The sequence below is a fragment of the Streptomyces thermoalcalitolerans genome, from assembly GCF_039525155.1.
GTDB classification, from domain to species: Bacteria; Actinomycetota; Actinomycetes; order Streptomycetales; family Streptomycetaceae; genus Streptomyces; species Streptomyces thermovulgaris.
This window is the reverse complement of record NZ_BAAAHG010000027.1, coordinates 1-57671: the sequence shown is the minus strand read 5'-3', so window position 1 is coordinate 57671 and position 57671 is coordinate 1. Positions and strand designations below refer to the sequence as shown.

Here is a 57671-nt window from a genome sequence, read left to right as displayed (position 1 = left end):
GCCGATCCCGCCCCAGATCCGTCTTCCACGGGGCCGTCCGTCCAGGAGCCGGCGGCTGGGACTCTCGCTCATCTCATCGCCGGGCGGCTCGCCGACTCGGACCTCGACGAGGACACCCGAGCCCTTCTGCTCACCGTCTTCCAGGACGACGGCGGGGCGGGCGGCCGGATGCCGGGTGCCTACCTGCAGTCCGTCACGGTCAGCGGATTCCGCGGTATCGGCCGCACCGCACGTCTTCCGCTCACCCCCGGCCCGGGACTCACCCTGGTCACCGGCCGTAACGGTTCCGGCAAGTCGAGCTTCGCGGAGGCCGTCGAGATCGCGCTGACCGGCGACAACGCCCGCTGGCGCGGACGCAGCGACATCTGGCGCAAGAGCTGGCGCAACCTTCACCATGGCCAGGAACCGCAGATCGCCGTGGAGTTGCGCATCGACGGCCAGCCGGAGCCGGCCACCGTCCTGCGCACCTGGCACGGGGACGACGTCGCCGACTCCACCGCCGAACTCGACCGGCCCGGCCATGACCCCGTCCAGCTCACGGACCTCGGCTGGCAGGAGGACCTGGCGACCTACCGCCCTTTCCTGTCGTATTCCGAACTCGGCCAGGTGATCGGCGGCAAGCCCAGCGAGATGTACGACGCCGTCGCCTCCATCCTCGGACTGGAGCAGCTCGCCATTGCTGACAAACGGTTGCGTGAGCTGGCCCGTGAGTACGAGGCACCCGCCAAGGCGGCCAAGGCCGAACTGCCCGCTCTGCTCGCTCTGCTGAGCGGCACCGACGATCCCCGGGCCAGGGCCGCCCACACTGCGCTGAGCGGGCGGCGTCCAGACCTTGCCCGGGCGGCCGAACTGGCTGCCGGAACCGGCGCGGCGGACGAGTCACTCCTGTTGGATCTGCGCCGCCGCTCCACCCTGGTCGGCCCCGACACCGAGGCTGTCGCCACAGCCGTGGCCCGGCTGCGCGAAGCCATCGCGGCCGCCGAGGACCTGCGGGGCACCTCCGCCGAGGACGCGCTGCACCGTGCGGAGCTCCTCGCCCGCGCGCTCGCCCACCACCGCGCCCACCCCACCGTCGACATCTGTCCGGTGTGCGGCGGCACGGCCCGCCTCGACGAGGAATGGGCGCGGGACGCCGCCGAGCAGGAACGCCAACTGCGCGCCGAGGCCGAGCAGGTCCTCACCGCCCGCCGAGAACTCGAGGCAGCCACGCAAGCCGTTCGCGACCTGGCCGTCCCGCCGCCCGACTGGCTGCCGTCCGAGATCGCCGCCGCCTGGGACGACTGGCTGCGCTGCCGCACCATCTCCGACCCGGCGGTGCTGGCGTCCGTCGCCGAGAACGCCGCACGGATCGCCGCCGACGCCGCACGAGTCACCCGCCAGGAGGCCGCCGACCGCCTCGCCGAGCAGGACGACACCTGGCGCGACGCCGCGCGGACACTCGCCGCCTGGCTCGACAAGGCACGGGCCGCCGAGCAGGCGGCCCCGCATCTGGCCCGCGTGAAGGCCGCTCAGAAATGGCTCAAGGCCGCCCATGACGAGATCCGCGCCGACCGGATGCGGCCCATTGCGGAGGACGCTCAGCGCATCTGGTCCCACCTGCGCCAGCAAAGCAACGTCGCCCTTGGCCCGATTCGCCTGACCGGCTCCGCGACCCACCGCAGGGTCACCCTTGACGTGACCGTCGACGACATCGGTGCTCCCGCACTCGGCGTGATGAGCCAGGGAGAGCTGCACTCCCTCGCTCTCTCCCTCTTCCTTCCGCGGACCTTCCTGCCCGAGAACCCCTTCCGGTTCCTCGTCATCGACGACCCGGTGCAGTCGATGGACCCCGCCAAGGTGGACGGCCTCGCCCGCGTCCTGGCTCTCATCGCCGAGCACCGCCAGGTCATCGTCTTCACCCACGACACCCGCCTGCCGCAGGCCCTGAAGTACCTGCGGCTGCCCGCCACCGTCCTCACCGTCGACCGCCGTGAGCGCTCCACCGTACGGGTCCGCTCCGGTGACGACCCGGTCAAGCAGGCCCTGCACGATGCGAAGGCGCTCGCCAGGACCCGCGACCTGCCCAGCGACGTCATCGCCCGTGTCCTGCCCGGTTTGTGCCGCACCGCACTGGAAGCCGCATTCCTGGAACCGGCTCGACGCCGGCTCCTCGGCAAGGGGGTGCCGCACGCCGAGATCGAGCGGCGCATCGCCAAGGCCCACCGGCTCACCGAACTGGCCTCCCTCGCCCTTTATGGGGAGACCGACCGGGTGGGCGAGACCATGACCGACCTCACCCGGGCCTATGGTCAGCAGGCCACCGACCACATCCGATGGTGCAACAAGGGCGCGCATGAAGCCGTGCCCGTCGGCGACGTGGAGGAGATCATCCGCCGCACCGCGGACCTCGCGAAGGCGGTGCGATCCCTGTGACCACGATCCGTCCGGCCACACCTCTTCCGTCCGCGCGTACGCCCCGGCTTCCCGCGGTTGCCTCGCCTCTGCCGCCGTCCACCTCGACGCCGGAGGAGCTGCTCGCGGGCGCGGACCGGTTGCTCGGCACGGCCACCGCCTCCACCACGGGCGTCTGGCCGCGCGCCGTGGCACTGCTGCTGCGCCACGCCCTTGAAGAGGCCCTGCGCCGCTACTGGCACACCCGCAAACCGCCACTGGCCCACTGCCCTCCGCACGCCCAGGCCCTGTGTCTGGAGGTCTATGCGAACCCCGGGACGGCCCGCCGCTGGTCGACGGCCTGGGCCGGCCTCAGCCGGGCCTGCCACTACCACGGTTATGAGCTGGCTCCCACATACGGGGAGCTGCGTGCATGGCGGGACGACGTCGAACAGGTGATCGGCGCTTTGGCGTCCCGGACACAGTGACAGATCGCCGCCGGACTGCGGGTTCGCCGCGCCGGGCGGCTGACCGGATCGGCGGGGCAGGGGACTGAGCACCGGGAAGGGAGACTACCCGGCCGACTTCCTCCACGAGCGGGTGCTGAGGCGATCAGCCGGAAACGGTAATGGACATCCAGTGTCACGGCTCCTCGCGCGCCGACCGCTGAACCCGCCGAGGGCCTTCCACCCGCTTCTCCACTTACCATGGCCGTGGTACTTGGCGCGGAGTGAGGGCCCGGGGTTCGGCACAAGTGTGGCGAGCTGAACAGAGGCGTGGCAGGGGAGATGACTCAGCGGCCTGTCATGGGCGACCACACGGCCGTCCTGGCCGGTCTTGATGAAGCTGCGGCACATCAAACACGTGCGGCTGAACCTTCCGTTGCCCACAAACACCCTCTTGGTCGCGCTGGCGCTGATGTCTTCCGTATTCGCTGCTGCGTCCTGCTGGGCACGGGCCAGCACCTTGCCGGCTCCCGGACGGGAGGTTCCGTGTTGACTCGCCCAGACGGCCCGGAGGTGACTGCGCAGTGCCGTAGTCGACCCCGGCGGTGGAGGCGGCGTGCTCAACGCCTCAGTGCACCGAGGTCGGCCAGATGAGTTCTCGCACGTCGGTGGTGCGTTGCGCGTCAGCCATCCCACGACTCCGGAGCTGGACCGAACGCACGACGACTGGCCTTCACAGCCAGAGCGGCCATGGCAGCGTTGGCGCCACCGCCGATGACAGCACCGATACCGAACGGTGCCACTCGGCCGAGGACGACGATTCCCTGCTTGGTCCCGTACTTTGTGATGAAGTTCTTCCCCAGGACCTTGTTGATCTGACGCAACGTCTCGACCGGAACCTTGGCGACAATCTGACGTCCCCAGTGTTGCCCCGTCCGCCCGGCAATCTTGGTAATGGTGGTGGAGCCGGTTCCACCGAGCATGATTCCCATCACGATCGTTCGGCGACGCTCGAGTTCGTCGATGGGGACTCCGTGGACTTCGGCGAGCGCGAGCGCGAAGAGGGCGGTCAGCTCAAGAGATGACAGAGCCTTGCCTGCCGACAGGGCCAGCGCTACTCCCGTACCGACTCCCGGCGCGGCCGCCGTTCCTCCCACTGCGGCACCTGTCCCGGTCAGGGCGCTGACGTACATCCGCTCCAGGCTGCGTATCACCTGTGCCGGTGACGCCTCCGGGTTCCGCTGACGGGCCCGGGCAATGTTCTTGCGTACCAGGAGGCTCTGGCTGTCGATTGCCTTGTCCAGAAGGTCGAGCACTCGCCGCCCACGTACGTCAGATGCCGGAACCGATCCGTTGTGGGTATCTGTTGTCATGCTTTGAACTCCTTGGGCTGTTGCGTCCCGGAGGAGTCTCCCACTCAAGCTGCCGGTTTCGGAGCGTTTTCGTGACAGCTCCTACCTGTCCTGGATCAGAACTTGCGGATTCGCCGCGGTCAGATCCACCCGCTGTGCGGGTTCGTGCCGGGGCCGCGCAGCCGTAATTCAACCCAGACCGTCTTGCCGCTGGGAGGGTGCAGCTCGACGCTCCAGCGGTCGGTGAGGGCGGTCACCAGGAGGAGACAGCGACCGGGCTCGGCGTCCAGGGACGGTCCGCGGCCCGCGCGCAGCGACGGAAGGCTCCCCCTCGGGCGTCGGTGACGGCGATGCGGAGCAGTCCGGCTTCATCGTCGAAGAGCACGTCTTTCGGCGCCGGCTCGGTGATCGGGGCCAGATGCGGGAGATGCTGGACCATGTGCTGGAGCTGAGCGCACCGCGTAATGTGACGCTTCAAGTCGTGCCGCTGGAGGCAGGATTGCATGCCTGCCTGGATGGTCCGATGCCGTTGCTGGGGACCCCAAAGGGGCAATGGTTCGCGTACTCCGAGGGGCAGCGGAACGGCTGTCTGATCTCCGATGTGAAACTCCGATGTGCAAGAGGGAGCCTCCTCTGCTGACGCTATGACACACCGCGCTTGCGGACTCCGAACCCAAGGGCTCGCGGGGTCTGCTGGAGCGACTCCGAGGAGAGCCATGAGCACGAGGCCGGAACCGGCGTGGTTCAAGTCCAGCTACAGCGGCAGTCAGGGTGGCAAGGGTGACAGCTGTGCGAAGGTCGCCATCACCGGACAGACCGTATGAGTGCGGCACTCCAAGGACGTGTCGTGCCCTCACTTCACCGTCGGGCGCGAGCAGTGGGCGCGAGTCGTGGGATTCGCGGCAGAGGCGTGATGTCTCTGTCAAGGTGAGCGGTGGCCGGGGGCGGCCTTGTACGCCTCGGCAGAGACCCAAACGAGATCATGTACCGCTCGCATCTGGGATCCGCCTGGCCCATGCCATTGCACGAGCCAGGAAGGACCGGGCGTCCATCAGCCTTCGCGGCTGCGGCAAATGCCCACGAAGTCGCAGCCGGCACAGGATGCGCACCAATTGTCCAGGCGGGACAACCGGTTGGTGCGCAGCGAATCCGCCGCCTCCGCGACTCGCCTGCCGAGGTCGGTCATGACCTCGGGATCCACCAGCTCGCGGGTGTCGCGTCCTTCCTTGTCAAGGTTGAGTACCTCGACGATGTCCGCGTCCTGCCCGGTCAGCTCCCGGTAGCCGAGCACGTATAGGTGCAACTGGTCACGGGTCAGGTCCTCGGCCTGGGCCCGTTCGCTGGACTTGAAGTCGACGACCGACGTCTCGTTCGTGTCCAGTCGCTTGATCAGGTCGACTCGGCCGGTCACGGTGACGCCGGGGACCGGGTGGATCTCGACGGGCTGCTCGGAGTAGCGCGTCTGGTGCAGGGTCGCGCCATGACGCTCCAGGTACCGCCGGACGGCCGTCTCGGCGGCGGGGCGGAGCTGGGCGGCCGCCGCCGGGTTCGCGAACGGGAGATTCAGATGGCGGTCAACGAGCTCTTCCGCCTCCTCGGGGGTGGCGATGTCGCCCTCGATGGCACGCTTGTGGATCTCGGCCATGACGTCGTGCAGAGACTTGCCGAAGCCGAGTTCTTTCTGCAGGGGCGAGTCGAAGCCGTAGAGCAGGCGGAGCTTGAAGGAATACGGGCACTCGAAGAGGTACTTCAGGTCTGAGAAGGACATGACCACTTCGGGGGTGCCGCGCCTGGGGGTCGGCGTCAGTCGGCCATGGGGGGAGGGAACGACCTCCTTGGTGAGGACGGTGTGAACCCCCGTGGCTTCGCTGAAGAAGTCCGAGTGTTTCTTGCCAGTGCGCTTCTCGCTGGGGGCGAAGGAGAGCGCCAGGTACTTCTGGGCGCGAGTGACGGCGACGTAGAAGAGGCGCCGCTCATCCGCTTCGGTGCCCCGGTAGCGGGCTGCGTTCGGAACGAGGTCTTCCTCGATCACGTGGAAGACGCCGAGCCCGCCCCGGCCGGAGGCGGGGAAGGTGTTCTTGCGCAGGGCGGGCAGAAAGACCGCAGGCCACTGCATGCCCTTGGCCTGGTGGACGGTGGCGATGACGACGGCGTTGGGCTGGGCGTAGCCGTTGTCCCCGTCGGACTCCTCGTAGTAGTCGGGTGCCTGGTGCTCGACCCATTTGGCGAACTTGTTGAACCGCTCCTGGGGTTCGCTGGTGAGGTAGATGCGTTCGAAGTCCCCGATCGCGGTGGAGAAGCGGCCGAGGTTGTAGTAAACGAGTTCGCCCCGCTCGTTCGGAACACGTTCCTCACGCAGCTCCACGTCTTCGAGGAACTTGAGGAAGACGCCCTGGAGCGTGGTGGAGTCCCAGGGCTTGGAGGTATCCCACTGCATGGCGGTGGTGAGAACCGAAAGCCCGGCACGGACATTGTCCTCCGTGAGCCCGACGTCGGCGTCCAACCATGCATCGACGACGTCCTGCTCGTCGGCCAGCCCCGCGATGAACCGAAAACAGCTGACGGCCGCCTGCACCTCCGGGGTCTCGAAGAGCTTGGTCGGGCCCTTGATGACGTACGGGATGCCGCGACGGCGCAGCTCTTCGACGAGGGGCCCGGCGTCGGCCTTGACGGAACGGAACAGGACGGCGAAGTCGGACCAGTCGAGCCCGCGCGGCTCACTGCCTTCCCGATCCTGGAAGGGGACGCCACGCAGCCGTTCCATGCGGTCGACGAGCCAAGTGGCCTCGGCCTCGGTGTCCGGGAACTCCAGCGCCAGCAGGTCACCGCGCTCGAAGGTCTGGTGACCTGCGGCCGTCATCGCCTTGCCGAGACGCTCGCCGGGAGGAATTTGCTCAACGATGCGGCGTGCGAGATCGACGATGGCGGAACTGGAGCGGAAGTTCTCGTTCAGGGTGACGCGGCGGACATGGGCGTAACGGTCCTCGATCGTGAGGATGTTCTCGACGGAACTACCGCGCCACTGGTAGATCGTCTGGTCGTCGTCACCGACCACGCAGAGGTTCGCGCCGTGGCGGGTGAGCCCGCGGATCAGCCGCTCCTGAACAGGGTTGGTGTCCTGGTACTCGTCGACAACGACGTACTTGACGGTCTCCTTGACGTACCGCTGAAGGTCCAGAACGGACTCGTCACCCTTGTCATTGTCGCCGTTCAGCAGGCCGGCGGCCTTGTGGAGGATCGCTGTGTAGTCGAAGTACGCTCTCTCGCTGAGAAGTTGCATGTACTTGCGGAGCCCGTCCGCGACGTCCGGGCGGAGCCCTTCCAGGTCCACGTCGTCCTCACGGAGGATCGACATGACCTGCTGGTACAGCTTGGAGTTGACCCAGCGCCGCAGAGGTTTCGCAGTGCCTTTGACGATCGCGTTTGTCGTGGTCAGTCCTGAGAGGGCGCTGTACTTGTCGATCACCAGGCGGGTCTGCACATCGTTGAGGACGTTGTACTTGAACGTCTCGGGGACGTGGCTGTGCAGCAGCTCCAAGGCGTAGCCGTGCATAGTGCCGATGTACATCTCGGCAAGGCCGTGCACCTCGCCGTGGAGTTCACGGATACGGGTGTGCACACGCTCCTTCAGCTCACCTGCGGCCTTCTCGGTGAAGGTGAAGGCGACGATGTTCTTCGGCTGCACATCGGGCCGCCCGATCAGGCCGGCGATCCGCTGTGAGATGACCTCCGTCTTGCCGGAACCGGCACAGGCGACGATGAGGAGGTTGTCGTCGTGGGTGTTGATGGCGGTGCGCTGGGCATCCGTGAACAGCATTGTTCCCCCCGGATCTGTCTGGTGCCTCTGTGTGCGAGGCCGGTGGCAGGCGGGGTGGGGTGCTGTGGCGGCACCCCACCCCGCCAGTAGTGACGTCAGGTTTCGACGGCCTTGAGGATCTCGTCGCCGTAGTGGTTGACAACCGTGACCGCGATGCGGCCCGGCTTGGGCAAGGGGCATGACTTCGTGGGGAAGAGGGTGACCAGGGCCTCCTCGTCCCGTGCGCGCACTGCACCGCGCAGCTCGGTGCGCAGGTGTGACGGGCGGTGCCCGAGCTCCTCCGGCGATGCCCCCATGCGGGGCAGCTTAGCGCGGCAACCAATCTGTACCAAGAATTTCCAGTGAATCCCAGTATTTGTGCTACGGTCGAGTGCGGCGGCGCACCCAGCCGGTTCGATCCGAGGGGCGCCGTCTGTTCCGAAGCAAGGAGGGGGAGGCAATGAGCCACGGCGCAACGGCATGGCGCAGGCCGCCTTGGCTGACCGGGGACGGCCGCCTCGTTCGGGTGGGGCCTGGTACCAGCGGAAGTGAGGAGCACATCTGCCCCGCGCACGCCGCGGCCAAGGCCCGGCCCGGTCTCTGGCCGGCCGACCGCCTCCGGTTGCCGAAGCCGAAGCTCGAGACGTTCACCCTCGGACCGGTCATGGACGCCGTCGACCGGGTCGAGTTCCATGGCGAGACACCGGATCAGGCCCTGGCGAGCCTGCGCTCCCGCACCCCTGCCCTTCATCCCGGCCATCTGACGTATGCCGAGCACGCCTTGCGTACGTACCTGAGAGCGTGCGACGGCGACAGTGAGCAGCGGCTGCTGCCGGTCCGTCCGTACTGGGTGGCACAGCGGGAGAACGGCAAGCTCTGGGAGCTGTACGCCTGGTGGCGCAGGTACGAGTCGCCCGGCGGACGACTCCGTGAGTACCGGCGGCTGAGACACGGAGAGGCGAAGGACTCCGAGCCCGGGGAGATCGCCATCGCCGTGTACGCAGCGGTCCACGGACGTCAGGCGGAGTGGCCGCGGCCATGGTCACGCGCGTTCCGGCCGTACGGTCCCGCAGCCCGGCCCCAGCGCATACGCGTGGTCGAGGTGGGACTGGCCGACGGACGGACCCGTGTGCAGTTCGACGGGACGGCCGAGGAGGCCGAGGCGTACTACGCCGAACACGGGCACGGGCACGTGGCCCGGGTCGTGGCAGGTGGCAGGCCGACGCCGGGCTCGTCCTGCGTCGACTGCAAGCAGTTCACGGGATGTGAGGCCGTGCCGCGCAGACCCGGCGTCCTCGGGCTCTCCTCGCGGGTGGCACCGCTGAGGAAGGTGTCGGTCAGCGATCTGCGCTATCACGCAGTCTGCCCCGCACAGGGATTTCTCCGTGCCCTGCACCTGCCCAAGTCCGACGAGTACGGCAGTGCGGCCAGGCTCGGTCAGGCGGTGCACGGCTGGATCGAGAAGCTGCACCGGCGCCCTGGACAGCCGCCGTGCGTGCCCGGCGACATGCCCGCGGAGGGCGAGAACTGGACAGAGGGGCGCTGGCGGGTCTCCGACGAGGACGCCGTGACCGGCCGGGACATGCTGCTCCACCATGTCGACGCCTGTCCCTTCCAGGACACCGCCCTCATCCAGCGGGTCGAGCCCGAGGCCCTCCGTGTCGTCCACGACACCGCGGCCCAGGCCGTCGTCATCGCCAAGCCCGACCTGCTGTACCTGGAGGACGGCTCGTGGGTGTGGCGGGAGCTCAAGACGACACGGAAACGGCGCCGCCACGACGAGGATCTTCTCGAGACCTACCCCCAACTCGCCTTGGCCGTCACGCTCCTGGCCCAGGGAGCACTGGGCGGTGAGCCGGGCGGCTCGCGCGTCGAGGTGGAGATCCTGCGGCCGGACGGTTCCGATCCGCACGTGATCGACCCGATGGACCCAGGCCGTCAGCAAAAGGCCCTGTCGGTACTGCGCTGGTATGCCGGCCCGTGGCGGAAGGACGAGGCATGGGATGCCCGTCCTGGACCGCATTGTCAGACCTGCCCGGTATCACGGTGGTGCCCCAGCGTCGCGTCCGATGACGCCGTCGCGGGAGAGGAGAAGGCGTGACCGCGACCGAAACCAAGGACGTACGGTCCGAGAGGGCCGCAGGCGCGGACGAAATGCTGCTCCGCGAGATCGCGAGCGCCCTGGTGTGCCTGTCCCGGCTGAGGACCGTACCCAATCCGGTCTACCCGGCGAAGGTGCAGAACGCGTACAACCGACTCGTCCTGCACTGCCTGCGCCGAGGGGAGGAACCCCCGGGCAGCGTGCCTGAGATGGTGCGGTGGGCTGGTGAACGGCCCCTGGGTGAATGGCCGTTGCAGCTGCCGCACGAAAACTTTTCGGGCACCTCCCTGCTCGTCGATCCTGCCACCCGGCTGCCGCACCAGCTGTGTCTGGAGTGGGAGGTGAGCGCAGCCGACCCGGCCGCCGAGCTCTTCGAGAACGAGCGCATCCGGGAAGCTGTCGCCCGGTGCCGCGCGGCCAAGTCACCGCAGGCGTACACCGCGTTCCGGAAGCTGCTCACCTCAAGGCCCGTGCTGACCGGCGCCGAACTGGCCCTGCTCGGCGGTGATCCCGACTCTGGGATGCTGCTGCACGATGTGATCAAGCGCTGCTACGAGTCCGTACCCGCCTTCTACCGGCGGCATGGCACATACCAGCAGTGCGCTCGCTGTCGCTGCCTGATGGTGCCGCTGCTGCACGGCGGTCATCGATGCGAACTGGACCGGTGCCGTCGCGACGGCACCTCGGACGAAGGCATCGCGCTCCGCGCCGATCAGGGCGGGCTCTTTCAGCTCAGTCGTCCTTTACGGATGTTCATCACCAGTCCTGGGCTCGCGGAGATTGATCTCCAAGCCGCCCTGCTGAGGAAATTCGGGATCACCGCGGAGATGTGGCCCCACTACGACGCGTACGACCTGCGCATCCCCCTGCCGGACGGACGGCACTGGGCGGTGGACGTCAAGGACCGGGTCAACCCCGTCCTTCTGGCCCGCTCTCTCACACCGTTCGGAGACGAGCCGCCGTACGACCGGGCTTTCCTGGTCGTGCCCCGCTACCGCTTCCGCGACAACGAGGCGTACGGGCGGCAGTTCCGCCGCCATCTGCGTGAGGACCTGGCCGACCGGATCACCCTCCTGGACGACCAGACCTTCCTGCGACTGGTCGCCGACGAGATCCCCCTCCCGCGCGACAAGGCGGGGGACCCGCGTATCGAAGGAGGCCCGCGTGCGTGACCGCAGAGGATGGCACCGGCGCTGCTCACCGCACCAGCTCACCGAGGTGTGGCCGGCGCACCTCGGCAGTTTCCGCCCCGGCGACCTTCTCGACGTCGAACTGGGCCTGTACCTCCTGCAGGACGTGACACCCACCCGCACAGCCGCCGATGTCTGGCCGCTGCTGGGCGGTTATCCCTACAGCGAGGTCTTCGGAGACGTCCGCACCGACGAACAGCGGCTGCGCATCCTGCGCGCACGCCACTACCTGTGGGACATGCGGCGACGGCACGCCTGGTCAAAGGCGCTGGCCGACTACCTGAAGGTCCCCCAGCACCTGCGCGGATACGACCTCGACGGACCCGGCTCCGTGCCGCGCCGCCGCGAGACGTCGCGTGCTGCACACCGCTTCGAGGTCTTCGAGGAACTGCTCAGCACGCCTCCCAGGTTCGCGACACGGTCCATTCCGTTCGCCGGGAAGGGCGAGTACACCTTCCGGGTGCAGGATCGTACGCAATCCGTCGTCTTCGACGAGGACCTGCTGACCGACACCCTGCCCCGTGCCCACGCGCTCGACGCACCGCCGGCCGGACGCGGAGACCCATCGACATCACCTGGGAAGAGCTCGAGAAAGCCGCCGACGAGATGGACGCCGTCGAGTCGACGGTGCCGGAGAGCTCACACAACGACTGGGCCGGGCGGCTCCGACGGGTGAAACTGCTGGTGCGCGACACGAAACTCGGCCGCTTCACCGAACAGGGACGGTTGAGGATCGACCGGTTGCTGCACCTCGTCGGCATGGTGGGAGCCGGCAAGTCCACTCTCCGGGACATCCTGACCTACCACCTTGTGACCCGGACGTCCCGTCGGGTCACCCTCGTCGTCGGTGACGTGGCCGAGACGCTCGCCGTGGTGGAGCAGTTCAACCGGCTCGGGGTGCGGGCCGCACCGGTGCTCGGGCACTCGACCCGGGAGCGCAACATCAACCGGCTGCACCGCCGTACGGCCACGGCCGGTGCCGCCACCATGCTCGGACACGACCACCCCGGGTTCGCCTACCTCAGCAGCGCCTGCCCTGTCGATGTGCTGCGCGGCCTGGAGGCTCGCCGCCCGCTCGGCATCCGTGAAGCCCCGTGCACCACTTTGTACACCGTCCCCGAACAGGAGGAGGTCACGGAAAGTGACCCTTTCCTCGACGACGAGGACGTCGTGCGGAACAGCTCACCGGGGCCGAAACCGCAGCGGAGACTCTGCCCGCTGTGGAATCGCTGTCCACGCCACCGCGGTGCCCGTGACCTGGTCGACGCGCAGGTGTGGGTGGCCACCCCGGCCGGCCTGGTGCACAGCCCGGTCCCGATGCACCAGCATCAGGAGCAGCTCAGATACCTCGAACTCGCCTGCCGGCTCAGCGACCTGATCATTGTCGACGAGGCGGACCGGGTCCAGATGCAACTGGACACCGCATTCGCACCGGCCAGCACTCTGGTGGGCAAGGCCCCGAACTCCTGGTTCGACGAGGTGGCCGTCCACAAGTTCCAGCAGATGGCCCGTGACGGGCGGCTCCAGCTGTCCGCCCGCGACGTCGACGACTGGACCAATGCCGTCAACACCGTCAGTGCCGCCACCGACCGGCTTTTCGCCCTACTGGTCCAGGACGACAAGCTCAGGCGGTGGATCAGCGTCGACTACTTCAGTGCCTTCACCCTCCACAACCTGTTGCTGGACAGCTGGTTCCCAGGACGGAAGGAAGGCGAACGCCCGCCCGCAGCGGCCCGGACGCTGGACACCGCGCTCGGCCGGTTCCGCGATGATCCGCTGCACGAGCAGCAGAGCACGAGCGACGACGACGAAGTGACCCCTCTGGTGAACACGTTCGTCCACCTGACCCTGGAACTCCTCCACGCACCCCAGGGAGCACGGACACGCGAGAGGCTGCGCGACACCCTCACCGACATCCTCGTCGACATCGTCGGGGACGACAGTGCGGTCCTCGCGGACATCGATCTCCAGGCCCGGCGCTTCGAGTTCACCCTGCTTCTTGCCGCGCTTCACAGCCGTCTGGACTTCATGACCACACTGTGGCCACGGGTCGAGGCGGCCCTCAACCTCGAAAGCGCCTCGAACGTACTCTCCCGCAGACCTCCCAAGGACTACGAGGCGGTCATCCCCGAGTCGCCCATGGGCAACGTGCTGGGCTTCCAGTTCCGTCACGACGACCGGGAGCGTGACGGCGACCGCAGCGGTGAGCTCCGTTTCTTCCACTGCAACGGAGTGGGCCGCGAACTGCTCATGCGGCTCGGCGACCTGAGCGCCGTGGACGGACGCCCGGGCCCGCACGTCCTGCTCATGTCCGCGACGAGCTGGGCAGGCACCTCGAGCAGGTACCACGTACATGCGGAGGTCGGTGCCGTACTGCGTCCTCACGACGAGGAAGTCGAAGCCGTCCTGAAAAGCGCATTCCGCAAGGAATTCCTGTACTGGCCCGGCAGCGACCGGCCCAAGCCGCTGCGCCTGTCCGGCTGCGACCCCGAGGAACGGCCACAGGCTCTCCTCCACATGCTGCACCAACTTGCGGTCCCCGACCGGAGCCTGCCCGACGCCGTGAGCATGCTGGACGCGGAGCTGCGAGAGATCGATGACCCCGACCGCCGTCGCATCCTGTTGCTCGTCGGCAGTTACGACGAGGCGCGCCGGGCTGCCGAGTACCTCAACCAGATCCCCGAGTGGAACGGCCGCGTCACCCGGCTCGTGCCCGACGACGCGGACTTTGACCCTGCCTGGATTCGTCTGCCGGAGGACGCCACCGTACGAACCCTGTCGCGCGGTGACGTGAAGTCCTTTCCCTCGGCCGGCGGCGACATCCTCGTCGCACCGCTGCTTGCCGTGGAGCGAGGACACAACATCGTCCTGCGCGGTGGCAAGGCGGCCATCGGTTCCGTCTACTTCCTGGCACGCCCTCACCCTCGGCCGGACGACATCTCACTCGCCATCCAGTCCATCAACGACTGGGCCATCCGCCAGCTCCGTGATACCGACGGCTCCTTCCGGCAGAGCGCGCTCGCCGCTGCCGCACCCGACCAGGCGGCCGTGGCGTTCCGCAGCCGCGCACGTCATCAGTGGAACCGCTTCCTCACCCGGCGACTGGCCTGGTCGAGCCTGCGGGAGGAGGAGAAGGAGGCGTTCACCTGGGACCAGCTCGTCGTCATGTGGCAGGTCGTCGGACGCCTGGTGCGCGGCGGCGTGCCGGCGCGGGCGGTGTTCGTCGACGCGGCTTTCTCTCCCCGCGAAGCGGGATTCCACGACGCCGACACCCCTGACACCAGTCTGCTGGTGAGCATGCGCGACGTGCTGGCCCCTTACTTCGAGGACGGGAACGCTGCCGAGCGAGACCCCGCCCCGATCGACAAGTCCCTCGTCCGTGAACTGTACGCACCGCTCTACCACGCACTGGTGGGCATGGGGTGACGGCATCCGTCACTCCGCCGGCACCGAACCGCACAGCACCTGCGACGTGGTCACGTCGCGCACGAACACATCACGCTTTGTCCCAAGGAGAACGGCACCATGGCCCAATACCAATACATCCGCCCCGCGGCGTATCTGCCCGACCCGGCGCAGGGGCCCTTCATCGTTCCGATGCACACACTCTCCCTGCCCGCCCACTGGGAGGAACCACTTCTGCGCCTTTACCACGGAGGGATGACCGAGAAGCAGGCTGAACGACGGCGCCGCGTACCCACGGCGGCGTTCAATCAGCTGCTGCGCGCCACCGCACCGGACATCGTCACGGTCGACTCCACGGCACGCTTCGGTTCGGAGAACCCCTGGCTTTACTGCCAGGACGCGTACCCGACAGCAGTGACGAACCTCTACATCGCCACCTGGCTGAAGAGTCTTCCACGCCATGCCGACGATCCGGAGACCACGGCCCTGCTGGTCGACTGTCTCCGGGACCTCGACACCGCGGCACTCGGCTGGCGTGCGGACAAGATCGACCTCCTGGCACGGCAGCTGTCACCCGGAGGAACCGCCCTGCCCGCGCCCCATGTGTACCGGTTGCTTCCCGACGTCCTCGCCGAACGCATCGTGCGCCAGGAACCGTACGAACACCACGGGCGGCAGCTGTCGTTCCGGCAGGTTGCCGGCCTTGCAGGCGCTCGGGGCCAGGGAAGCGGGGGTGCCGAGCTGATGTCGGACCCGATCGAGTACGTGCCCGGGCGGCGCGGTACCGGCAGGCCGGTCTACTACGCGGCGACCCTCCGCATCACCGTGCGCACCGTTCCCTTCTCACCCGTCCCGCGCATCCACCTGGCCGCCGGTGTGCGCCGGTTCGTCTCCGGCAAGGTCTACATGCCGTACGGGAAGGGTGTGTCCGCTTATCTCCTCCCGGAGGACTCACTCGTCAGCGGCGGACCACAGCCGCGGCGTTTCGCGGTCGCCATGCTGGAGTGGAAGAACGGCACCACGGACTGGCGCCAGGGCGGAGCAGCAGGGATGCTCGCCCAGATCAGCGCACTCAACGCACTGCCGTCTCCGGCCCGGTTGATGGAGGAGGCCGACCGCTGGATCCATGGCCGGGACGGTATCCGGATCGCGATCGGGCACCAAGCGGCCATGGGAAGGCATCCGATCGGTACCGGACTGATGCCCAGTGAGCGCCGACGGCTGATCGAGTGGGCGGAGCAGGCGCTTGCTCCGGAGTTCGTTCCTGTTCCGAAGCTCGAACGCAGTCCCTACGCGCGGCGTCCCAAGAAACAGCTCAAAGAGTTGCCGTCCCTTCCCAAGCACGCGGACAAGAAGGATCCCGAAGAGCTCGCCGCTCTTCTGGACAAGCGTGAAGTGGCCGCTGCCCACAACGCTCGGACCATGCGGGTGCGCCTGGCGGAAGCCCTCGGTGGGGAAGACCTCACCGTGGCCGTGCTTCATCAAAGCGACATCATCCGTGACCAGATGATCGCCGCGGCGGAGACGGGGCTGGGATTGGCCGAGCACCGGTGTGCGCAAGGCCCGGACACCTGGGTGTGGAGCACGGAGGAGCTGACTGTACGGCTCCACGCGCGGCCCTTGGGGGCACTCGGCGCACCGCTGGGAGGCGACAGCGTGCCGCGGCGGGGACACGAACACGACAAAGCCATCGAGGAACGCCGTACCGACGTCAGGCGAGCCATGACCGCCCTTCGCGAGGACGTGCCCGGCGTACGGCTGGCCTTCGTCGAGCTCGACGGGGAGGAGGCCTTCCGCCATGCCAGGCGACGGAGCGATCCCAAGCACGCGATCCGTCTGGGATGCGCGGACGCGGGCCTGGTGACCCAGTTCATCCGTCCGCCGGACCCGGAAGCGGAGAGGGAGGAGGCTGTCGCGGACGCGGGACTGCGTGCCGCCGCGGCGTGGTCGGACGGCCTGCGACAGACCGGAGTACGGCTGGTGCCGCAACACACGCTCGGCGACGCGCTCATCCCGCCGAACCTGAACCAGGTGGCCTTCCATCTCGTGGAGCGACGCCTGGACGGGCCGACCGGGAAGCGGCAGTTCACCCCGATCGCTGTGCTCATCCGGCCAGGCGCGACGTGCGTCCTGGGCAAGTCGGCGGACATGCACGAGTGGGTTCCTTACCCCGAACTTCTGAAGTCGTTGACCGGACGGGTCGAAGGCCGCAAGGACAGCGCGGAGCAGTCGGCCATCATGGCTGCCTTCGTCAAGAAGACCCTCGCGCAGCTGCGCAGCACTCCGACACTCGTTCTGGTGCACGCCCAGGATGTGCGGAAGCGCTGGTCATGGCTGCGCAATGAAGGTCTTGAACAGGACAGGCTCGGCGTGGACGGAAGCCCGGTGCAGAGGATCGGGTTGTACGGCAAGCATGTGCGTGTCGTCCGGGTCGCCGACGGCAGCCGGGACGAGACAGCGGAGTTCTGGGCTGAGCGGGAGGAGCTGTCTCCGGAGCTGGCAGGCAAGCAGCGCGGGGGTATCGCGATGGGGCTGTGGCGGCTCGGTGACGGTGAAGACTCGAACCGTGTTTTCTACAGCACGAGTGGCAAGCTGGGTACCCAGTCGAAGCTGACCAACGACGACGCCAAGCTGACGCCGCATGTCAACGCTTCGGGAGCCAACGCCTACCGCCCGACGGCGAACGCCTGGAACCCGAATCTTCTCGAACTGACGGTCGCGTGTCTTCAGCCCGGTGACGACGCGGAGGCATGGGCCGCATTCGTCCACCAGCAGCGTTTCAGTGAGGACTACCAAGCCGGCCGTGAGGGGCTGACACTGCCCTTGATCCTCCATCTCGCGCGGCTCGCGGACGACTACGCCCTGCCTCACGAGACCGAGGACCTGGCGGACCCGGCGGAACCTCCCGCCGGGATTCCGGCAGACGACGGTCCGACGGGTCAGCTGGCCTTCGACTTCGACGACGTGTACGACGAATGACCAACATCCTGACGCCGATGCTTCTCAGCCCATCGGGAGAGGGATGACTGGTGCCGTGGAGCAGTGAACCCCGGCATGTCAGCCGGACCACTGACCTGCCCGCCACCAGCGCAGAATGGCGGCGGTCCGCCGACGTCATCGGCGGACCGCCGCACAAGACCGAGGCCGGTCCCTGATGGATGGTCAGGTATGCGTTTCACGAACCGTGCAGGGGGCCTTCCGCAAGGAAGCGCGTGACGGCCTCGCGCTCGCTCGCCGTCCGGGCGGAACACGTGGCTCGAAGTGACCGAGGGCGGTGAGCCTCTTTGGTTTAAAGGGGTGGTGCGGCACGGCGTGAATACCACTTCGCACCCGCCCGCGACCAATTCCCCGGCATCCCTGACGCCCCTGTGCGCGCTTCGCTACTCTTCCCGGCACACCGGCAGATCAGGGGGGACAACAAGGTGCCGGGACGGCAACGCGCGGAGAGGGCCACCATCGTGGGCGGACGCGATCGACGGGGAAGACCTCTCCTGTACGAGCGCGAGAACGAGGTGACCGCCGCACGGATCGCGGTGGACCGGCTCTGCGCGGGCGGCGAGGACGGCGAGGACCGGCAGGGCGGGCTGCTGTTCTACAGCGCGGCCGCCGGACTGGGCAAGACGACCGTGCTGGCCGAGGTCCGGCGCATGGCCACCGCCCGCGGCTGCACCGTGCTGTTCGCCCGCGGCAGCGAACAGGAGCACACGGTCCCCTTTCACGTCGTACGCCAGTTGCTGCAGCCCGTCCTCGCGTCCTGCACCGAGGCCGAGCGCCGTGAGATCTTCGGCGGGTGGTACGAGATCGCCGGTCCCGCCGTCGGCCTGTTCGCGCAGCAGACCGGCGCCCCCGCCCCGGACCCCCAGGGCGTCAGGGACGGCCTGGACTGGGTCGTCACCCAGATCGCCGTGCGCCGGGCACCGGTCGTGATCGTCCTCGACGACGCCCACTGGGGAGATCTGGAGTCGCTCGCCTGGCTCGCCGCCTTCGCGGTGCGGGCGCGGGAGCTCCCCGTGCTGGTGGTCCTCGGCTACCGCCCGGACGAACTGCCCGCCGAGGCCGAGGAGTTCCGCGAACTGGTCGAGGGCCGCAGCACCCGCCCGATCCCGCTGCACGCCCTCAGCCCGGAGGCGGTGGCCGAGCTGGTGCGCGGCTCGCTCGGAGCGGAGGCCGACGACGTCTTCTGCCGCGAGTGCTGGGTGGTCACCGGCGGCAACCCCTACGAGACCGTCGAACTCATCGCCAAGGTCCAGGACCGGGGTCTCGCCCCGGACGCGGAGTCGGCCTCCCTGCTGAGCGAACTCGGTGCGAGCGCGCGGGGCACCGGACTGGTCAAACGGCTGGAGCGGCTCGGCCACGCCAGTGTCCGGCTCGCCTGGGCCGCCGCGGTGCTCGGCACCGAGATCTCCGCGGAACTCGCCGCGACCGTGGCCGGATTACCACCGGCCGAGGCCATGAGCGCCGTGGACCGGCTGCGTGTCGCCCGTATCCTCACCGGCACCCGGACCCTCGAGTTCGTCCACCCCCTGATCGCCACCGCCGTGTACCAGGCCATCCCGCCGGCCACACGCACCGCGCTGCACGGACAGGCCGCCTGGGCGGTGGCCGACGCCGGCCTGGGCATCACCGCCGCCGCCCGGCACCTGCTCGAGACCCACCCCGAGGGCGATCCGCACACCGTCCGGCAACTGCGCGCCGCCGCCCGCGAGAACCTCCGTCTGGGCGCGCCCGACGCCGCCCGGCGCTGCCTGGAACGCGCGCTGCGCGAACCGCCGGCGCCCGAGGACCGTGCGGACGTGCTCTACGAACTCGGCTGCTCCGCCCTGCTCACCGCCCCCGCCACCACGGTCAACCACCTCACCGCGGCCCTGGAGCAGCCCTTCCTGAGCCCCGAACTCAGGGAGAACGCCACCTTCCGGCTGGCCCAGGCCTTCGCCCACAACGACGAACTCGGCAAGGCGGCCGCCGTCGCCGGTGCCGAGGCCGCCAGGGCGGAGTGCCCCCGGGCGCGGCTGCGCCTGCAGGCGGCGCACTATCTGTGGCTGACCTTCGACGCGTACGAGACACAGGCGTGCGACCGCTCCCGCCGGCTCGCACGGCTCGTCGAGCAGCTGCCCGGGGACACCATCGGGGACCGAGCGCTGCGGTGCCTGCGCGCCTGGGACGCGACCCTGCGCGGGGAGCCGGCCGCGGACATGCTGGCCGTCGCCGCCCGCGCCGTGGGCCTGAGCTACACCGACCCGGACTGGGGTTTCGAACTGCCGAGTCTGACCGCGCTCGCCTACATGTACGCCGACGAGTGCGACCGTGCTGAGGAGCTGTTCAGCTCGGCCATCGAGGAGTGCGAGAAGGTCGGCTGGGGCGGCGCCCATCTCTCGTTCGGTTTCACCCTCCTCGGCCTGGTCCGGCTGAGGACGGGGCAGCTCGCCGAGGCGGAGAGGTACGCACGTGAGGGAGTGCGCCTGGCCGAGCGGGTGGGCGACCGGGTGCCCGCCCGCTGGTACGCCGTGGGGCTGCTGGTGGACGTCCTGCTGTCCCGGGGGTGCCCAAAGGAGGCGCTGCGCGTCGCCAGGACGTACGACTTCGCACCCCCCTACCCGAACGCGGTGGTCTTCCCGGACGCCCAGACCGTCCACGGACGGCTGCTTCTCGCCCACGGCCTGCGCAAGGAGGCCGAGGACCAGCTCACCGCCGCCGGGGAACGGCTGGAGGCCAAGGGCGTGCACAACCCGACCTGGTGCCCCTGGGCCGGACACCTCGCCCTCGCCGTCGCCGAGGAGGATCCCCGGCGCGCCCGTGCCCTCACGGCGAGGATGCTGCGCCGGGCGGAGCGCTTCGGCACGCCCACCGCCATCGGCGAGGCACTGGGCTTCAGCGCGGCGGTGGCCGAGGCCGGGCAGGCGCTGCCGCTGCGGGAGCGTGCGGTGGAGACACTGCGCCGCTCTCCCAGCCGGCATCTGTACGCCGAGGCCCTGATCGAACTCGGCGCGGAACTTAGCCGTGCCGGCCACGCCGACAGGGCGGCCGGGCTTCTGACCGAGGGCATCGAGCTGGCGGACCGGTGCGGCGCCGGTCACCTCGCCGAACGAGGCCGCGCGGAGAGGCGAGAGCGGCGGCACGGTCCCACGGAAGCCGCCCCTCGGCGCAGCGCGGGGCGAACACCGCGGAGCCGAGCCGGCCGTGATCACACCGCGGGCAGTGCGGCCGGGATCCGCTCCAGGACACCGCCCGCGAACACGTCGTACAGCGGCAGTGTCTCCAGGTGGACATAGCCGATGTGACAGTCGCAGACGGCCAGCGGGCACGGGCGGGGACGCAGGGCCCGCCGGTAGGAGCCGTCGTACAGGTTGCCCAGCTTCGTGCGGACGAAGTGACAGCGGCGCACCGTGCCCTCCCCGTCCACCGAGACGACCGACTCTCCCGTGCGGCAGGGCAGGCCGGCGCTGCGGTGCGGGTGGCGGCTGTACGGGAAGAGCGGGTCCAGGGCGGTCCACCGGTCGGCCTCGGCGTCGGTGTAGGTGTGTCCCTCGGCGGCGTTGACCCACAGATACACGTGGGCGGGCAGATCGGCGCGCAGGCGGCGCGCGTGCCGAAGGTGCTCGGGCAGTCCGACGACACCGACGCTGTAGCGGACACCACGGGCGGCCAGGTCGTGGCACTTGGCCAGGAAGCGGTCGTACGGCGTCTGTCCGGGGTGGAAGGTGCACCACAGGGCGAGGGTGTCCAGGTCGGCCCCGTCCAGCCAGTTCGTACGGCAGCTGAGATTGGTCTGGATCGCCACCCGGCGGATGTGCGGCAGCCGGCTCAGTTCCACGAGCACACGCCGGTACCAGGAGCGCACCAGGCCCTCGCCCCACGGGGTGAACAGCACCGAGAGCCGGTCGCCCCGCTGCGCGGCCGCCCAGGCGGCGAAACGCTCCAGCGCGGCCCGGTCCGCGGCCAGCTCGGCGGGGCTGTCCCGGCGCTTGGCGAAGGGGCAGTACGGGCAGTCGTAGTCGCACGACGCCAGCGGACCGCGGTAGAGGATCGTCAGGTCCATGAGGCTCTCCGTCGCTTCGGGTCACTTCGGTTCGTACGCGGCCATGCGCGCGCGCACGGCGGCGGAGAACAACTCGGGGCCCAGCGCGTCGGAGTGGGCGAGCCCCTCGGGGGACAGCCGCAGCACCTCCGGGCCGGCCGAGTCGTCCAGCCAGCCCCGCGCGCGGAACCGTTCCAGCTCGGCGGCGAAGTCGTCGTCGGGCGCGGTGCCGAAACGGGCCCGGTAGTCCGCGACCGGCATGCCCTCGGCCTGCAGCAGCGACTGCAGCAGATGACGGCGCCGGGCCTCGTCCCCGTTCATCTCCCAGCCGAAGTCGGCATGGCGGAAGTCGTCGACGGAGCGTGCGACGTACGCGTCGATGATCCCGCGTATGCGGTGCATGTCCACCGCGTAGTCGAAGGAGTAGTGCAGCGCGGAGGTGTACGAGCGGGCGCCGCAGCCGAGGCCGACCATGCCGTCGGTCTGGCACGTGTAGTCCTCCCCGCCGGTGGCGGGGGCGTCCGCACGGCGGAACATGCGCATCGACACCTGCTCGTAGCCCCGCGCGAGCAGATGGTCGCGTCCGTGGCGGTACAGCCGCAGCCGGTGTTCGTCCCAGGCGGCCTCGTCCCGTGCGGTCTCGGCGGCCGTCCGGTCGCGGTGCCGGCCGAGACCGGTGAGCGGGCGCACATAGAGGGGGTAGAGGTACAGCTCCTCCGGCTGCCAGGCGAGGGCGGCGTCGAGGGAGGTGCGCCAGGACTCCTCGGTCTGGCCCTCGATGCCGTAGATCAGGTCGATGTTGAGAACGGGGAAGCCGGCATCGCGGATCCGGGCGAGAGCCGCCTCGACGTCCGCCCGGCGCTGCGGGCGCACGGCCGCCCGTGCCTCGGAGTCGACGAAGCTCTGCACGCCCAGGCTCAGCCGTGTGGTGCCGCGGGCGGCCAGCACGGCCAGCCGGTCGGCGGTCGCCGTGGCGGGCGAGGCCTCCACCGACAGCGGGATCGCGGTCAGGTCGGCGCCCAGGACGTGCTCGGCGAGATCGCACAGCCGCTCCAGCTCCGCGGCCTCAAGGAAGGTCGGGGTGCCGCCGCCGAACGCCGCGTTCGTGAACCGTGCCCCGTCGCCCAGTGCCTCGCGCACCGCGATCGCCTGGCGTTCCAGGGCGTCCAGGTAGGCGGTGGTCAGGCCGTCGGGCGCCCCGATCCGGGTGAAGAGATTGCAGAAGCCGCAGCGGACCTCGCAGAAGGGGATGTGGAAGTAGAGCGAGAGGGAGTCCTTCGGCTCGTTCGCCCACAGGTCGCGCAGCGACGCCCGCTCCCGGCGCAGCGGGCGGTAGGCGGTCTTGTGCGGGTACGCGTACACGTACTGCTGGTACGGGCGCACGGCGGGGGCGGCCGCCGTTTCGGCGAGCGGCAGGGGGGAGGGCATGAGCGGCGTGTGCGTGGGCGTGGGCATGGTCACCGGGCCTTGTCGACGAAGAAGTGGGCGTAGGGCACGGTCCAGACGACCTCGTGGCCGATGCGGTGGCCGCTGTAGCCGTCCTCGCCGTACGCGGTGCCGTGGTCGGAGCAGACGATGGCGAAGCACGGGCGGCGGCTGCCGGCGGCGGCCAGCAGGCGGCCCATGTGCCGGTCCACGTACTCCAGCGCCGCGGCGTGGGTGGCCCGTGTGTCGCCCGCCTCGCGGGTGGCCCCGGGCAGGTGGAACCAGTTGGGCTGGTGCAGGGCCGACACATTGACGAAGAGGAACAGCAGCTGCTCTTGGGGGAGTCCGGCGACGACCTGCTCCGCGCGGGCCACCTGTGCCTCGAAGGACGTGGGGGAGGTCACCCCGAACTCCGGCTCCCAGTGGCTCTCCTGGAACAGCCCCGGCAGGACGGAGCCCAGCGGCCCCTGCTTGTTGAAGAAGCCCACGCCGCCGATGCAGACGGTGCGGTAGCCCACGGCGGCCAGACCCGAGACCAGGTCGGGCGTGTCGTGGACGAAGGTGCCGCTCGTGGTGGTCTCGCTGCCCGCGAACCGGGCGGCGAACAGCCGCGGATGCGGCCCCGGCTCGGCCGGTGTCGGCAGGAATCCCGCGAACATCGCCTGATGGGAGGCGTAGGTGAAGCTGCCCGGAGCGTGCCGGCGCTCCCAGACGCCGCCGGGCAGATGCCGGGCCAGGTTCGGGATGCGTCCGGCCGCCGCCAGCTCCTGCGCCACGTCGTAGCGGAGGGTGTCGAGCGTGACCAGCAGCAGGTCATGGCTGCCCACGATCTCGTTCATGTCAAGCGGTGGTGTCGTGGGAGTGCTGGTGGTGCTCATGGTGCTCTTGCTGCTCCTGGTGTTCTTCGTGTTCCGCTCACCGTACGGCGGCCGGCGCGGAGACCGGCGTGACGGCCGATACGGCGGCTGATGCGGCAGCCGATGCGGCGGCGACCTGCGCGGCGTAGGTGTCCAGGCCCTCGGCGCCGCTGCCGGGCAGGCCGGTGAGGCGGGGCAGCAGGTCCCCGAAGGCGTTCACCTCCCCGACGGCGAAGCGGCGCCATCCGGTGGACGGCAGGATGTCCACGCCGACGCACAGCATGCCCGGGAAGCACGCGGCCGCCCGTTCGGCGATGTCCAGCACGTCGGCGAAGTCGCCTCCGGCGGCCCGGATCGCCGCGCGGGCCGCGTCCAGGTCGCCCCGGACGCCACCGAGGTGCAGATTCGTCATGGGGTGCCGGCTGGTCCGTACCACGGCATGGGTGGCACGCCCCGCGACCACGACCACCCGCAGATCGGCGGCCCGGCCGTCCTGCGAGGCCTTGGGCAGCCACCGCTCGACATGGAGCCCGTCCGGGACCAGGGCGTCGACCAGGGCGGCGACCTCGCGCTCCGAGGTGTAGTGGCGCACCCGGAGGGAGTTGTACAGACGGCCGTCGGCAGTGGTCTCCACGGAGGTCGTCGCCTTGACCCGGCCGGACCCCGCCAGCGACAGGGCCACGACACCGGAGGCCGACGACCCGTGCGCCGGCTTGATGAACGCCCGCGGGATACGGGCGGCTTCCAGCTGCTTCCGGAGCTCGTCCCAGCCGGCGACCGGACCGTCCAGTGCTTCCGGGACCGGGACGCCCGCGGCGGCGAGCCGGGCATGGCAGCGCCGCTTGTCGAACATGACCGCGACGTCCTCCGGGTCGGCGGTCGTCGTCGCCCCCGCACGGTGCGCCGCGGCGGTCACCTCCCGGACCGCTGCGGTGAAACGGCGGTACCACACGGCCGTTCCCTCGACCCGGGTGGGGTCGTCGACGTCGCGCAGCATCCGGTCGACCTCGGCGTTCTCGCCGGGGGAGTCGATCCGTACCAGCTCGCCGGGCCGGAAGGAGTACCGTCCGCGCAGCACGTCCCGCCATGCGAGCACGCGAGGGGCCGTGTGGCCCGCCGCGCGAACGGCGTCGGCGAACATCGTCGTCCGCCGGTTCTCGGGGTTGCCGACGACGGCGAACCGGAGGCCGGTACCGGGCGCCCGCCTACTCGGAGACGGCGACATAGCGCCACTCCTCGTCCCCCCAGCGCTCCGGAGTCTGCGGATCCTCCAGGTTCACCTCGGTCTTGGCGGAGGCGAAGGCCGCACGGATCCGTTCGATCATGGACTCGCTCAGGAAGTGGTGCTCCAGGTTCAGGTGCTCCAGATGCGTCAGCGGCTGGCCGTTGAGCAGGGCCTCGGCGCCGGTGTCGGAGAGGGTGCCCATGGACAGGTCCAGCGACGTCAGCTGCGCCACGACCGGCGCCGAGGCGACCGCCGCCGCGATCTCGTCCTGGATCTCGCTGTCCTGGAGCCCGAGATGACGCAGCGCCGGGAAGCGGCCATGGGCGAGCAGCGGTGCGAGATCGGCCACCGTCGCGTCACCGCCGTAGTCCTCCACGCCGAGCCACATCTCCAGGTGCTCCAGGGCGGGGAGCTCACTGGCGGCGACACCGCGCACGACCTCGCCGGGCAGACCGCCGGTCTCGAAGCGGAGCGTGCGCAGGTGCTGGTGACGGACCGCCGGGAAGCGCAGGTCGGTGCCGCCGCGGACCCCGAGCTCCTCCAGCAGCGGATAGGCCTCGAGGACCGGTGTGACATCGGACTGCATGATCCAGGAGATCTCCGCCTCCTCCATCTCGATGTCCCCGATGAACACGGCCCGGAGCGCGGTCAGCCGGTCACGGGCGTCCACGAGGTGCTGCACGACCTCCCTGGAGTCGCACTGGGACGGTTCCACCCACGCCCCCACGACGATCGCCCGGACACCCGCCGGATCCACGGAGTCGAGGAAGCGGTTCCACCGCTCCTCGAAGCTCTCGTCCGAGCCCCCGTAGGCGTCGACCGCCAGCCGCCAGGCCACGGCGCCCGCCTCCGGCAGCTCCTGCTGGGCTTCGGGATCGGGGAAGTCGAAGACGCGAAGGTCGTGTTCCTCCAGATAGCGGAGCATGGCGTCGGCCTCCTGGGATTCGAACGCGGTTTTGTTCGCGAAGAGTTGTACCAAGCGGCTCCGACAACGCCGGTGCGGGGACGAGTGGGGCCCGTGGCCCCTGGCGCGGCCCGGACACGGTCGGACGGTGGTCCGGGACGTGGTCAGGGGCGTTGTCAGACCCCCGGCGTAGCGTCGCGGACATCGGTCGGCGAGGCGCCGACGGGAAGGGAGACACGCATGTACCGGCAGGGGGATGTCCTGATCGTGCCCGTGGCGGAGGCGGATCTGCCGCCGGGCACGGACCGGCTGCCGCAGCAGCCGAGGGACGCACGGGGAAGGCTGGTGCTGGCTCTCGGCGAGGTCACCGGACACGCCCACGCGGTGATCGGTCCCGGAAAGCTGGTCCGGGAGTCCGGGCCGTTCGGATCCTCCTACCTCCACCTTCCGGACGGGGGACGGCTGGTGCACGAGGAGCACGCGGCGATTCCGCTGCCCAAGGGCTGGTACCGCGTGGTGCGGCAGCGGGAGTACGTGCCCGGCGCGGTACGCGTCGTGGCGGACTGAGGCAGCACACCGGGAACCGGGACGGACGAGACGAACGGGAACGGCGGACCGGGACGACCAGGACGACCGGGACGGCGGACCGAGGCAGCGGGAGAGCGGAGCGGTGACGACACCCACGGCATCGACGGAAACGGCACAACTGGAGACGACGGCGCGGTGGCGCGCGGTGGCGGCGGCGACCGGCCCCGCGGACCGCACGGCGGCCGAGGAGGGGGTGCGCCTGGCCTACCGGCTGGCGGGGCTGCCCGAGCCGGAGCGTGTCGTCTGGGCGGGCTCGCCCCGCGAGGGCGCGGCCCTGGCCGCACGGCTCACGGCGGAGGGCACGGCCGGCCCCAGTGTGCGCGACGCGGTGCGCACCCGGCCGTGGGACACCGCACGCACCCGTGTCCTCGACCGGCTCGGGCCGGCCGGCTGGGCCGGGCACTGGGCCCTGACGGGGGCTCAGCTGTGGGACACCACGGTCGGCCTGACCGAGCGCATACGGACCGGGGTGGTCGAGGCCCTGGCCGACAAGGAGGACGACGAGCAGGCCGTCCGGCTCGTGCTGCTGGACGCGGTCCTGGGCCAGCATGACGCGGCCTGGCTGGCGGCCTTCGACGGCCAGGACGGCGCGGACGCACTCGCCGGGATCACCGCGGTCGCCCGCGCCGCGGGCTGGTGGTGGCCCTACGAGAAGACCGTCGTCATCTGCGAACGCCCCGTGGAGCTGCACCGCGACGAGGCGGGCCGGCTCGACCGCGCGGACGGACCGGCGCTCGCCTACCCCGACGGTTTCGCGCTGTACGCCTGGCACGGCATGCCGGTCCCGGCCGAGTTCCTCGCCGAACTCGCCGAGCTGACCCCACGGCGGATACAGGAGGAGGAGAACGCCGAGCTGCGCCGCGTGATGCTGGAGCACTACGGCTACGACCGCTTCCTGAAGGAGTCCGGTGCCCAGCCCGTGCACCGCGACGAGACGGGCGTGCTCTGGCGCATCGAACTGGAGGGGGACGAGCCGCTGGTGATGGTCGAGGTGGTCAACTCCACTCCGGAACCCGACGGCACCCACCGCACGTACTGGCTGCGGGTGCCACCGCACACCCGGACCGCTCGCGAGGGCGTCGCCTGGACCTTCGGCCTGGAGGAGGCCGAGTACGCCCCGGAGAAGGAGACCTGAGCCGCCTCCGGCAGCCCTGCCGCACCTTTGGCACGCCCGCGGTGTGCCGGTGCCCGGCAAGCGGCCCGGCACTTTTCTGTCGGGCCGTGCCCTGACGGCCCGGCGTCCGGCGGGTCATGCTGTCCGCATGGTGGCCGTTCGTCACACGGTGGTCGTCGCATCCCTTCCGTACCGGTGGCTCGTCGACGCCCTCGGCGTGGTCCGCGCCCTGGTGGAGGAGAGCCGTGCGGAGGGACAGCGGGTCGTACTGCCGGACGGACGGGCGGTGCCGGACATCCGGCTGACCCGGGGACGGCACCTGCGGCCGGGAGCGGTCTACCTCGTCTCGGACGGGAACGGCGACGGAGACGACGGAGACGAGGGGGACAAGGGAGGCAAAGGAGACAAGAGGGAGAGGAAGGGCACGGGCACCGGCGAAACGGCCCGGATCACGATCAAGGAGTGGGACCGGCGTCGCGCCGTCCGGCTGGAACTCGCCGTCGCCGAGGACAGCGGGACCGTCGAACTGGACGCCGTACTGAAGAGCCCCGACCGCCCGCACCTGTTCGAGGCCGACGGCCGGGCCCGGGTCGAGGGGGTCCCGCTCGTGCCGTCCCGGCTGCGGGGCCGGGCGCGGATACGGCTGGACGACTGGTGGACCGCCGCGGACACCGGACGCGGCACGCACACCGCCCCGGCCTCGGCCCGGCTGGACCACCGCTGGCTCCGCGCGGACATGCGAGCCACGCCCCGCCCGGGGAGGGACGACGGCACCTGGGAGGTGAGCGTCACCGTCTCCCTGCGCGGCTGCTCGCTCCTGCGGCCGGTCGCCGCCGTGATCCTCGCCGTGACCGGCCGCAGGATGCGCCGGAGCATCGCCCGCACCCTGGACGACATGGCCGGACGCTGGAACGAGGCCGTACCGCGCCTCGCGGCCATGGACGCCGGGCAGCTGAGAGAAGCCCTTCTCGCCGAGGCGCGACACCTCGGCGAGAGCGGCAGCACATGACGTACCGACATGCCGCCGGGGCCGGCGGGCAAGCCCGCCGGCCCCAGCAGTCCAGCAGTCGAGACGTCAGGACCGGGATCTTTCCCGGCCGGTCGTCACCGCGGTGCGATGGGCCACCCGGTCGGTCGCCCGGGCGTACAGGCCCGCCGCGACGAGGAACACCCCCATGACGGTGGCCGACGTGACGGCCGCCACCGCCCAGCCCGCGCCGCCGCCCGGACCGGAAACGGCCTGCCAGACCGCGACAGGCACGGAGAGGACCATGCCGCAGACCATGACGGCGGCGACGACGTTCCGGGAGCGGCCCGGCCCGCCCGGGGACGGCACGTGGCCCAGCCGCGTCCAGTGCTGTGCGGCCTCCCGCGCCTCGCGTCTGCGCTGCACGGCGGCGTACAGGTGCAGGGTGGCGGAGGCGACGGCGCCGACGACGGCCGCGACGGCCGGGGCCCACCAGCCGTCGGCCATGAGCAGCAGCACGGTGACCGCACCGACGCCGGCCCAGCCGGTCACACAGGCCGCAGCAGCGATCCGTCGGGAGTCGGGCCGGTCGGCGCCGGCCCGCAGATCGGCGAGGGCCGGCACGTACCAGACACAGCCGGCGACGGCGAACGCGCCGGTTCCCAGGGCGGCAACGGCGTGCGACATGACCTACCTCGCCGTCGCTTCCGCCTCGGCGGCCCCGGCGATCTCCGGGTGGTGCAGGTCGAACGCGGGGGATTCACTGCGGATGCGCGGCAGGGAGCGGAAGTTGTGCCGCGGCGGCGGGCAGGAGGTCGTCCACTCCAGCGAACGGCCCCAGCCCCAGGGGTCGTTGCTCTGGACCGGCTTGCCGTACTTGGCCGTCTTCCAGACGTTGTAGAAGAACGGCAGGAGCGACAGGCCCAGCAGGAACGAACCGATCGTGGACAGGGTGTTGAGGAAGGTGAAGCCGTCGGCCGCCAGGTAGTCGGAGTACCGGCGCGGGAAGCCCTCGACACCCAGCCAGTGCTGCACCAGGAACGTCAGGTGGAAGCCGACGGTGAGCGTCCAGAACGTGACCTTGCCCAGACGCTCGTCGAGCATCTTGCCTGTCCACTTCGGCCACCAGAAGTGGAAGCCGGCGAACATCGCGTACACGACCGTGCCGAACAGCGTGTAGTGGAAGTGGGCCACCACGAAGTACGAGTCCGAGACGTGGAAGTCCATCGGCGGCGCGGCCAGGATGACACCGGTCAGACCACCGAAGAGGAATGTCACCATGAAGCCGACCGTCCACAGCATCGGCGTCTCGAAGGAGAGCGAGCCTCTCCACATGGTGCCGATCCAGTTGAAGAACTTCACACCGGTCGGGACCGCGATCAGGAAGGTCATGAAGGAGAAGAACGGCAGCAGGATACCGCCCGTGGTGTACATGTGGTGCGCCCACACCGTCAGGGACAGACCCCCGATGGCGATGGTCGCGCCGATCAGCCCGATGTAGCCGAACATCGGCTTGCGGGAGAACACCGGGACGATCTCACTGACGACGCCGAAGAACGGCAGCGCCAGGACGTACACCTCGGGGTGCCCGAAGAACCAGAACAGGTGCTGCCACAGCAGCGCACCGCCGTTGGCCGAGTCGAAGATGTGGCTGCCGAACCTGCGGTCGCACTCCAGGGCGAACAGAGCCGCCGCCAGCACGGGGAAGATGAACAGGACGAGGAGCGAGGTCAGCAGCACGTTCCACGTGAAGATCGGCATGCGGAACATGGTCATGCCGGGTGCGCGCATGCAGATGATCGTGGTGATGAAGTTGACCGAGCCGAGGATGCTGCCGAAGCCGGACAGCGCCACGCCCATGATCCACAGGTCGGCACCGATCCCCGGGCTGTGCACCGAGTCCGACAGCGGCGTGTAGAGGAACCAGCCGAAGTCGGGGGCCCCGCCCGGAGTGAGGAAGCTGCTCGCGGCGATGAGCGAGCCGAGCAGGAACAGCCAGTAGGCCAGCATGTTCAGCCGCGGGAAGGCGACATCGGGGGTGCCGATCTGCAGCGGCATCATCCAGTTCGCGAAGCCGGTGAACAGCGGCATTGCGAACATCAGCAGCATGATCGAGCCATGCATCGTGAACGCCTGGTTGAACTGCTCGTTCGACAGGATCTGCAGTCCAGGCCGGGCGAGTTCGGCCCGCATCGCCAGCGCCAGGATGCCGCCGATTATGAAGAACGCGAAGGCGGTGACGAGATAGAGCGTCCCGATCTTCTTGTGGTCGGTGGTGGTCAGCCACTCCACCCAGTTCGACCTGCCGCCGGCCTCCTTCCGGGCGGTCTCCTCGACCGTGTCCGGCGGCCGCTCGGCCACCGCCTGTTGTATCCGCACCTCGTCCACCGGACGGTGCCTCCCGATCTCTTTCTTTCATCGATGGAATGGCGCCCCCGGAGGCGCTCCGGCCGAGAAAACCGGACAGCACTCCCGGCCGCCGCCCCATGATCACCGGCCGGGTACGGGGGCCTGGTAGGGTCGAACAGTCCCTACCTGGGCTTTCGCATAGGGACCAATGGCCCCTTCTGTGTCGGGGAAGGTGTGAAATCGGACGTATGCGCCGGCCACCTCAGAAGGAGTGAAGTACACATGGAGGATTCTTTGCCGGATGTGTACCACGTCAACACGTTTTTTCGTTGATGGGCGGGCGAGAGGCCGTGTACGGTTGTCCGTATGACGGACAACGCCGCTCCATCAGCCGGTCCTCTTGTCACCGGTTCCGAGATCGCGCGGCTCGCGGGCGTCACCCGGGCCGCGGTGTCCAACTGGCGGCGGCGGTACGACGACTTCCCTGCGCCGGCGGGTGGAAGCGCCAACAGTCCGCTCTTCGATCTCGCCGAGGTCCAGGCGTGGCTGGACAAACAGCGCAAGGGGCAGGACCTCTCGGAGGAAGTCAAACTCTGGCAGGTGCTGCGCGGAGCCTACGGCGAGGACATGGTTGCCGCGCTCGCCGATGTCGCCACGATCCTTGCCGACACCCGGGCGAAGAAGCCGGCCGCCCTTCCGGAGGATGCCGTCGAGCTGACCCGGCGTCTGGCGGGCAGCGACTCGCCCGGTGAGGTGGCCGACGCCCTCGCCGAGCGGTTCACCGACTCCGTACGACGCGCCGGATCCGACCAGGTCTCCTCGCCGCGCATTGTCCGGGCCGTACGGCACTTGGCCGGCCAAGTCGCCGATGACGCGGTCATCTTCGACCCGGCCTGCGGCATCGGTACCCTCCTGCTCTCCGTCGGTCCCGAGCGGGGGCCGCGGCGGTTCGGGCAGGAGGCGGACCCCCGCAGCGCCCGCTTCGCGCAACTGCGCGCCGACCTCACCGAGCGTGCCGACGTCCGGATCGTCGTGGGGGACTCCCTCCGCGACGACCGCTGGGCGGACCTCAAAGCCGATCTGGTCGTCTGCGACCCACCCGTCGGCGACACCGACTGGGGCCGCGAAGAGCTTCTTCTCGACCCGCGGTGGGAACTCGGCACCCCGTCCCGGGCCGAGGGCGAACTCGCCTGGCTGCAGCACGCGTACGCACACACCGCTCCCGGCGGCCGGATGCTGATGGTCATGCCCGCCTCGGTCGCCTACCGCAAGGCCGGCCGTCGTATCAGGGCCGAGCTCGTACGCCGCGGCATTCTCACCCAGGTCACCGCCCTGCCGCCGGGCACGGCCGCCTCGCACGCGCTGCCCGTGCACATCTGGCACCTGCGCCGCCCGCACTCTCCGAGTGATGCGGCCACCAGCGTCCGTATGGTCGACCTGACCGGAAACGACCCGGACGGCCCCCTGGACGCGCGACCGGACCAGACGGCGGACGTCCCCCTCATCGACCTGCTCGACGACGTCGTGGATCTCACCCCCGGCCGGTACGTGGAGGAGTCCCACCGCGACTACCCGGCCGAGTACCAGAAGCTGCGGCGCGAGCTGGCGGAACATGTGCGTGCGCTCGCCGAACTGCTGCCGGCTCTCACCGCGGGCGAACGCCACAGCACCGCCGACGGTCCCTCCGTCAGCGTCGCCGATCTCGCCCGGGCCGGCCTCGTCGAGTACGGCGACACGGAGCCGGTGTCCATCAGCGACCAGCTCGACACCGACTTCCTGCGGGGGTTCCTGCGCAGCGCGGCCAACACCCGCCGGTCCACCAGTGCGAGCGGAACGTTCCGCCTCGACGGCAAGGGCGCGCGCGTCCCTCAGATGGACATCGCCGAGCAGCGCCGGTACGGCGCGGCGTTCCGCGCCCTCCAGGAGTTCGAGGAGCGTGCCCGGAAAATCGCCGAACTGAGCCGTGAGGCCGTCGAACTGGCCCGGGACGGCCTCGCCAGCGGTGCGCTGGAACCGGAGAACTGACGAACCTCAGCGATTCGGCACGAACGGACTCGCGGTCCCGCTCCACAAGCGCGGCCACCTCGGCCTGCTCGGACCCGTACTCGTTCACCCGCGGTCGCCGTCCGTGGAGCCGTGAGCGGTAACCGGCCAGGATGTCTCCCTTGTCACCCAGGTCGTCGACCGTCACCGGAGTGAGGATGCCCGTGGGCCGGGGAGGGACTTCCTCGGTACTGCGATGGTTGATACGCAGCCGGTGGGTGCGGCCGGTGACGGAGATCCCCAGGGAACCGGGAAAGACCCGGGAATCGTGGATTCGCCGGCGCGGGTCTCCCGTGATGAACAGGTCGTTGTTGCCGGGTGCACTACGGCGCGCAGTACGCGCCACTGGTTCGTCGAGGTACTGAGCACCTCGAACCGGTCCTCTGACAGGAGCGTGCCGAACGCCTCCGACTGCGGCTTGTCGACGATCGTGCGCACCGCTCGCAGCGCTTGCTCGTCGATGCCGAGCTCGCGTAGCACCGTGTCCGGGTACTCGGCGAACAGCAGCGAATCGGCTGTGACCGCTGCTTCCCCCAGCTGAGGGGTCAGCTGCTCAATTACCCGGACGTTCCGGACCTCGAAGGCCTTCGTCGCGGCGTTCGTCGTGTACAGCTGCTTCGCCGCCCGGCTGTAGGCGTCGTCGTGCCGTACGACGTTGACCGGCGGGAACACATCACTGCCATGGTCCAAAGCCGGCACGACACCCCGCTCGTTGACGCAGATGGTCCGCATGCGCCGGTCGGCGGCATTGCCGACGGACTCCAGGCGCAGTCCCTTGCCTGCCCGCGGCTTCGGCGTGGTGAGCTGCTGGAACCTCTGCATCGCCTTGCGCACGGCCGGCCTTCACAGGCTTCTCGAGGGCGCCGTAGCTCTCTCGGAAGCTGTTGGCGCACGCAAGCTGCGGCACGGGGTCCGCTCCCCGTCCTGGACGGACGATCCGGAGCTGATCACACGCATCGAGCGTTACCGAGCTCCTGTGTCAAAAAAATCTCAATCGGAACTGCGTTGACACAATCAACGCGAAACACATAGTGTTCCGCGTGAATCCCCTGCTTGCGGAGCTTGTGGGGGCGCATCGTGAACAACGCAGCACTGTCCTTGGGGGGACCATGCACGTCCGTACCGGAATTGCCGCCGTCGCCGCCGTCATCGGTGCACTCACTCTCACCGCCTGTGACACCGGCAGCACCGTCGTCGACAAGCCGAAGGGGAACGCTGCCGCCGAGGCGGACAGCGGCAAGGACGCGACGAAGGAGACAAAGGAGAAGAGCTCCGCCCCTGAGGTCGCCAAGGTCGGCGACACTCTCACCCTGAAAGGCATGGAGGACGGCAGCCGGCTCGACGTCACAGTCGTCAAGGTCGCCGATCCCGCGAAGCCGGCCGACGAGTTCACCGAGCCCGATTCCGGCAAGCGGTTTGTCGGCGTGCAGTTCAAGCTCGTCAACACCGGCAAGGCGGTTTACAACGACAGCCCGTCCAATGGCGCCCGGATCGCCGACAGCGAGGGGCAGCAGTTCGACTCCACCATCGCGGACATCACGGCCGGACCGTCGATGTCCTCCAGTCTGACCCTCAAGCCCGGCGCCAAGGGCCTCGGCTGGATCGTCTTCGAGGTTCCCAAGGCGTCGAAGATCGACACCGTGCAGTTCACCATGGACTCCGGGTTCGCCGACCAGACCGGCGAGTGGAAGCTGCGGTAGTCGCGCCAGAAGCGCACCCGGGCCGTGTCAGCCGTTCCTCATCCGCCGTGCGACCTCCTGGACGTCGGCGAGCAGCTTTCGCCGGTTCCTGGTCCAGGTCGAGAGCGTGCTGGTGGATGAGGACGCCCGCGTGGCGCACCCGGTGGGCGGCGTGCGGGGCGTTGCCTTTCGTGTAAGTCAGGTGTCCCTCGTCCGGGCCGAGAGCGGTGCGGTACGCCGGTGTCCGGTACAGGTCGGCCGGATACCCGCTGCGCCTCTCCGCCCTGTGCTTCGCGTCCGCGACCGCGCGGGGAGCACCGTTCGGGCCGTACAGCACGAAGTCCGGCCGCATGCGGACGGCGGCGGCCTCGTCGAGGTGGGGCATGCCCTGGAGCCGGACCATGTGACCCGAACCGCGCAGGGCCTTGCGCGGGGCGGCGGTCACGAAGTCCTCAAGAACTTGTTCGGGGCGAACAGGAACCCATCGACGCGCAGTCCGCCAGGTGCGCGCTCGGCGGACGAGCCGTCGAGGACGGCACGGGCCGACTGCAGGGCGTGGTGGTACCGGGAGTTGGGCCGGGGCGGCTGGCAGTCCGGCAGTCGCTGCTCCTGGACGACCGGGGTGACGTCGGAGAGCCGGGCCCGCCGGTGCATCAGCCGGCGCCGTACGTCACGCGGCACACCGGGCAGGCGCAGCAGTCACTCGACAGCGGTGCGCAGGATGCGGTTCTTGGAGATGTCGGTGTGAATTCGCCGTACGCCGCTTCCACCGGCAGCGTCGCACCGAACCGCCGCCGGATCTGCTCGGCCTCCCGGATTCGCCCGCGGACGGCCAGGGCGTTCTCCTCGGCCGTCCGATACCCCTGGAGCAGCCCTTGCCGCAGGGTCCGGTCGACCTGCCGCTCGACGGCACGGGCGAGAGCGGGCAGCAGATCCCGGTGTTCGCCCACATCCACCTCCCCGTCGCGCCACGCGTTCGCGGGGCTGGGACTGTGGCCGAGCGGGAAGAAGGAGCCGGACGACGGGCACCTTGGGCGTGACACGCACGGTGAACGGCTCGTCCACGTCCGGCGCGGTGATGGTGACCGGGCCGACTTTGCTGCCCGCTCGCAACGACCAGCGGCCGGCCGCGTACGGGTCGGGCGCCGCCTCGACGACGTCCCCGCCGGCCAGTGCCCGGCCGGCAGACGAACGCGACCGACCGGCCGGCGGTGTGCGGAGCAGCGCGGCGCCGAGCGGCTCCGCCCGGTTATCGTGATCGGCATGCCGTCCACGCACCTGTTGATCATCGGAGACCGGACCGCCCTGAGCTGGGTGGTGACCGAGCAACGGATGGCGTTCCCGGCGGGGCGGACCAAGGCGGCCCGAGCGCTGGAGGAAGGCGACGAGATCTTCCTTTACACCACGCGGGGATGCTTCCGGAACCCGACACGTGACCTGGGGCGTGTCATCGGCCGGGCCACGGTCGCCAGTCCGGTACGGCTCCTGGAGGAGCCGGTCGTCTTCGGCGAGCGGTCCTTCACGGAAGGTTGCCGGCTCCGGCTGTCCGGCCTCGCACGGTTCCGTGAAGGACTCGTCCTGCGCGATCTGGTGCCGAGGCTGTCGGTGTTTCCCGATCCGGCGACCTGGAGCATCCGTATGCGCAGGGCATCGCTGACGCTGCCTTCGGACGACGCCGACCTGGTGCGGAGGGAACTGGAGCCACTGCTACGCCCCTACGACGAGGTCGCCGGCGCCTACCGCTGGGAGCCGGTCTCGGCCTGAACCGCCGTCGCCGCTCGGCGCGTGCCCGGTCCAGCGCCGCCCGCCCTCACGGGCGGAGTCTCAGGAGAGCGCCTTGTCGCGGTACCACTCCGGGTAGCGCTGGGTGAACTTGACGGCCCCCACCAGCAGCAGGATGGGGATGACCCAGTTGAGCCAGTCGCTCGCCCCGGGCAGGCGTATCGCGAGCCAGGTGAGCACGGCGATGACGAGAAAGACGACCCCCCACACCGCTGTCAGCACCACGTTGACGTGCTTGAAGATGGGGGAGTCCCACAGGTGCGGCGGTGTGGTCCGCCGGGCGTACTGGGCGGTGAAGGGATCGAAGAACAGCGAGCCCAGCGCGACGGCCGCCACCGCCAGGTTGGCGATGACCTGGGCGTACGTCTCCACCCAGAGGAGCGCCTGGCGGTCCAGCACGAGGGCGAGGACGCAGAGCACGGCGAAGAACGCGATGCCCGTCAGGTCGAGAACGTTCGGGTGTCCCTGCACGATGTCCCTGCCCGCGAGGACGACCGAGGCGACCAGCGCGGCCAGCGCCGCGTACTCCCAGGTGCTGGGACTGGCCACGACCTGGAAGATGATCCAGGGGGCGAAGGAATAGAAGACGCTGCCGGTGCCGACGGTCTTCCGGGGCGGCTCCTGCGTCGTTGTCCGGTGTTCCATGGGAGGGCTCCCATCCCGCGCGTGTGCGGTCCCTGCCGCCCCCGGTCGGCCGTGGGCCGGCCTCCCGGTGAGCCCGTGGGCCGCACCACCTTTGTCTCATCATGCCGGGCCGCGGGCATGGTCACATGCGGCGGAACCGTGCCGGGATGCACCCGCACCGGGGAGCTCCTACCGTGAGAGCCGGGCGTGAACGTGGTCCGGGGGCAGGGGGACACGGGGCGACGGGAGCCGCGATGGTCTACCGCTTCCACAAGAACGACCAGTTCAACTACGAGATCATGACCGTCCTCGGCTCCGCCTGGCAGCACGGTGCCGATGTGGGCGAGGTGCTGACGACCGCGCTCGCCACGGCCGAGGGCGACGGCGCCGCCTGGTTCTCGTCGTGGACCGAGCTGGCGCACCGGGCCCGGGAACAGGCCGAACGAAGTGCGGCCCGGGGCTGCACGGTCAGTGCACGGGACGGGTATCTGCGGGCTGCCACCTACTTTGGCACCGCGCTGGTGGCGGTCGACGCCTGCACGGACCCCGAAGCACGGCTCCGCGAGGTCTTCCCGGAGCACCGGGAGTGCTTCGAGCGGTTCACGCAGGCCTGCGATCCACCGGCCGAACGGGTGGAGATCGCCTATGAGGACACGTTCCTGCCCGGGTACCTGTTCCGGCCGCCCCGGCACGACGGGCCCCTGCCCACGGTGATCGTCAACAACGGCAGCGACGGCCCCATCAGCGCCGCCTGGACATTCCTGGGCGCCCCGGCCGTGGCCCGCGGGTACAACGCCCTGCTCTTCGACGGCCCCGGCCAGCAGTCGATGCTGTTCGAGCGCGGTCTCACCTTCCGTCCCGACTGGGAGAACGTCATCAGCCCGGTGGTGGACTTCCTGACCGCCCGCCCGGACGTCGACGCCGGGCGTCTCGTTCTGGCCGGTATCAGCCAGGCCGGCTACTGGGTGCCCCGGGCGCTCGCGTTCGAGCACCGCATCGCGGCGGCCGTCGCCGACCCCGGTGTCGTGGACGTCGCCGAGAGCTGGTGGCGCAACCTCGGCCCCGACCTGCGCCGGCTGTGGGACTCCGGGGACCGCGAGGCCTTCGACCGCGTCATCTCCGAAGGACTGAGGGCCGACCCCGCCCTGGCCGCGACATGGCGCTGGCGGGCCAAGCCCTACGGCATCGACTCCCCCTACGATCTGCTCGCCGAGGTCGGACGCTACAACGTCCTGCCCGTGGTCCAGCGCATCACCACCCCCCTGCTGATCACCGACCCCGAGGGCGAGCACTTCTGGCCCGGCGCCTCCCAGCGTCTGTACGACGCCCTGCCCGGCCCCAAGGAACTGATCCGGTTCCCCGCCTCCGAGGGCTCCCACCTGCACTGCGAACCGATGGGCCGCGCCGTGTTCGAGCAACGGGTCTTCGACTGGCTGGACGAGCGCCTGGCCCAGCGGGAGCACGGCTGAACGAGGTCGCGCTCTCCCGCCATCGCCGCCGCAGGAGGGAACCGGTGGCAGCGCGGAGGAAAACCAGGCCAAGAGAGGAAAGCCGACGAGCGGACGACGCCGAGAATGCCGAACGGCCCAGCAAATACCTTCATGATCCATTTATTTCCTGGGTGTTCCAGTATTTTCCAAAGAGGAGTACGATGCGGATGTTGCTTCGAGCACGGGGCGCAGGGCCCTGTCGCCTGTGCTGATGGATCAAAGATCCATTCGGACAAGGCCCTCCGCGTCGACGAGGCGAGTGTCATAGCTGGGGCCATTGGTGTGCCCAAGGCTTTCCGGGGAGGGGAAGCACGGCCGCCGGCGGATCGGTGCGGTGATGGCGCCGACCCATGGCCCTGGCCCTGGGGGAGGGGTACATGGCTGTACAGCGGACGATCTCCGCCGCCGCACGGAGGATCGTGGACCTGGTGCGGGCCCACAAGGCCGGAATCACGGAGCAGGACCTGCTCCTGGAGGCAACCCGGGCATTCGGGCTCCCGAGGCAGCGGCTGGTCAGGCTGCTCACCGAGGCAATCGACGGCGGCCTGCTGATCGCCTCGGGCGACGGCCTCCTCCGGGCCGTCCCGCATCATGCAGAGGACTGCGGACAACCGCCGGCGAGCGGGACGGCAACCGCTCGCGGCGCATCCGAGGCCCGGGCCTCCGGGCTGCGGGCTGTCGCGCTCGACATCGAGAGCGTCGTACGCACGACCGCGACCGCACCCTATGTCGAACGGACTGTCTACGAAGTGGCGGCCGTCCGGTTCGGCGTGGACCGGACGTGGGTGACGGCCGCGCCTCACTGGCAGCGGTACCTCACGCTTTCCGCGGATGCCGCCGACCACATACGCGACGACACCGTACGAGACGCCGTGCTGACGCAGGGCGTCCCCGCGAAGCAGGCATGGACGGAGCTCCGTGCCTTCCTCGCGGACGCCGACGTCGTCGTCGCCTACAACGGGACCGGACTCGACTTCACCGTAGTGAGCGAGGAGGCGACGCGGGCCGGAACCGAAGACCCCCTTGCCGGTGTGCGGACCGTCGACGCCCTGTACATCGCCCACGCTCTGTGGCCCACGGTCCCCTCCCATCGACTGCAGGATCTGGCACGGTACCTCGATCTGTCCCTGGCGGGGGTCCGCGCACACACCGCCGACGGCGATGCCGCCCTGCTGGTGAGTCTGCTGCACCGGGCCGCCGCCGAATACGCTGCTTGGCGCCCGGAACTGCGTGAACTCATCGCGGACGTCTGCTGGGACTCGGCCGCCTGGCGGCTGCTGCGGGAGCTGGCCGAAGGACAGCCGACGGAGCACAGGGAACCGCTCGTCTGGAGTCAGGCCGAGGTGGCCCGTCTGCTGGGCGCAGAGCTGTCACGGCACACGCCCCGAAGGGCTTTCGACGGACGCTCCCCCGGACGCGCCGCGGTCGTGGTCCCGGACGAGCTCCGGGGCTCCGACGGGCGGGTCGAACCGACCGCCCTCGCACGGGTCGTGCACGGCTCACGCGTCGAGCCGAGGCCCGCCCAGCAACGCATGACCGAGACGCTGCACGAGTGGACCGAGCGCGGCGTCAGCGGTCTGCTGGAGGCGCCCACAGGCACCGGCAAGAGTTACGCGGTGCTCGCCGCCGCGCTCGAATGGCTGGCCGGAGCCGAGCACCGTACAGCGGTCATCGCCACCTACACCAAGCAGTTGCAGAGCCAGATGGCACGCGACCTCCACGACCTGGAGCGGGCTCTGCCCGGTGTGCTCACGGTCGCCGACCTGGTCAAGGGCCAGTCGAACCGGCTCTCCCTCGCCGCGCTGACCAAGGCGCTGGCGGACGCCACGCGGCTGGCCCCCGCCCGGGGCGGGGCGCGTACCCGGCCCGCCCAGAAGTCACGCAGACATGAACTCGCGGTCTACCTCGCCCTGCGGTTGCTCGCGGCCGAGGAACCACCGCACTCCTGGACGGCACGGTCCGTGGATCCGGTCGACCTGCCGGCCTTCTTCTCCACGTACGTGGGCGACGGCCTGTCCTCCTGGCTGGAATCACTGTCCCAGCGCGACGGGGACTACGGCCCCGGCGCGAGCACCCCCCTCGCCGTCCACACCGACACGGTCCGTGAGGCCATCAGCGGGCATCGCCTCATCCTCGCCAACCACGCACTGATCCTCTCCCACCTGGACGACCTGCGCGCTCTCGGCCCGGACGTGCTTCTCGTGCTCGACGAGGCGCATGAGCTGGAGAACGCGGCCACCTCCGCGCTCACGGTCGAGGTCGACTACCAGGACCTGGAGGACGTGCTGGCAGAGCATCAGGCATGGATCGCCGAAGCACTCCCCGGTGCCGAACGGGAGAGGGCCGCCGGCGCGATCGACGAGCTGGACCGGCTTCTCGACGACGAACGGCTGCCCCGGCTCGCGGCCCGGGCCTTCGACGCGCGCGCCAAGGGAGCGGGCGTCCGTGTCGGCAGCCGGGCGACCACGGTGGCCAGCCCCTATGCGGGCACCTCCGGCACCCGGGACACCCGACGGCTCTCCCACCTGCTGGACCGTGTCGCCAAGGCACTCTCGGCCTGCCGCATCGCCCTGGAACGATACGTCGCACAGCACAGCGGCCACATCGACGCACTGGCCGCGGAACGCCTGACCGCGCTCGCCGCACACACCGACGACCTCGCCACCGCCCTCGAGCGGATCACGGCTGACATCAACGACCTCCTCAATCCCGCGGCCACGCTGGACAGCGCGGACAGCGCCGTTCCCTCGCGCGTCGTCCACCTGGAGGAACTGGCCGAACCCAAAGCGGAGTTGCGGTCCTACCGATTCCGTGTCGCCAGCAGCCCCGTCGACCTGCCCGCCGACCCCGAATGGCGACGCTGCCTGGAGTCGTTCGACCGTGTCCACTACGTCTCCGCCACCCTCCGGGTCGCCGGCGAGTGGGACTTCATACGGAGCCGGCTCGGACTGCCCGACACCCTTCCGACCCTGGCACTGAACTCCCCGTTCGACCTGAGGAACCAGGCCGAAGTGGTGTGCTTCTCCGACTTCCCCTCCTGGGCCGAGCAGGAGGAAGGAGCGATGCGTACCGTCGCACACCAAGTCGCCGGATACGCCGCGGAGATGACCCGTAGAAGACCGGACGGCCGGGGATTCGACGGCGGCGGCCTGATCCTCACCACCGCCCGCTCGACCGCTGCCGGCATCGGCTGCCACCTCACAGCGGAACTGCGCTCCCGCGGCCTGGAGACACCGGTCGTCGAGGCGCTCACCCTCGGCAACAGCCGTGCCTACCAGACCTTCACCGACCCCCGGGACGGCGGAGGCTTCCTCGTCGGCACCAAGGGACTGTGGCAGGGCGTCGACGTCTCCGACGCCGAACGCCTGCGCCTGGTCTGGATCAACAAACTGCCCTTCGCACCGTTCGCCGCCCCGATTGTCGAAGCCCGGCGCGCGGCCGTCGCCGACCGTGCCGCGCAGGCCGGTCATCCCGACCCGGAAGGCGCCGCCACCGAGCACTACTACCTGCCGCTCGCCGCACTCCAGCTCCGCCAGGCGGTCGGCCGGCTCATCCGGTCCGACCGGCACCGGGGAGTCGTCGTCATCAGCGACCGCAAACTGGCAGGTCAGAACAGTCTGCGCCGCTCCTACCGGCGTGCCTTCCTCGGCAGCCTCGACGAAGGACTGCAGCGCCCCGACCCGGACACCGGCGAGAGGGGCGGCGGCAACGTCGTCACCATGACCGAAGGCTGGCGCCGCATCTGGCGGTTCCTGGCCGACCACGGAGCCCTCGACCCGGACCGGGCCGCCGAGCTCTGCACCGACGCGGCACTCGAACGGCACACCCTGCTGCCGCACACCCGGCTCATTAGGAAACTCGCCCTCACCCCCGAGGAGACCGGAAAACTCCGGGAGCAGGGAATGCTCGCCGCAGTGGTACGGGAACGGTGTGCCCGCATCGGCGGCCTGCTGAAGTTCTCCGAGGAACCCGTACCTCTCAAACCGGCCCAGGAGGCCGTCATCACCGCCGTGGCCGAGGGCCGCAACGTCCTCGGACTGCTGCCCACCGGGTTCGGCAAGAGCTTCACCTTCCAGCTGCCCGCACTGGTCCTGCCCGGGGTCACCGTGGTGGTCAGTCCGCTCGTCGCCCTCATGCACGACCAGGCCCTCGAACTCAACCGTGCCATCGGCGGAGCGGTCCGCGCGCTGATCTCCCCGCTGCGGGAGTCCAGCAGCAGAGCCGGCAAGACAGAAGTGGCGGACCAGCTGCTCGGCCGGGCCGACCACGACATCCGCCTGGTGTACGTGAGCCCGGAACGCCTGTGCCAGCGGCGCTTCCGCGAGATTGTGCGCAAGGCCGCACAGGCGGGACGGGTGACCAGAATCGCCGTCGACGAGGCGCACACACTGGCCCAGTGGGAGGACTTCCGGCCCAGCATGCGCCGGGTCGGCAGATTCCTGGACGAACTGCGCCGGGACCACGGTGTGGCCGTCACCGCGGTGACCGCGACCGCCAACCGGGCCGTCCACGAGGCCCTGCGGGAAGGACTGTTCGGCCTGCCCGCCGCGATCCCCGCGCCGGACTCGGCCGAAGCGCGCGCAGAAGCCGAACGGCCCGGCGTCGTCGACGCACTCGTGACGGTGCGCGAGAATCCGATCCGGCCCGAACTGGCGATCTTCCGCCGCTCTCTCGACCGTCTGGGACAGGGCGGTGTCGCGGGACTGGTGGAGCGCGTGGTCGACGCGCTGGACGGCCACGCCATCCTGTACTGCCTCACCGTCAAGGAGGTCAACACCCTCCACACCCACCTGCGGGAGTACGTCGGGAACTCCGGTGTCCGCGTGCTGCGCTTCCACGGCCGGCTCACCGAGGCCGAGAAGACGGCCGTGATGACCGAGTTCCGGGAGGCACCGCGGCAGGACGACGACTCCTTCGCGCCCGTCGTCGTGGTCGCCACCTCCGCCTTCGGCCTCGGGGTCAACCGCCCCGACGTACGCACGGTGATGTGTGTGTCGCCGCCCACCGACCTGGCTGCGCTGTACCAGCAGATCGGGCGGGCCGGACGTGACAGCGCGGGCCGGGGCACGGCCGCCGACGGCCCCGTCAACTGCGGCCTCGCCCTGGCCACGAGCCGGGGTCTGCGCATGGCCGGCTTCATGACCGGCCAGGAGCTGAAGCCCTCCCTGCTGCGCCGCATGGGACACCTCGTCCTGGCCCGGCGCGGCGGAACCCTCGACCCGGTGCAGCTGGCCGACACCCTCATGGCCGAGGACGTGGCGGCCGGCGAGCTCGACCAGTCCGACCTGGAGGACCGGTACACCCAGGAGCGCTACCGGAGCGGCATCATGCGGGCCTTCAGCGCCCTCGCCGACCTCGGTGCGGTCGAGGACCAGGGCGACTATCCCCCGTGCTGCGCGGTCAAACCCGGAGAGCTGCGGCCGGTGCCGCACGGCACTCCGCGGACCGACGGCCCCGTCGGCGAAGAAGGAGAGGGGGAAGAAGAGACCGAGCTCGCGAGGATCGAGCAGACCGTCATCGACACCGCCCTGTCCTGGGACACCCCCAGACAGGTCGATGTCCGCCTTCTCCACCGGCAGCTCACCGCACACTGCGTCGGCTACTCCGAGTACGCCGACAGCCCGGCGGCGACCTGGGAACTCCTCGCCGACCTGCACGACCGGGGCCTCCTGGACGTCTCGGCAGCCCCCAGCCGCCGACTGGTCACGGGCCTCACCGTGACCGGTGGGCGTGAGCCCACGCTGCCCGGCGGCTATCTCCCCCTGCTCGGCCGACGCGGCCGACGGGCGGCGGAGGAACTGGCCCGGCTGAGACACTTCTTCGACGCCAACACGGTCTGCGCCCAGCGTCTTCTCGCCGACTACTTCGGTGTCACCGACCTCCCCGAGGGCTGCTGCAGCACGGCCCGCTGCCGCTGCTCCGCCTGCTGGGACACCGGCCACGGACCGGTCGACGAGCGGCGGCCCGCCGTCGCCGAGGCCTTCCACAGCCCTCGCCCCCGGGACGGCGGCGGGACCGACACCTCACTGCGCGACCAGCGGGTCGACCTCCAGGTCCACCGGCTGCTGCAGCTGCAGCCACAGGGCATGCATCCCCGCAGACTCTGGCACGCGCTGCGCGGCGACGAGTCCTCGTACCACCCGGGGAAGCGGAAGATGGTCGCCCTTCCGCCGGCTCTGCGCGACAGCCGCCACTTCGGAGGCCGCGCCGACCTGCCGTACGCCGCCGTCGGCCAGAGCCTGGCACGGCTGGCCGCCCGCGGCGTCGCCGTCGAGGACGAGCGAGGGCTCTGGCGCGCGATCCGTCCGGCACGACATGCGGTGAACCGGTCAGAGCGGAAGGGGAGCGGAGCATGACCACAAGCAGCACCACGGAGGTGGAGATCTGGCGGCCGTACGAGGACCCGCCCGTGCTCACCCCGGCCATGACCGGCGGGCACCGGACCACGCCGCCCGAGGAGCTCGAGCGGCTGCGCAGGTACCTGGAAGCCGTCGTCGACGACCGCGGGGGCGGCCCGGTGCACACTGCGGTCGCCTTCAACGCCGCCTACTTCGGGTACGAACCAGGGGGCGAGGGCTACGGAAACGGAGCCTTCAACCTCAACACCTTCCCCTGCCTGACCCTGGGGGACGAGACCCCGGCCCTGCCCGTCGGCGCCCTCGTACGCATCAAAACGGGCTCGGACCCGCTTTATGCCGAGATCGTCTACAAGGAGGGCCGACACCCCTGTCTGGCGGACGGCGCCGATGTCCCCGCCTGGGTGTCCGGTGCCCCGGCCGGGGCCGACGGTCCGGGCGAACAGCAGGACACGCCGAACCCCGTGCGCCAGGAACTCCTCATCCCCGACTTCACGGTCTTCGGCCCCGGACTCCAGCTCCCCGAGACCAAGATCAACCGGTTCCGCGCCCGCCAGAAGTGGCTCGACAAGGACGGACATGTCGTCGTGGGTGCCCGCTATCCCTCGCCGGAAGCGGCCGGACTCGACGACACCACGGCCTTCGTGCACCATCTGCTCACCCACCAGCGGGAGTCCTTGCTGAGCCCGCTCGTGCCGGTGTCCATCGTCCAGCTGGCCGGCGGCAAGGAGGAGCAGCGGCTGCGGGACGCGCTCGCCGGACTGCTCGACACGGTCGGACACGCCCTGCGCACCAGCGACACACTGCGCAGCTGGCGTCACTACGCACTGACCCGCACGCGCATCGGAGCAGGGCTGCGCCATGACGGGCCCCTGGGCGGGGCCGACCTGTCCGCACTCACCTGCTCCCTGGAGCACGCCGCCGCCCCGGCCGGCCGCCGCCGCCACGGCCTGCAGGGCCCGCGCACGGTGTACACGGCGATCGGCCCCTGGCTGCGCGGCGTGGACGGCGCCGAACCGCTTCTGACAGGCGTGGAGTACGCGGTCTCGGTGTGCCGGGCCAACCTCGCGGTCGCGGACTTCGTCCGCGGAGAGACGGAGAACGGCCTCAGCACCGGCAGCGGTGTACGGATCACGCTGGACGACGCCTTCGAAAGCGGCGGCATCTGGCGGTCCCACCACCCGGGTGCGGACGAGGCGGACGGCAGCGATCCCCTCATCCCCGCGGGACGCGGCTGGCGGGACACCGTGGCGCCACCCGAACCCGTGACGGAACCCGTGACGTCGGAGTTCCCCGAGCAGCGCACCGCCGTGGAGGAGACCGCCGACGCGGAAGACCTCGCCGAGGAGACCGAGCCCGAAGCCCCGCTCCTCGACGAGGAGATCGCCGACGAGGAGATCGGCCTCCAGAACTACCTCCGCATCCACGACAGCGAACTGTTCTGGCAGATGCCGCTGCGTCTCACCCACCTCCTGGAGGGCCGGCTCCCGCTGAAGCCGATGGTCCGCGACAACCTCAGCCTCCTCGGCGTGGACAGCCTCACCGTCCGGCTGGAACTCCGCCACCCCGGCGGCATGCTGGACCCATCCGAGGAGGTCCAGCAGGTCACGCTGGACCTCACCACGGAAACCGGCATGCTCCACGGCATTCAGTGGCCCATCGACTTCTTCCCCGGACTGCGGCTGTACCTCCAGTGGCCGCGCGGCGGCTTTGTCTTCCGGCTCTCCACGGCCGAACTGGAGAACCCCGTCGACATCGATGGACAACGGATCACCCACCGCTACGACCCCCAGGTGCTGACCCGCGACGGCGCCCCCGGCAGCAGCCGCGACGGCGACTCCTCCGCCGGACTCGACATCCGGCGTCTCGTCCTGCGCGCCGTACGCCGCTTCGGCCGGCTCACACCCGACGGACACGCCCTGCTCGACCGTGCCGCACTGCCGAGGAACATCTACGCCGCCACCCCGGCCTCGCACCAGATCACCGCACTGGAGCAAGCCGTCGACGAGCTCCTCGCCGAACGAAAGCTGTACGCGGCCACCGGAAGCCGAGGGGCGGACGGTCAACCGCACCATCCCGCACGCGAAGGGGAACCTGAGATCCCGCTGATCGGCTATGCGCCGAACCCCGTGGTGGTGCCCCGCTCCGGTACGGGCGGTGGCGGGCCCACGACACCCATGGGCACGGAGCACTTCGTCCACGGCTTCCTGCGGCGGCTGCCCGCGGGCTGGGAGCCGACCCCTGCACAGCGGGTCGCCTACCGCGAGTACTGCCGCCGCATCGGAAAGGCCGACGGCTGGGAACTTCCCGACGGCTACACCTTCGTCACCGAGCACGTCCGCCGGCGCTGACCACCCGACCACCTACCACGAACCCTGCGCGTACATCGCAGGGAACGCGCACAAGAAAGCCGGTACTGAATGACCCTCACTCCTCCCGCGGTTGCAAAGCCGCCGCTCTCTCCTCCCGGCACCCCGGCCGACCTGCTCAAGAAGCTGGCCGCCGCGCTCGACGGACTGAAACCGGCGTTCGAGTCCTCCCTTGCCGAACTGACCGTCGAGGAGACGGAACTCGCCCTCAACTCCCTTGCCGCGGACGGACGTCAGGCCATCATGCGGGGCCTCGGCTTCCGTAAGATCGCCCCCCGCCGCTTCGGTCGGGTGCTCAGCGAACAGGTGCTCAAACGGATACAACGGCTGGTCCCGGCTCCGGACCGCAGATATGCCGTGTCACACCTGACCGCCCGCATCTTCAGCGATGTCGTCCGCGCAGCGCTGGACCCCACCCCCGCACAGCAGGGAAGCGACCCCGTGGAGCGCTGGGGGACACGCCTCGTGCGCCTCGCACTGTTCTCCGACCTCCGGGCATCGGCGTTCCACGCCCGCCTGCTGATGTGGGCCGCCGACCACGACTGGTGCGGTGCCGAGGTGGACGAGTCCATCCGGAGAGCGGTCACCGAGGCAGCGCAGAAGGTGATCGATGCGACGCCCGGGTTCGACCAGCCGCACGTCCCGGACGAAGAGGAACCGGACGACAGCGGGACGGACGAAGGCGACTGCGACACGACCGCCGCGACCGCCGTCCCACCACCACGTCGGACGCAGGACGCGGCACCGGGGAATCCCCTTGTGCCGCACACGCGGGAAGGGAGACAGGTGCAGGAGACGCAGCAGAGGCGGCAGCCGGAAGAGCCGCCGCGAAGAGAGCAAGCCGTCCTCGACGACCTCGCCTCCGCCGGGGAGACGCTGACCCGCACCGTCGACGCGGCACGGGACGCCGTCGAGCGGATCAGGACCACTCTGCTGGACGGATGCCCGCCCGCCGCCTCCGACCTGGCCGCACTGACCGCCGTCGCGCCCGCCTTCGCCCAGGCACGCGACGTGCTCTGCGCAGCCGGTGCCGCCGATGTCAATGAGTGCTTGACGGATCTGCTCGCGGCGATCGACAGCGTCCGGAAGACGGCGGCGCGAAACGAGCGGAACGCGCGGACCCGCGCTGTTCTGGAGATTGTTCCGACGCTCGGATGCCCGCAGAACAGCGCGGTGGCCGAGGTGATCGCCGACGCGACCCGGCGCGCCGGCGAACTGCTCGCCAAGCCCACGTGGGACGAACAGGACGAGGCCTGCGCGCACTTCCTCACCCTGCTGGTCCGGCTCGTCGAACTGCGCGAGCAGCCCGACGCCGGAGCGGAGATCGTGCAGGTGCAGCAACAGCTGTCACTGGCCCACCCGCCGTACGCCGTGGCGGCCGTGCTGTACGAGCAGATCACGATGGCCACGGCGCAGGACACCGCACCGCCCGCGCAGCACGGCGACGAGGCCGCCGAGGCTGCCGAGGCCGGGCAAGCCCCGGACAGGACTGTGCCCGCACAGCAGGTGACCACGCCGTCGGACTCGCAGGAGAACGACACCGCCGGCACCGCCGACACCGCCGAACCCACCGCCTTGGTCGGCCCCGTCGCCTCCACGACCGCCGACACCCCCTCGACCGGCACCGCATCCGGCCCTGCCGAGGACGCGGCGGCCCCCGGCGCCCACCGGCAGCAGGAGACCGTGGAGTCGACCCTCGCCCGGCTCATCGTCGACAAGCGGTTCGGGCTCGCCGCCCATCTGTCGCGCGCCGCCGGCCGGCCGGAGGCGGAGTCCGCCGTGCTGCGCCTGTCCGCCGCCTCGGCCCTGCTCACCCCGCGCTCGGAGCACGCCGCACGCTACGTCGAGGACGCACTGCGTGAATGGGACGCCCAGGAGGACGCCAAGGCCGGCGGGCTGGAGCTGCTCCTGCTCCCGGTCCTCGTACGGGCGGCCCTGGCGACCGGGGCACCGATCGTCGGCGCCCAGCTGCGGGCCCTGACCGTCCATCTGCCGGACACCCTCCAGCAGGTGGCCGCAGAGGTGGCGGAACGCACCTCCAACATGGCGCTGCTGCTGGCCCCGCTGCACACCGTCGTCGCCGGCGCCTCGCAGACCGAGAGCCGCCTGCAGGACGCCGTCGAGGCCTGCCGGCTCATGCTCGTGCCGCCCAGGATGAGGTTCCAGCGGGCGTCCCAGATGGTGAAGCAGTGGCTGAAGCCCAACGGGCTGTTCGGCAGTGTCCTGACGGCCGTGGTCGACGGAGCCGCCGACGCGGAGGAGCGCGCCGACGCCCTGCTGAGGCGACTGGACCGGCCCGCGCACATCGAGGCCGAGATCGACCGCATGGACAGCGGGCTGCGCGGCACCGGCGGGCGCGTCATACAGGGCGCGGGCCGCAACAACGTACGGCAGTTCGTGGAACGGGTGCGCGCCACGGTGTGGGAATGGCGCAGCGCCCAGAGGGAGCAGTCGGGAGTCGCGCGCACCGAGGAAACCGCCTGGGCCGCGGAGTCGGTGGCCGCTCTGCGGCTGTCCCTGCTGGGTCTGCGCAAGAGCGTTCTCGGCGAGCTGGCGTCCGTCGGCCGGGGCTCCCGCCCGGTGGCCAGGGCAGCCGCCCACGCCGCCGGTGAGATGCTCGAGGCCGTCTTCGCCGAACTGGAGTCGGGAACCGCCCCGACGGTACGCGCGACCGGCGCCGACATCTCCGAGCTGCTGGACGTGGAGCTGTACAAGGTGCCGGACTGGCCCGGTACGGCTCCCACTGTCACCGATCTGCTGGCGGCGGTGGACCGCACCTGGGAAGAAGCGATCGGTTTTCAGACCGCCCGCGACGGTTTCACCGAGGTCAGGGCCATTCTGCGCCTCGCGAAGCTGGGCGTCCTGCCCGCACCCGACGGACTGGACGCCTCGGACGACCGGCTCGCGCGGCTCGAACAGGCGGAGCAGCGGCGGCACGGCGAACTCGCCGACAAGGCCCGCACCCTCGCGGCGGAACTGCGCCGGGCCCAGGCGGACGGAGCGCTCACCGACGAGCAGGACGTCAACCTTCAGGAACTGCTCGCGGACGCGGCCCCCCGCACCGAGAGCGGTGAACCCCGCGACCTGTCGGTGATCCGGCGCAACCTCGACCGGGTCGCCGAACTGCTGCCCCGTTACCGCAACCAGGCCGCCGACCGGCTGCGGGCCCGGCTCGCGGCCCTGACCGACGTCAGCGAGGAGGACCGCGAACGCGTCCTGCACAATCTGGACAACGACAGCCTCGCCACGGCCGCGGAACTGGTCTACTTCCTCGAACTGGGCGAGCCGGTCCCGGAGATCAGGGCCCAGGACTCGCACCTGGAGTCGTTCTTCCCCGAGGTGCCCGACGCCCTGCCCGGCGGCATCACCCCCGAACTGATCCAGGCCGTCCGCTCCCGGAAGCGGTTCGGCGGCCTGGCGTCACTGGACTACTCCTCCCTGTCGGAGGGCGAGGCGGAACGCGCCGCCGACGCCCTGCAAAGATGGCGCAAACTCGCCTCCGCCCGGGACCGGGGCGGCATCAAGCCGCGCGAGAACCTCAACCCGGCCCTGGCCCTGCTCGGTTTCGAGGCCAAGGGGCCCCGGCCGCTGCACGGACTGCCGTACGGCAGGGACTACCGGTTCTTCGAACTGTACGAGATCCAGGTCACCGGACGGGCCTGGGCGCCGGCCTTCGGCTCGCAGATCAAGGACCGCGGCAACAAGCTGCGCGTCCTGCTGATCTGGGGACGCCCCTCGGCGCGGCTGCTGCTCAGTCGCATCTCCCAGGACCCGGACGAGAGCAGCCTGCTCGTCGTGCACTTCGGCACCCTGGACAGCCGGACCCGCACCGAACTCGCCGCCGCCTCCCGGGGCATCAAGCCCACCCTCGTCGTCGACGACGCGGCGCTCGCCTACCTCACCGCGCACGGCAACCGGCGCGTGGACGCCGCCACCGAGACACTGCTGCCGTTCTCCGGAGTCAACCCGTACATCAAGGAGAAGCGGGGCCGGATCGGCCGGGAGATGTTCTACGGGCGGGACCGGGAGCGCGCGAGCATCCTGGACCCGAACGGGACCCAGATCCTCTACGGCGGCCGCGGCCTGGGCAAGTCCGCGCTGCTCGCCGACGCGGGCGACCGGTTCGTGGAACAGCGGCCCGGCTCCTACCGGAAGCTCTACCTCAACCTCGACAAGATCGGCATCGGCAAGGGCACCGCGCTCGGTGCCGCCGCGATCTGGACCACCCTGGACCAGGAGCTGACCAAGGAAGGCGTCCTGCAGGAGCCCCGCCGCAAGGGCCCCCGGCCCGAGCCCTGGCAGCGGGTCACGGACGGCATCGCCACGTGGCTGGCGCAGGACGCCGACCGCCGGCTGCTCATCCTGCTCGACGAGTGCGACCGCTTCTTCGAGGCCGACGTGCCCGAGTGCACCGAGACCCGCCGGCTGCGCGGACTGGGCGAGGACTCCCGCGGCCGGGCCAAGGTGGTCTTCGCCGGCCTGCACTCCGTGCAGCGGTTCACCCGCCTGGCCAGGAACAGCCCGTTCAGCCACCTCGCGCAGACACCGACCGTCGTCGGCCCGCTCACCCCGCAGTTCGCCGCCGACCTGATCGTCCACCCGATGCGGGCCCTCGGCTTCGAGTTCGCCGACGTCGACCTGGTCAACCGAGTGCTCGGCTTCTGCTCGTACCAGCCCTTCCTGCTGCAGATCTTCGGCAGCCGCATGGTGGAGGTCATGCAGGCCAAGCGGGCCCGGCAGCCGCTCACCCCGCCGCCGTACATCATCGAGGCGGCCGATGTGGACGCGGTGGAGCAGGACGCCTCCCTGCGTTCGGACATCACCGCGGCCTTCAAGGACACCCTCGCCCTCGACGACCGCTACAACGTCATCGCCAACGTCCTCGCCCAGCACGCCCGGGACAACGGCCTGGAGACCCGGCTCAGCGACCGGGAACTGCGCGACGAATGCGCCGGCTGGTGGCCCCAGGGATTCGAGCAACTGGACAGCGAGGGCTTCCGGGCCTATCTCGAGGAGATGGTCGGCCTCGGCGTGCTCGCGCCCAACAACGACGGCCAGGGCTGGCACCTGCGCGGCCCGAACGCCCTGCGCATGATCGGCACCGCCCAGGAGATCGAGGCACGCCTGCTGGGCGCCGAACGCGAGTCGAGACTGGAGGAGGCCGTCGTCCTGGACAGCCGCCCCGGACTCGACGACGGCCGCCGCTCCGCACCGCTGACGATCAACCAGATCGACTATCTGCTCGGCACGGGCGGCAACCAGGTGCGGGTCGTCCTCGGCACCCGGGCGACGGGCGTCGGCGACGTGGAGCGCACCCTGCGGGACGCGACCGGCCGGGTGGCGGGCTGGACCCTGCCGCCGATCGGCAGCGCCAACGCCTACCGCAAGGCCCTCGCGGCCGGCCGGCCCGGTGAGCGGCGGTTGCTCATCAGCGATCTCACGTCGGGCACCGACAAGCCCTGCCGGGAGTCCCTGGAACAGGCCAGGACCATCCTGCCCGAGGCCTCCGAGGTCACCCGGTCCGTGGTCCTGGTGTCGAGCGCCGCACAGCTCGGCTTCTGGCGCGATCTGCTCGGCGGCACCGGGACGGAGCAAGCCGACGGCGACGACACCGTGGTGGTGCTGCGCCGGTACGGCCGGCGGGCCCTGCGCGACTGGGCGCAGTACCACAGCGCCTACGAGACCGACGCACGCCTGGCCCGGCTGGCCGCGGCCACCGGTGGCTGGCCGTTCCTGCTCGACCGCGTCCTGGAACTGCGCGAACGGTACAAGGACCAGGACCGCGCCCTGCACGAGCTGGAGCAGTGGCTCGGCCGGAAGGACGGCGCGCAGGAGTTCGCCGACGCCACCGGCCTGCTGGAGGACGAGAGCGTCAAGGCCGCCTACGACGCGATCGTCGAACAGCTCGGCACCGACTGGAATCCCGAGGCCGACTGCGCGGCCGCGATCGAACTCGCGGGCCACACCCCGGACGACGCCCGCTGGGCACTCGCCTGCCTGGAGACCCTCCAGGTCCTGGACCGCGACGCCACCCGCCTGCGCGTGGAACCGGTCCTCCACACGACGCTGGGTGTCCTCGGCGCCGACCACCGGTGACTCACCCGCGGGGGCCGGGCTTCCGCCCGACCCCCGCTGTCCGCCAGTCCTGCCTGGCACACACGGCAATCACAAAGAGACACAAAGAGAAACACAAAGAGAAAAGAGAAAGCGAAGTCCCGTGTCCGTACAGTCCTCCCGACCCGACGTGAACGCGGCAGCAGCCGCGCTCAAGGGCATGGTGTTCCCGGTCAAGGGCACAGTGAAGAGCCTCCCGGAGGTGCTGACGCCCGACGAGACGGTGCAGGCTCTCGCCGTCGCCCACCATGACGGGACCATGGGGGTGCTGGCCCTCACCGACCGCCGTGTCCTGTTCCGGGCACAGGGCTGGGCCGGTCAGCGGCTGGTGTCGCACACACTCGTCGAGATCACCGATGTGCGCGGGACGGACGGACTGGGGCAGTACACCCTCACCCTGTTCGTTGCCGGATGGGCGGTCGAGTTCAAGAACATGGACAAGCGCGACGGCCGGAGCTTCACCGACCGTCTGCAGCAGTGGCGCCATTGGTATGCGGCGGCGCAGACCGGCGTCGCTGCCCACCCGGCCCCCGTCCAGCCGTTCGCCGCTCCCGCGCCGTCCGTCGCCCCGGCCCAGGTCCCGCACCAGCCCGCCCCGAGTGCCCCCGTACCGCCTCAGCCGTCCCCGCCCTCCACCAGTGGCGGCGGAGGCGGTTTCTTCGGTCGCCGCCGAAGGGAGGCGGAAGCCGAAGCGGCCCGGCTCGGTGAGGAACTGCGTGCCCGCACCGCCGAGGCCGAGGCACTGCGGGCGGAGAACCATCGCCTGCTGACCGAGCTGACAGCCCTGGCCGGCGCCGACACGGCCCGGCTGGTCCAGGAGACCGACCGCATCCGCCGTACCCACGCCGAGCATCTGGCCGAACTCCAGCGGATCGACGCCGTGCTCGACGCGAAGGTGGAGGCAGCCGCGGAACGCGCCGAGCGCGAACTCCAGGGAGCCCGGCAGCGGCTGCACGAGATGGAGGCCCGGGCCCAGGAGGCCGAGCGCCGGCTGGCCGAGGCACAGAGAGACCTGGTCGTCACCGACGATCTGGTGCTCCTGCAGGAGGCCGGCATCTACGAGTACCGCCACCCGCTTGCCGACGCCGTCGCCTACAAGGCGGAACTCGACCGCATCAAGGACCGGTACAAGACGCTCACCAAGAACGGCAGGGCGGTCGTGGGCGTCACCGACTGGACGGTGAACGGCTCCGCCGCCGAGGGCAGGCGCATGGTGCGGGACTTCTCCAAGCTGATGCTGCGCGCCTACAACGCCGAGGCCGACGCCGCCGTACGCGGCATGAAACCGCACCGCCTCGCCTCCCTCGTCGACCGGCTGCAGAAGTCCCGGGAGACCATCGCCCGGCTCGGCAGGACCATGCGCATCCAGGTCACCGACGAGTACCACCGGCTCCGGGTGCGCGAACTGGAGCTGACCGCCGACTACCTGGCCAAGGTCGAGGAGGAGAAGGAACGCCGACGCGAGGAGCGGGCACGCCAGCGCGAGGAGGAGCGCCTGGAGCGGGAGATCGCCCGTGAACGCGCCCGCCTCGACAAGGAGCGCAACCGCCTGGTCCTGGCACTGGAACGAGCTCGCTCCGCGGGCCAGGCGGATGCGGCCCAGATCGAGGAACTGGAACGGAAAATCGCCGAGATCGACGCGGAGGAGGAGGCCATCGACCGGCGCGAGGCCAACAGCCGAGCCGGATACGTGTACGTCATCTCCAACATCGGCGCCTTCGGCGAGTCCATGGTCAAAATCGGCCTCACTCGCCGCCTCGATCCCATGGACCGGGTCAACGAACTCGGCGACGCCTCCGTGCCGTTCCGCTTCGACGTGCACGCCCTGATCTACAGCGACGACGCCGTCGGCCTGGAACGCGCCCTGCACCAGGAGTTCGAGGCACAGCGCGTCAACCGGGTCAACCCACGCCGCGAGTTCTTCCACGTCACCCCGGCCCAGGTCCGCGACGCCCTGGCCCGCCACGCCGGCCAGCATCTCCTGGAGTTCCACGAGAAGCCGGAGGCACCGGAGTGGCGTGCCAGCATCGCGGCGGCACGGGCACAGTCGTGACAGCGGAGGGCTGAGAGCGAGCGGTGGGACGGCACCGGCCCGGCGCCGCCCCACCGCTGTAACCTCCGTGGCGTCTGCTGGACCACGGACCGCACGCAGGCCCAGGAGCCGGTCTTCCGGCGATCGACCTCCGACGACGTCGACCGTCTGATCCGCAGTACCTGCAAGACGCTGCTGACCTGCGAACTTGACGGTTCTGGGGACGCAGCAGAAGCCGCAGGAACTGGTGGGCGGAGTGGAACGGGAACTCACCACGACCTGCCACCGGCCTCGGCCACGGTGAGGGAGAGGCACGCAGAATCAAACCGCTCAAGCAGGATGGCAACGACGTTATGAACGTTCAGTGGCCCATCTAAGCCTGAGCCACTGACACGGGTCCCGGCTTCTTTACCCACACGCATTCGACCCGCACCGTCCTGCCGGAAGGCGGATACGGTTCCGTGGTCTTCGGTAGCGCAGGACAGCGTCAGACTCGGAGACGGCAGCGGTCTCGCAGTTCGGAGAGGACTGCTTCCTCGCGCGCGTTGACGGCACCGTTCACCGTGGCCACCCGCTCGGCCGCGTCGAGGATGTCGCTCAGATCTCCGGGCTCGGCGTTTATGCGCCGCCATACCTCGGCGGGGTCGATATCGACGAGCTGGGCGAGCTGTTCGTCGACCACCTGATGTTGCTCCCGGACCGCCCTCACCAGATGTCGCATCAACAGCGCTTCATCATCAGTCATCTTGCGGTTCGCGCTGATGACGAGCCACGTGACCCACAGCAGCAACTGTGGGTGCCGACTGCGCTTGCTTAGCCCCTCGGCGAGTTCGATCACCCGTGCCTCGTTCCGGAAGACGGCCTGCGCGTGCCGACCGGCGAGCAGCGTCGTGTAGCGGTTCAGCACCACCGCGAGGGGAACGCCGACCAGGGGAATACCGACCTTGATGACGTTGCGCTGCAGGAGGTGCTTCCCGACGACGGGAAGCCCCTTCGCGGCGGTGAGCACCGATCCGGAGTAGAAGCGCTTGACCAACGGCCGCACCATGGCTGGAACCGCTTTGATCGCGCCTTTCTGGAGTGCTTCCCCGCTCTTGATCGTGAAGGCCACCCGTATGAGCTTCCACAGATCGTCGGGGTCGGACAGGTTGAGCGGGACCCGGTAGAGGACTGCGATGTCGTAGGCCAGATGGAGCTGGAGTCGGCTGATGAACGCGACGTCGACCATCATGGTCGTGACGGCGGCCGGGACGGTCGCCGGCGAGGCACCACCGAGGCTTCCGATGGTGGCGGCGACGGTCGCTGTGTAGGCCCCGGCGGAGAGCCCGCCTTCAAGCGCGGCGTACCGAGCCGCCATCTTGATCCGCTGGTCGACGATAACGTCCGGGGGTGCGCCCTCATACCGTTCCTGGAAGTACTGCCAGTCGACCTTCTCGGTGTAGGAGCTCAGGGCATGAGCGCTGAGTTTGGTGAACCAGTTGCCCGACTTGATGTCGTCCGCGCTCAGCCCTTTGACGAACTCCTTCAGCTCGGCTCGCTCCTGCTCGACGACCTTCCGGTCGGCGTCGTCGTCTCTGTCGGTGTCGGCAGTGTCAAACGGAGCTTCGGTCATGACGGGTTCCCCCCAACACTTCAGTGTCCAGCAGGGCTGCCGCGTTCGGACAAACCTGCTGACGTCTCAACGCGGTGACTCAGAAGTCAGCACTTCTGTGGACGGATGTCCCGGAAGCCGCGTGACGACCCCAGCGCATCGTCATGCGACTGGTGTCGTTGCGTTGAGCTACGTCGTGATCGCCTTCACCGCAGTCAACTGCGCCACGCATCAAGCAGCCCCGAGTTGGACAACTGATTTTCCAGCCGGTCCAGCTCCGCGTACCGCATCGTGAACCGTCCCGCGGCTCATGACTCCGTCATGAGGCCGGATTGTAGCGACAACGGACCGTTGACACGGAGAAATCGGCAAAAATGCTTCGTTCGCTCCGTGAACGTTTCTCATCCTGAGCGCCAGGCGATCTCGATGGCGTGAATGGCGGCGACCGTGCGGCCGATGCGGTTGGTGCTGCAGCGGGCCTTGCGGA

Annotated in this window: 34 protein-coding genes and 2 pseudogenes (1 of these 36 running past the window's edge); 20 read left to right on the top strand and 16 right to left on the bottom strand. The window is 70.0% G+C overall.

Features of this window, described 5'->3' with window-relative positions; genetic code table 11:
• A protein-coding gene (locus ABD224_RS16845; protein ID WP_344050511.1) for an AAA family ATPase crosses the window boundary here: on the top strand, positions 1-2412 show its 3' portion. The gene continues 12 nt to the left of window position 1, outside the view; only the last 2412 of its 2424 coding nucleotides appear in the window; its start codon lies off the left edge, out of view; it ends in the stop codon at positions 2410-2412.
• Positions 2409-2858, top strand: coding sequence for a hypothetical protein (locus ABD224_RS16840; protein ID WP_344050509.1), 450 nt, complete (start codon positions 2409-2411; stop codon positions 2856-2858). The genes ABD224_RS16845 and ABD224_RS16840 overlap by 4 nt, the downstream gene beginning before the upstream one ends.
• A gap of 641 nt (positions 2859-3499) precedes the next feature.
• Here the strand turns inward: ABD224_RS16840 and ABD224_RS16835 are convergent.
• A complete protein-coding gene (locus ABD224_RS16835) occupies positions 3500-4189 on the bottom strand; it encodes a hypothetical protein (RefSeq protein WP_344050507.1) in 690 nt (229 codons plus the stop codon).
• 232 nt (positions 4190-4421) lie between these two features.
• A complete protein-coding gene (locus ABD224_RS16830; protein WP_344050505.1) occupies positions 4422-4607 on the bottom strand; it encodes a hypothetical protein in 186 nt (61 codons plus the stop codon).
• Between ABD224_RS16830 and ABD224_RS16825 the strand changes: the two are divergent.
• Positions 4536-4888 (top strand): annotated as a pseudogene (locus ABD224_RS16825) (Scr1 family TA system antitoxin-like transcriptional regulator); the annotation flags it as partial. The gene ABD224_RS16830 and the pseudogene ABD224_RS16825 sit on opposite strands and share 72 nt — an antisense overlap.
• 331 nt (positions 4889-5219) lie before the next feature.
• Here ABD224_RS16825 and ABD224_RS16815 read toward each other — a convergent pair.
• Both ABD224_RS16815 and ABD224_RS16810 read right to left on the bottom strand, forming a co-directional pair.
• Positions 5220-7985: an ATP-dependent helicase gene (locus ABD224_RS16815; protein WP_344050503.1), complete on the bottom strand. Its 2766-nt coding sequence runs from the start codon at positions 7983-7985 to the stop codon at positions 5220-5222.
• 95 nt (positions 7986-8080) lie between these two features.
• On the bottom strand, positions 8081-8281 hold the full coding sequence (locus ABD224_RS16810) for a hypothetical protein (RefSeq protein ID WP_344050501.1): 201 nt from the start codon (positions 8279-8281) through the stop codon (positions 8081-8083).
• Between the two features lie 143 nt (positions 8282-8424).
• Here ABD224_RS16810 and ABD224_RS16805 point away from each other — a divergent pair, with 143 nt between their 5' ends.
• The 6 genes from ABD224_RS16805 (at position 8425) to ABD224_RS16780 (ending at position 20929) form a co-directional block, all read left to right on the top strand.
• Positions 8425-10065, top strand: coding sequence for a PD-(D/E)XK nuclease family protein (locus ABD224_RS16805; RefSeq protein WP_344050499.1), 1641 nt, complete (start codon positions 8425-8427; stop codon positions 10063-10065).
• Positions 10062-11237 carry a pPIWI_RE_Y domain-containing protein gene (locus ABD224_RS16800; protein ID WP_344050496.1) on the top strand — a complete coding sequence of 392 codons (1176 nt, stop codon included), beginning with the start codon at positions 10062-10064 and terminating at the stop codon, positions 11235-11237. Before ABD224_RS16805 ends, ABD224_RS16800 begins: the two co-directional genes overlap by 4 nt.
• Positions 11230-11931 carry a pPIWI_RE_Z domain-containing protein gene (locus tag ABD224_RS16795; RefSeq protein ID WP_344050494.1) on the top strand — a complete coding sequence of 234 codons (702 nt, stop codon included), beginning with the start codon at positions 11230-11232 and terminating at the stop codon, positions 11929-11931. The genes ABD224_RS16800 and ABD224_RS16795 overlap by 8 nt, the downstream gene beginning before the upstream one ends.
• Positions 11862-14681: a signal recognition particle gene (locus tag ABD224_RS16790; RefSeq protein WP_344050492.1), complete on the top strand. Its 2820-nt coding sequence runs from the start codon at positions 11862-11864 to the stop codon at positions 14679-14681. Before ABD224_RS16795 ends, ABD224_RS16790 begins: the two co-directional genes overlap by 70 nt.
• 99 nt (positions 14682-14780) lie before the next feature.
• Positions 14781-17639, top strand: coding sequence for a pPIWI_RE module domain-containing protein (locus ABD224_RS16785; RefSeq protein WP_344050489.1), 2859 nt, complete (start codon positions 14781-14783; stop codon positions 17637-17639).
• A gap of 479 nt (positions 17640-18118) precedes the next feature.
• Entirely contained in the window at positions 18119-20929 is a 2811-nt protein-coding gene (locus ABD224_RS16780; protein WP_344050487.1) for an ATP-binding protein, read from the top strand.
• Here ABD224_RS16780 and ABD224_RS16775 read toward each other — a convergent pair.
• The 5 genes from ABD224_RS16775 to ABD224_RS16755 all read right to left on the bottom strand — a co-directional run bounded on the left by ABD224_RS16775 (position 20842) and on the right by ABD224_RS16755 (position 26107).
• Positions 20842-21696 carry an STM4011 family radical SAM protein gene (locus ABD224_RS16775; protein WP_344050485.1) on the bottom strand — a complete coding sequence of 285 codons (855 nt, stop codon included), beginning with the start codon at positions 21694-21696 and terminating at the stop codon, positions 20842-20844. The genes ABD224_RS16780 and ABD224_RS16775 overlap by 88 nt on opposite strands.
• Positions 21697-21717: 21 nt before the next feature.
• Positions 21718-23103 carry an STM4012 family radical SAM protein gene (locus ABD224_RS16770; protein WP_344050550.1) on the bottom strand — a complete coding sequence of 462 codons (1386 nt, stop codon included), beginning with the start codon at positions 23101-23103 and terminating at the stop codon, positions 21718-21720.
• A 29-nt stretch (positions 23104-23132) separates the two neighbouring features.
• Positions 23133-23939, bottom strand: a complete 807-nt coding sequence (locus tag ABD224_RS16765; protein ID WP_344050548.1) for an STM4013/SEN3800 family hydrolase — start codon at positions 23937-23939, stop codon at positions 23133-23135.
• Between the two features lie 76 nt (positions 23940-24015).
• The gene (locus ABD224_RS16760; protein WP_344050483.1) at positions 24016-25182 is read right to left on the bottom strand and encodes an STM4014 family protein; all 1167 of its coding nucleotides are present in this window, start codon (positions 25180-25182) and stop codon (positions 24016-24018) included.
• On the bottom strand, positions 25163-26107 hold the full coding sequence (locus ABD224_RS16755) for an STM4015 family protein (protein WP_344050481.1): 945 nt from the start codon (positions 26105-26107) through the stop codon (positions 25163-25165). The genes ABD224_RS16760 and ABD224_RS16755 overlap by 20 nt, the downstream gene beginning before the upstream one ends.
• A 219-nt stretch (positions 26108-26326) precedes the next feature.
• Here ABD224_RS16755 and ABD224_RS16750 point away from each other — a divergent pair, with 219 nt between their 5' ends.
• From ABD224_RS16750 to ABD224_RS16740, 3 genes are all read left to right on the top strand, one after another.
• The gene (locus ABD224_RS16750) at positions 26327-26653 is read left to right on the top strand and encodes a hypothetical protein (RefSeq protein WP_344050479.1); all 327 of its coding nucleotides are present in this window, start codon (positions 26327-26329) and stop codon (positions 26651-26653) included.
• Positions 26654-26792: 139 nt separating this feature from the next.
• Entirely contained in the window at positions 26793-27809 is a 1017-nt protein-coding gene (locus ABD224_RS16745; protein WP_425580990.1) for a DUF6745 domain-containing protein, read from the top strand.
• Positions 27810-27936: 127 nt separating this feature from the next.
• On the top strand, positions 27937-28797 hold the full coding sequence (locus tag ABD224_RS16740) for a hypothetical protein (protein ID WP_344050475.1): 861 nt from the start codon (positions 27937-27939) through the stop codon (positions 28795-28797).
• A 66-nt stretch (positions 28798-28863) separates the two neighbouring features.
• Here ABD224_RS16740 and ABD224_RS16735 read toward each other — a convergent pair whose 3' ends face one another.
• Positions 28864-29442 carry a hypothetical protein gene (locus ABD224_RS16735; RefSeq protein WP_344050473.1) on the bottom strand — a complete coding sequence of 193 codons (579 nt, stop codon included), beginning with the start codon at positions 29440-29442 and terminating at the stop codon, positions 28864-28866.
• Between the two features lie 3 nt (positions 29443-29445).
• Positions 29446-31116: an aa3-type cytochrome oxidase subunit I gene (gene ctaD, locus ABD224_RS16730; RefSeq protein ID WP_486388848.1), complete on the bottom strand. Its 1671-nt coding sequence runs from the start codon at positions 31114-31116 to the stop codon at positions 29446-29448.
• 354 nt (positions 31117-31470) lie between these two features.
• Here ctaD and ABD224_RS16725 point away from each other — a divergent pair, with 354 nt between their 5' ends.
• On the top strand, positions 31471-33129 hold the full coding sequence (locus ABD224_RS16725) for an N-6 DNA methylase (RefSeq protein WP_344050471.1): 1659 nt from the start codon (positions 31471-31473) through the stop codon (positions 33127-33129).
• A 381-nt stretch (positions 33130-33510) separates the two neighbouring features.
• Here the strand turns inward: ABD224_RS16725 and ABD224_RS16720 are convergent.
• Positions 33511-34054: pseudogene (locus ABD224_RS16720) on the bottom strand (DNA helicase UvrD); the annotation flags it as partial.
• Between the two features lie 202 nt (positions 34055-34256).
• Here ABD224_RS16720 and ABD224_RS16715 point away from each other — a divergent pair.
• The gene (locus tag ABD224_RS16715; RefSeq protein WP_067397498.1) at positions 34257-34847 is read left to right on the top strand and encodes a DUF4352 domain-containing protein; all 591 of its coding nucleotides are present in this window, start codon (positions 34257-34259) and stop codon (positions 34845-34847) included.
• Between the two features lie 420 nt (positions 34848-35267).
• Here the strand turns inward: ABD224_RS16715 and ABD224_RS16710 are convergent, their stop codons facing one another.
• Together ABD224_RS16710 and ABD224_RS16705 are read right to left on the bottom strand one after the other, a co-directional pair.
• Entirely contained in the window at positions 35268-35480 is a 213-nt protein-coding gene (locus ABD224_RS16710) for an McrC family protein (RefSeq protein ID WP_236560772.1), read from the bottom strand.
• On the bottom strand, positions 35480-35776 hold the full coding sequence (locus ABD224_RS16705) for a 5-methylcytosine restriction system specificity protein McrC (protein WP_236560770.1): 297 nt from the start codon (positions 35774-35776) through the stop codon (positions 35480-35482). The genes ABD224_RS16710 and ABD224_RS16705 overlap by 1 nt, the downstream gene beginning before the upstream one ends.
• A 313-nt stretch (positions 35777-36089) precedes the next feature.
• Here ABD224_RS16705 and ABD224_RS16700 point away from each other — a divergent pair, with 313 nt between their 5' ends.
• The gene (locus tag ABD224_RS16700) at positions 36090-36590 is read left to right on the top strand and encodes a hypothetical protein (RefSeq protein ID WP_067397497.1); all 501 of its coding nucleotides are present in this window, start codon (positions 36090-36092) and stop codon (positions 36588-36590) included.
• A gap of 60 nt (positions 36591-36650) precedes the next feature.
• Here the strand turns inward: ABD224_RS16700 and ABD224_RS16695 are convergent, their stop codons facing one another.
• Complete coding sequence (locus tag ABD224_RS16695; protein WP_067397496.1) at positions 36651-37253, bottom strand: hypothetical protein; 603 nt, start codon at positions 37251-37253, stop codon at positions 36651-36653.
• 233 nt (positions 37254-37486) lie between these two features.
• Between ABD224_RS16695 and ABD224_RS16690 the strand changes: the two genes are divergently transcribed.
• The 5 genes from ABD224_RS16690 to ABD224_RS16670 all read left to right on the top strand — a co-directional run bounded on the left by ABD224_RS16690 (position 37487) and on the right by ABD224_RS16670 (position 55614).
• Positions 37487-38701, top strand: a complete 1215-nt coding sequence (locus ABD224_RS16690; protein WP_344050465.1) for an alpha/beta hydrolase family protein — start codon at positions 37487-37489, stop codon at positions 38699-38701.
• Between the two features lie 398 nt (positions 38702-39099).
• Positions 39100-45078 (top strand): DEAD/DEAH box helicase, encoded by a 5979-nt coding sequence (locus ABD224_RS16685; protein ID WP_344050463.1) that lies wholly within the window; start codon positions 39100-39102, stop codon positions 45076-45078.
• On the top strand, positions 45075-47429 hold the full coding sequence (locus ABD224_RS16680) for a hypothetical protein (RefSeq protein WP_344050461.1): 2355 nt from the start codon (positions 45075-45077) through the stop codon (positions 47427-47429). Before ABD224_RS16685 ends, ABD224_RS16680 begins: the two co-directional genes overlap by 4 nt.
• Before the next feature lie 69 nt (positions 47430-47498).
• Positions 47499-53543: a hypothetical protein gene (locus tag ABD224_RS16675; protein WP_344050459.1), complete on the top strand. Its 6045-nt coding sequence runs from the start codon at positions 47499-47501 to the stop codon at positions 53541-53543.
• A gap of 148 nt (positions 53544-53691) precedes the next feature.
• Positions 53692-55614, top strand: a complete 1923-nt coding sequence (locus ABD224_RS16670; RefSeq protein WP_344050457.1) for an SNIPE associated domain-containing protein — start codon at positions 53692-53694, stop codon at positions 55612-55614.
• A gap of 466 nt (positions 55615-56080) precedes the next feature.
• On the opposite strand, the gene ABD224_RS16665 is transcribed toward ABD224_RS16670, so the two are convergent.
• A complete protein-coding gene (locus ABD224_RS16665) occupies positions 56081-57205 on the bottom strand; it encodes a hypothetical protein (protein WP_344050455.1) in 1125 nt (374 codons plus the stop codon).
• Positions 57206-57671: the final 466 nt, after the last annotated feature.

Bases quoted from the DNA above. Each gene is read 5' to 3' on its own strand.
- ABD224_RS16835 (WP_344050507.1), bottom strand. From the start codon at position 4,189: ATGACAACAGATACCCACAACGGATCGGTTCCGGCATCTGACGTACGT.
- ABD224_RS16830 (WP_344050505.1), bottom strand. From the start codon at position 4,607: ATGGTCCAGCATCTCCCGCATCTGGCCCCGATCACCGAGCCGGCGCCG.
- ABD224_RS16815 (WP_344050503.1), bottom strand. From the start codon at position 7,985: ATGCTGTTCACGGATGCCCAGCGCACCGCCATCAACACCCACGACGAC.
- ABD224_RS16810 (WP_344050501.1), bottom strand. From the start codon at position 8,281: ATGGGGGCATCGCCGGAGGAGCTCGGGCACCGCCCGTCACACCTGCGC.
- ABD224_RS16805 (WP_344050499.1), top strand. From the start codon at position 8,425: ATGAGCCACGGCGCAACGGCATGGCGCAGGCCGCCTTGGCTGACCGGG.
- ABD224_RS16790 (WP_344050492.1), top strand. From the start codon at position 11,862: ATGGACGCCGTCGAGTCGACGGTGCCGGAGAGCTCACACAACGACTGG.
- ABD224_RS16785 (WP_344050489.1), top strand. From the start codon at position 14,781: ATGGCCCAATACCAATACATCCGCCCCGCGGCGTATCTGCCCGACCCG.
- ABD224_RS16775 (WP_344050485.1), bottom strand. From the start codon at position 21,696: ATGGACCTGACGATCCTCTACCGCGGTCCGCTGGCGTCGTGCGACTAC.
- ABD224_RS16770 (WP_344050550.1), bottom strand. From the start codon at position 23,103: ATGCCCTCCCCCCTGCCGCTCGCCGAAACGGCGGCCGCCCCCGCCGTG.
- ABD224_RS16765 (WP_344050548.1), bottom strand. From the start codon at position 23,939: ATGAACGAGATCGTGGGCAGCCATGACCTGCTGCTGGTCACGCTCGAC.
- ABD224_RS16760 (WP_344050483.1), bottom strand. From the start codon at position 25,182: ATGTCGCCGTCTCCGAGTAGGCGGGCGCCCGGTACCGGCCTCCGGTTC.
- ABD224_RS16755 (WP_344050481.1), bottom strand. From the start codon at position 26,107: ATGCTCCGCTATCTGGAGGAACACGACCTTCGCGTCTTCGACTTCCCC.
- ABD224_RS16750 (WP_344050479.1), top strand. From the start codon at position 26,327: ATGTACCGGCAGGGGGATGTCCTGATCGTGCCCGTGGCGGAGGCGGAT.
- ABD224_RS16740 (WP_344050475.1), top strand. From the start codon at position 27,937: ATGGTGGCCGTTCGTCACACGGTGGTCGTCGCATCCCTTCCGTACCGG.
- ABD224_RS16735 (WP_344050473.1), bottom strand. From the start codon at position 29,442: ATGTCGCACGCCGTTGCCGCCCTGGGAACCGGCGCGTTCGCCGTCGCC.
- ABD224_RS16725 (WP_344050471.1), top strand. From the start codon at position 31,471: ATGACGGACAACGCCGCTCCATCAGCCGGTCCTCTTGTCACCGGTTCC.
- ABD224_RS16715 (WP_067397498.1), top strand. From the start codon at position 34,257: ATGCACGTCCGTACCGGAATTGCCGCCGTCGCCGCCGTCATCGGTGCA.
- ABD224_RS16710 (WP_236560772.1), bottom strand. From the start codon at position 35,480: ATGCACCGGCGGGCCCGGCTCTCCGACGTCACCCCGGTCGTCCAGGAG.
- ABD224_RS16700 (WP_067397497.1), top strand. From the start codon at position 36,090: ATGCCGTCCACGCACCTGTTGATCATCGGAGACCGGACCGCCCTGAGC.
- ABD224_RS16695 (WP_067397496.1), bottom strand. From the start codon at position 37,253: ATGGAACACCGGACAACGACGCAGGAGCCGCCCCGGAAGACCGTCGGC.
- ABD224_RS16690 (WP_344050465.1), top strand. From the start codon at position 37,487: ATGGTCTACCGCTTCCACAAGAACGACCAGTTCAACTACGAGATCATG.
- ABD224_RS16685 (WP_344050463.1), top strand. From the start codon at position 39,100: ATGGCTGTACAGCGGACGATCTCCGCCGCCGCACGGAGGATCGTGGAC.
- ABD224_RS16680 (WP_344050461.1), top strand. From the start codon at position 45,075: ATGACCACAAGCAGCACCACGGAGGTGGAGATCTGGCGGCCGTACGAG.
- ABD224_RS16675 (WP_344050459.1), top strand. From the start codon at position 47,499: ATGACCCTCACTCCTCCCGCGGTTGCAAAGCCGCCGCTCTCTCCTCCC.
- ABD224_RS16665 (WP_344050455.1), bottom strand. From the start codon at position 57,205: ATGACCGAAGCTCCGTTTGACACTGCCGACACCGACAGAGACGACGAC.